Annotated in this window: 67 protein-coding genes, 2 rRNA genes and 1 other annotated feature (1 of these 70 running past the window's edge); of the genes, 67 read left to right on the plus strand and 2 right to left on the minus strand. The window is 49.4% G+C overall.

The window, feature by feature from the left end; all coding sequences use genetic code 11:
- A 23S ribosomal RNA gene (locus ACLB09_RS25240) occupies positions 1-126 on the plus strand; the annotation flags it as partial.
- 61 nt (positions 127-187) lie between these two features.
- Positions 188-304 (plus strand): 5S ribosomal RNA (gene rrf / locus ACLB09_RS25245).
- A gap of 640 nt (positions 305-944) precedes the next feature.
- On the opposite strand, the gene ACLB09_RS25250 is transcribed toward rrf, so the two are convergent.
- Positions 945-1655 (minus strand): HAD family hydrolase, encoded by a 711-nt coding sequence (locus ACLB09_RS25250; RefSeq protein WP_410772581.1) that lies wholly within the window; start codon positions 1653-1655, stop codon positions 945-947.
- A 373-nt stretch (positions 1656-2028) separates the two neighbouring features.
- Between ACLB09_RS25250 and ACLB09_RS25255 the strand changes: the two genes are divergently transcribed.
- The 7 genes from ACLB09_RS25255 (at position 2029) to pssA (ending at position 10345) form a co-directional block, all read left to right on the plus strand.
- Positions 2029-2487 (plus strand): CtsR family transcriptional regulator, encoded by a 459-nt coding sequence (locus tag ACLB09_RS25255; RefSeq protein WP_410772582.1) that lies wholly within the window; start codon positions 2029-2031, stop codon positions 2485-2487.
- A gap of 55 nt (positions 2488-2542) precedes the next feature.
- Positions 2543-3067, plus strand: a complete 525-nt coding sequence (locus ACLB09_RS25260; protein WP_410772583.1) for a UvrB/UvrC motif-containing protein — start codon at positions 2543-2545, stop codon at positions 3065-3067.
- Between the two features lie 12 nt (positions 3068-3079).
- Positions 3080-4138, plus strand: coding sequence for a protein arginine kinase (locus tag ACLB09_RS25265; protein ID WP_410772584.1), 1059 nt, complete (start codon positions 3080-3082; stop codon positions 4136-4138).
- A 37-nt stretch (positions 4139-4175) separates the two neighbouring features.
- Positions 4176-6620 carry an ATP-dependent protease ATP-binding subunit ClpC gene (gene clpC / locus ACLB09_RS25270; protein WP_410772585.1) on the plus strand — a complete coding sequence of 815 codons (2445 nt, stop codon included), beginning with the start codon at positions 4176-4178 and terminating at the stop codon, positions 6618-6620.
- Positions 6621-7103: 483 nt separating this feature from the next.
- Positions 7104-8471, plus strand: coding sequence for a DNA repair protein RadA (radA, locus tag ACLB09_RS25275; protein WP_410772586.1), 1368 nt, complete (start codon positions 7104-7106; stop codon positions 8469-8471).
- 13 nt (positions 8472-8484) lie between these two features.
- Positions 8485-9561, plus strand: a complete 1077-nt coding sequence (gene disA / locus ACLB09_RS25280; protein WP_410772641.1) for a DNA integrity scanning diadenylate cyclase DisA — start codon at positions 8485-8487, stop codon at positions 9559-9561.
- Positions 9562-9613: 52 nt separating this feature from the next.
- Positions 9614-10345: a CDP-diacylglycerol--serine O-phosphatidyltransferase gene (pssA, locus tag ACLB09_RS25285; protein ID WP_410772587.1), complete on the plus strand. Its 732-nt coding sequence runs from the start codon at positions 9614-9616 to the stop codon at positions 10343-10345.
- Positions 10346-10457: 112 nt separating this feature from the next.
- Here the strand turns inward: pssA and ACLB09_RS25290 are convergent, their stop codons facing one another.
- Entirely contained in the window at positions 10458-10853 is a 396-nt protein-coding gene (locus ACLB09_RS25290) for a nucleoside triphosphate pyrophosphohydrolase family protein (RefSeq protein ID WP_114498999.1), read from the minus strand.
- A 206-nt stretch (positions 10854-11059) separates the two neighbouring features.
- Here ACLB09_RS25290 and ACLB09_RS25295 point away from each other — a divergent pair, with 206 nt between their 5' ends.
- The 58 genes from ACLB09_RS25295 to rpmJ form a co-directional block, all read left to right on the plus strand.
- A complete protein-coding gene (locus ACLB09_RS25295) occupies positions 11060-12148 on the plus strand; it encodes a PIN/TRAM domain-containing protein (RefSeq protein WP_410772588.1) in 1089 nt (362 codons plus the stop codon).
- Positions 12149-12213: 65 nt separating this feature from the next.
- On the plus strand, positions 12214-12933 hold the full coding sequence (ispD, locus tag ACLB09_RS25300) for a 2-C-methyl-D-erythritol 4-phosphate cytidylyltransferase (RefSeq protein WP_410772589.1): 720 nt from the start codon (positions 12214-12216) through the stop codon (positions 12931-12933).
- Positions 12930-13418: a 2-C-methyl-D-erythritol 2,4-cyclodiphosphate synthase gene (gene ispF, locus ACLB09_RS25305; RefSeq protein ID WP_410772590.1), complete on the plus strand. Its 489-nt coding sequence runs from the start codon at positions 12930-12932 to the stop codon at positions 13416-13418. The genes ispD and ispF overlap by 4 nt, the downstream gene beginning before the upstream one ends.
- A gap of 49 nt (positions 13419-13467) precedes the next feature.
- A complete protein-coding gene (gene gltX / locus ACLB09_RS25310; protein ID WP_410772591.1) occupies positions 13468-14928 on the plus strand; it encodes a glutamate--tRNA ligase in 1461 nt (486 codons plus the stop codon).
- A gap of 159 nt (positions 14929-15087) precedes the next feature.
- Complete coding sequence (locus tag ACLB09_RS25315; RefSeq protein ID WP_410772592.1) at positions 15088-15312, plus strand: hypothetical protein; 225 nt, start codon at positions 15088-15090, stop codon at positions 15310-15312.
- Positions 15313-15315: 3 nt separating this feature from the next.
- Positions 15316-16032 carry a serine O-acetyltransferase gene (gene cysE, locus ACLB09_RS25320; RefSeq protein ID WP_410772593.1) on the plus strand — a complete coding sequence of 239 codons (717 nt, stop codon included), beginning with the start codon at positions 15316-15318 and terminating at the stop codon, positions 16030-16032.
- Positions 16033-16121: 89 nt separating this feature from the next.
- The gene (gene cysS, locus ACLB09_RS25325; RefSeq protein ID WP_410772594.1) at positions 16122-17531 is read left to right on the plus strand and encodes a cysteine--tRNA ligase; all 1410 of its coding nucleotides are present in this window, start codon (positions 16122-16124) and stop codon (positions 17529-17531) included.
- Positions 17532-17761: 230 nt separating this feature from the next.
- On the plus strand, positions 17762-18124 hold the full coding sequence (locus ACLB09_RS25330; RefSeq protein WP_410772642.1) for a Mini-ribonuclease 3: 363 nt from the start codon (positions 17762-17764) through the stop codon (positions 18122-18124).
- A 17-nt stretch (positions 18125-18141) separates the two neighbouring features.
- Positions 18142-18894, plus strand: coding sequence for a 23S rRNA (guanosine(2251)-2'-O)-methyltransferase RlmB (gene rlmB / locus ACLB09_RS25335; protein ID WP_410772595.1), 753 nt, complete (start codon positions 18142-18144; stop codon positions 18892-18894).
- Between the two features lie 6 nt (positions 18895-18900).
- Entirely contained in the window at positions 18901-19422 is a 522-nt protein-coding gene (locus ACLB09_RS25340) for an NYN domain-containing protein (RefSeq protein ID WP_410772596.1), read from the plus strand.
- Between the two features lie 158 nt (positions 19423-19580).
- On the plus strand, positions 19581-20234 hold the full coding sequence (sigH, locus tag ACLB09_RS25345) for an RNA polymerase sporulation sigma factor SigH (protein ID WP_410772597.1): 654 nt from the start codon (positions 19581-19583) through the stop codon (positions 20232-20234).
- Between the two features lie 657 nt (positions 20235-20891).
- A complete protein-coding gene (gene rpmG, locus ACLB09_RS25350) occupies positions 20892-21041 on the plus strand; it encodes a 50S ribosomal protein L33 (RefSeq protein WP_071784256.1) in 150 nt (49 codons plus the stop codon).
- 21 nt (positions 21042-21062) lie between these two features.
- A complete protein-coding gene (gene secE / locus ACLB09_RS25355; RefSeq protein WP_410772598.1) occupies positions 21063-21254 on the plus strand; it encodes a preprotein translocase subunit SecE in 192 nt (63 codons plus the stop codon).
- A gap of 23 nt (positions 21255-21277) precedes the next feature.
- The gene (nusG, locus tag ACLB09_RS25360) at positions 21278-21811 is read left to right on the plus strand and encodes a transcription termination/antitermination protein NusG (RefSeq protein ID WP_044482538.1); all 534 of its coding nucleotides are present in this window, start codon (positions 21278-21280) and stop codon (positions 21809-21811) included.
- Between the two features lie 71 nt (positions 21812-21882).
- Entirely contained in the window at positions 21883-22308 is a 426-nt protein-coding gene (gene rplK, locus ACLB09_RS25365; RefSeq protein WP_114498986.1) for a 50S ribosomal protein L11, read from the plus strand.
- A 170-nt stretch (positions 22309-22478) separates the two neighbouring features.
- Positions 22479-23171, plus strand: a complete 693-nt coding sequence (gene rplA / locus ACLB09_RS25370; RefSeq protein WP_410772599.1) for a 50S ribosomal protein L1 — start codon at positions 22479-22481, stop codon at positions 23169-23171.
- A gap of 81 nt (positions 23172-23252) precedes the next feature.
- Positions 23253-23401, plus strand: a sequence feature (ribosomal protein L10 leader region).
- 37 nt (positions 23402-23438) lie between these two features.
- On the plus strand, positions 23439-23945 hold the full coding sequence (gene rplJ, locus ACLB09_RS25375; protein ID WP_410772600.1) for a 50S ribosomal protein L10: 507 nt from the start codon (positions 23439-23441) through the stop codon (positions 23943-23945).
- Positions 23946-24003: 58 nt separating this feature from the next.
- Positions 24004-24369, plus strand: coding sequence for a 50S ribosomal protein L7/L12 (gene rplL, locus ACLB09_RS25380; RefSeq protein ID WP_410772601.1), 366 nt, complete (start codon positions 24004-24006; stop codon positions 24367-24369).
- 297 nt (positions 24370-24666) lie between these two features.
- A complete protein-coding gene (locus ACLB09_RS25385) occupies positions 24667-25266 on the plus strand; it encodes a class I SAM-dependent methyltransferase (RefSeq protein ID WP_410772602.1) in 600 nt (199 codons plus the stop codon).
- A 331-nt stretch (positions 25267-25597) separates the two neighbouring features.
- Positions 25598-29143, plus strand: a complete 3546-nt coding sequence (rpoB, locus tag ACLB09_RS25390; RefSeq protein WP_410772603.1) for a DNA-directed RNA polymerase subunit beta — start codon at positions 25598-25600, stop codon at positions 29141-29143.
- Positions 29144-29227: 84 nt separating this feature from the next.
- Positions 29228-32842, plus strand: a complete 3615-nt coding sequence (rpoC, locus tag ACLB09_RS25395; RefSeq protein ID WP_410772604.1) for a DNA-directed RNA polymerase subunit beta' — start codon at positions 29228-29230, stop codon at positions 32840-32842.
- Positions 32843-33099: 257 nt separating this feature from the next.
- Entirely contained in the window at positions 33100-33486 is a 387-nt protein-coding gene (locus tag ACLB09_RS25400; RefSeq protein WP_410772605.1) for an alpha/beta fold hydrolase, read from the plus strand.
- Positions 33487-33552: 66 nt separating this feature from the next.
- On the plus strand, positions 33553-33720 hold the full coding sequence (locus tag ACLB09_RS25405) for a hypothetical protein (RefSeq protein WP_410772606.1): 168 nt from the start codon (positions 33553-33555) through the stop codon (positions 33718-33720).
- 275 nt (positions 33721-33995) lie between these two features.
- The gene (locus ACLB09_RS25410) at positions 33996-35063 is read left to right on the plus strand and encodes a GNAT family N-acetyltransferase (protein ID WP_410772607.1); all 1068 of its coding nucleotides are present in this window, start codon (positions 33996-33998) and stop codon (positions 35061-35063) included.
- Positions 35064-35148: 85 nt separating this feature from the next.
- The gene (locus ACLB09_RS25415; RefSeq protein ID WP_410772608.1) at positions 35149-36009 is read left to right on the plus strand and encodes an AraC family transcriptional regulator; all 861 of its coding nucleotides are present in this window, start codon (positions 35149-35151) and stop codon (positions 36007-36009) included.
- Between the two features lie 313 nt (positions 36010-36322).
- A complete protein-coding gene (locus ACLB09_RS25420) occupies positions 36323-36574 on the plus strand; it encodes a ribosomal L7Ae/L30e/S12e/Gadd45 family protein (RefSeq protein ID WP_410772609.1) in 252 nt (83 codons plus the stop codon).
- A gap of 139 nt (positions 36575-36713) precedes the next feature.
- Positions 36714-37136: a 30S ribosomal protein S12 gene (rpsL, locus tag ACLB09_RS25425; protein WP_018753998.1), complete on the plus strand. Its 423-nt coding sequence runs from the start codon at positions 36714-36716 to the stop codon at positions 37134-37136.
- Positions 37137-37199: 63 nt separating this feature from the next.
- Complete coding sequence (gene rpsG / locus ACLB09_RS25430; protein WP_044482526.1) at positions 37200-37670, plus strand: 30S ribosomal protein S7; 471 nt, start codon at positions 37200-37202, stop codon at positions 37668-37670.
- A gap of 47 nt (positions 37671-37717) precedes the next feature.
- Positions 37718-39796, plus strand: coding sequence for an elongation factor G (gene fusA / locus ACLB09_RS25435; RefSeq protein ID WP_410772610.1), 2079 nt, complete (start codon positions 37718-37720; stop codon positions 39794-39796).
- Between the two features lie 104 nt (positions 39797-39900).
- Positions 39901-41091: an elongation factor Tu gene (gene tuf / locus ACLB09_RS25440; protein WP_410772611.1), complete on the plus strand. Its 1191-nt coding sequence runs from the start codon at positions 39901-39903 to the stop codon at positions 41089-41091.
- 208 nt (positions 41092-41299) lie between these two features.
- A complete protein-coding gene (locus ACLB09_RS25445; protein ID WP_410772612.1) occupies positions 41300-42643 on the plus strand; it encodes a protoglobin domain-containing protein in 1344 nt (447 codons plus the stop codon).
- A 260-nt stretch (positions 42644-42903) separates the two neighbouring features.
- Positions 42904-43212 (plus strand): 30S ribosomal protein S10, encoded by a 309-nt coding sequence (gene rpsJ, locus ACLB09_RS25450; RefSeq protein ID WP_009226637.1) that lies wholly within the window; start codon positions 42904-42906, stop codon positions 43210-43212.
- Positions 43213-43254: 42 nt separating this feature from the next.
- The gene (gene rplC / locus ACLB09_RS25455) at positions 43255-43878 is read left to right on the plus strand and encodes a 50S ribosomal protein L3 (RefSeq protein ID WP_410772613.1); all 624 of its coding nucleotides are present in this window, start codon (positions 43255-43257) and stop codon (positions 43876-43878) included.
- A gap of 25 nt (positions 43879-43903) precedes the next feature.
- A complete protein-coding gene (gene rplD / locus ACLB09_RS25460; RefSeq protein ID WP_410772614.1) occupies positions 43904-44527 on the plus strand; it encodes a 50S ribosomal protein L4 in 624 nt (207 codons plus the stop codon).
- A complete protein-coding gene (rplW, locus tag ACLB09_RS25465) occupies positions 44527-44817 on the plus strand; it encodes a 50S ribosomal protein L23 (protein WP_216480750.1) in 291 nt (96 codons plus the stop codon). Before rplD ends, rplW begins: the two co-directional genes overlap by 1 nt.
- 27 nt (positions 44818-44844) lie before the next feature.
- Positions 44845-45675 (plus strand): 50S ribosomal protein L2, encoded by an 831-nt coding sequence (gene rplB, locus ACLB09_RS25470; RefSeq protein ID WP_410772615.1) that lies wholly within the window; start codon positions 44845-44847, stop codon positions 45673-45675.
- A 76-nt stretch (positions 45676-45751) separates the two neighbouring features.
- A complete protein-coding gene (gene rpsS, locus ACLB09_RS25475; protein ID WP_211025573.1) occupies positions 45752-46030 on the plus strand; it encodes a 30S ribosomal protein S19 in 279 nt (92 codons plus the stop codon).
- 35 nt (positions 46031-46065) lie between these two features.
- Positions 46066-46398 carry a 50S ribosomal protein L22 gene (rplV, locus tag ACLB09_RS25480; protein ID WP_211025575.1) on the plus strand — a complete coding sequence of 111 codons (333 nt, stop codon included), beginning with the start codon at positions 46066-46068 and terminating at the stop codon, positions 46396-46398.
- 13 nt (positions 46399-46411) lie between these two features.
- Positions 46412-47080 carry a 30S ribosomal protein S3 gene (gene rpsC / locus ACLB09_RS25485; protein WP_091234511.1) on the plus strand — a complete coding sequence of 223 codons (669 nt, stop codon included), beginning with the start codon at positions 46412-46414 and terminating at the stop codon, positions 47078-47080.
- Positions 47081-47082: 2 nt separating this feature from the next.
- Positions 47083-47517, plus strand: coding sequence for a 50S ribosomal protein L16 (gene rplP, locus ACLB09_RS25490; RefSeq protein ID WP_059040326.1), 435 nt, complete (start codon positions 47083-47085; stop codon positions 47515-47517).
- Complete coding sequence (gene rpmC / locus ACLB09_RS25495; RefSeq protein WP_044482515.1) at positions 47507-47707, plus strand: 50S ribosomal protein L29; 201 nt, start codon at positions 47507-47509, stop codon at positions 47705-47707. The genes rplP and rpmC overlap by 11 nt, the downstream gene beginning before the upstream one ends.
- A gap of 50 nt (positions 47708-47757) precedes the next feature.
- Positions 47758-48024: a 30S ribosomal protein S17 gene (gene rpsQ, locus ACLB09_RS25500; protein ID WP_410772616.1), complete on the plus strand. Its 267-nt coding sequence runs from the start codon at positions 47758-47760 to the stop codon at positions 48022-48024.
- Positions 48025-48060: 36 nt separating this feature from the next.
- Complete coding sequence (gene rplN, locus ACLB09_RS25505; RefSeq protein WP_091234520.1) at positions 48061-48429, plus strand: 50S ribosomal protein L14; 369 nt, start codon at positions 48061-48063, stop codon at positions 48427-48429.
- A gap of 52 nt (positions 48430-48481) precedes the next feature.
- A complete protein-coding gene (rplX, locus tag ACLB09_RS25510) occupies positions 48482-48835 on the plus strand; it encodes a 50S ribosomal protein L24 (RefSeq protein ID WP_410772617.1) in 354 nt (117 codons plus the stop codon).
- Positions 48836-48868: 33 nt separating this feature from the next.
- A complete protein-coding gene (gene rplE, locus ACLB09_RS25515; protein WP_410772618.1) occupies positions 48869-49408 on the plus strand; it encodes a 50S ribosomal protein L5 in 540 nt (179 codons plus the stop codon).
- 49 nt (positions 49409-49457) lie between these two features.
- Complete coding sequence (locus tag ACLB09_RS25520; protein WP_009226651.1) at positions 49458-49643, plus strand: type Z 30S ribosomal protein S14; 186 nt, start codon at positions 49458-49460, stop codon at positions 49641-49643.
- 31 nt (positions 49644-49674) lie between these two features.
- Entirely contained in the window at positions 49675-50073 is a 399-nt protein-coding gene (gene rpsH, locus ACLB09_RS25525; protein WP_410772619.1) for a 30S ribosomal protein S8, read from the plus strand.
- A gap of 30 nt (positions 50074-50103) precedes the next feature.
- Positions 50104-50646 (plus strand): 50S ribosomal protein L6, encoded by a 543-nt coding sequence (rplF, locus tag ACLB09_RS25530; RefSeq protein ID WP_410772620.1) that lies wholly within the window; start codon positions 50104-50106, stop codon positions 50644-50646.
- Positions 50647-50729: 83 nt separating this feature from the next.
- Positions 50730-51098, plus strand: coding sequence for a 50S ribosomal protein L18 (gene rplR, locus ACLB09_RS25535; RefSeq protein WP_410772621.1), 369 nt, complete (start codon positions 50730-50732; stop codon positions 51096-51098).
- A gap of 25 nt (positions 51099-51123) precedes the next feature.
- Positions 51124-51621 (plus strand): 30S ribosomal protein S5, encoded by a 498-nt coding sequence (gene rpsE / locus ACLB09_RS25540; RefSeq protein ID WP_211025591.1) that lies wholly within the window; start codon positions 51124-51126, stop codon positions 51619-51621.
- Positions 51622-51633: 12 nt separating this feature from the next.
- Complete coding sequence (gene rpmD, locus ACLB09_RS25545; RefSeq protein ID WP_148458042.1) at positions 51634-51819, plus strand: 50S ribosomal protein L30; 186 nt, start codon at positions 51634-51636, stop codon at positions 51817-51819.
- Positions 51820-51928: 109 nt separating this feature from the next.
- Complete coding sequence (rplO, locus tag ACLB09_RS25550; protein ID WP_410772622.1) at positions 51929-52369, plus strand: 50S ribosomal protein L15; 441 nt, start codon at positions 51929-51931, stop codon at positions 52367-52369.
- Positions 52369-53670: a preprotein translocase subunit SecY gene (gene secY / locus ACLB09_RS25555; RefSeq protein ID WP_410772623.1), complete on the plus strand. Its 1302-nt coding sequence runs from the start codon at positions 52369-52371 to the stop codon at positions 53668-53670. The genes rplO and secY overlap by 1 nt, the downstream gene beginning before the upstream one ends.
- A 157-nt stretch (positions 53671-53827) precedes the next feature.
- Positions 53828-54472, plus strand: coding sequence for an adenylate kinase (locus ACLB09_RS25560; protein WP_410772624.1), 645 nt, complete (start codon positions 53828-53830; stop codon positions 54470-54472).
- 5 nt (positions 54473-54477) lie between these two features.
- Positions 54478-55230 (plus strand): type I methionyl aminopeptidase, encoded by a 753-nt coding sequence (map, locus tag ACLB09_RS25565; RefSeq protein WP_410772625.1) that lies wholly within the window; start codon positions 54478-54480, stop codon positions 55228-55230.
- A gap of 3 nt (positions 55231-55233) precedes the next feature.
- The gene (locus tag ACLB09_RS25570; RefSeq protein ID WP_410772626.1) at positions 55234-55548 is read left to right on the plus strand and encodes a hypothetical protein; all 315 of its coding nucleotides are present in this window, start codon (positions 55234-55236) and stop codon (positions 55546-55548) included.
- Between the two features lie 2 nt (positions 55549-55550).
- Entirely contained in the window at positions 55551-55766 is a 216-nt protein-coding gene (infA, locus tag ACLB09_RS25575) for a translation initiation factor IF-1 (RefSeq protein WP_006676514.1), read from the plus strand.
- A 192-nt stretch (positions 55767-55958) separates the two neighbouring features.
- Positions 55959-56066, plus strand: the 5' portion of a protein-coding gene (gene rpmJ, locus ACLB09_RS25580) for a 50S ribosomal protein L36 (RefSeq protein WP_003333770.1). The gene runs 6 nt beyond the window's last position; only the first 108 of its 114 coding nucleotides appear in the window; the start codon lies at positions 55959-55961; its stop codon lies beyond the right edge, outside the window.

The raw sequence follows: 56066 nt of genomic DNA on the forward strand, positions 1-56066 counted from the left end.
GCCCCCCTCAAGATGAGATTTCCCAATTCGTAAGACCCCTTGAAGACGACGAGGTTGATAGGCCTGAGGTGGAAGTGCAGCAATGTATGGAGCTGACAGGTACTAATCGGTCGAGGGCTTATCCAAATATCTAACACGCAAATTACGTTTCGTATCCAGTTTTCAAGCGATTAAGACGCTTGAACCGTTTGGTGGCGATGGCGGAGGGGTTCCACGCGTACCCATCCCGAACACGACCGTTAAGCCCTCCAGCGCCGATGGTACTTGGACCGAAGGGTCCTGGGAGAGTAGGACGCCGCCAAGCAATGAAGAAGAGCACTGCCGATAACCTCGGTAGTGCTCTTTTGCTATTCTGGGGCTTTAAATCAATAAACTAACTGGAAAATCTAAAGTTAATTTCGAATAAATCCCCTCTTCGAGATAATTAACTGTAAAACCTGCAGCTAATTCGGAGGGTTCGAGCTATTTCAGGGGATAAGCGCGAAATTAGATGGAGGTTTTCCATCTAATTTACTCCGGCAGCTCGATCCAGGCAAAATTAACTGTAGTTTTTACAGTTAATTTAGTAGACATAAGCGAGTTGACAGGATCAAGAGAGTTAGACGGAGCTATGGAAATTAGAAGGTAACCAGGTAGTAGCGGAGCAGGTTATAGAAGCCGGCTATAAATTAACTGGAAAACCTACAGTTAATTCCGCGGAAATCGCCCCTTTGAGATAATTAACTGTAAAACCTGCAGCTAATTCGGAGGGTTTGAGCCAATTCAGCGGAAATGAGTGAAATTAGATGGAGGTTTTCCATCTAATTTACTCAGGCAGCTCATCCTAGCCTAATTAACTGTAGGAAATCCAGTTAATTAAGAAAACCGAATGTTGCGGCCGCAAATTGTACCATCCACGCTTACAGTTATTGGTGGCGATAGAGCTGCAAAGAAAAAGAATTAGATCAAGCCAGCTCTAAAATGCGCCGGAAATTGCCGTCCCAGATCTGGTGTTTACAATCCACCGTTTCGGTCTCCGGAGAGCAGTTGGAATGGTAATAGCATGCATCCATACCTAGGCGATTGGCGCCCGCGATATCGGTGGTTGCGTCATTCCCGATCATAATAGCAGAGGCCAGATCAACCTTAAACGTGTCGGCAAGATAGGCGTAGAACAGGGGATCTGGCTTACAGATCCCCGGCTTGGATGAGATGGCAATGCCATCAAAAAATCCTGTTATGCCAAGAATGCGCATTTCTGCTTCCACAAAAGTCTCTTGTCCGTTAGATAGTAAGTAAATTTTCTTATTCTGATTTTTTAATGCGCTTAATGTTTCTTTAACGCCATCATATAACTTCAGACGCCGCATAGAAAGTATTCTGAACCAGCGCACCGTTTCATCGAGCCAGCTCGCTTCCGGACTGAATCCTATTTTAGAAGCGATATTTTTGAAGATCAAATGAATATCCAGCTCAGGAAATTCGCATTCAACTGGCGGAGTGGAAATTTGGCGCGCAACCTCTCCGCGATATTGCTCCTTAAGTACCTCCGGTTTTATCGGTAAACCGCTGTACAGAAAATGATAACTAAGTCTTTCCCAGACTGCAGGGTCTTCCTCATCCGTATGAATATCGATCAGCGTTCCATACAAGTCAAAAATATAAGAATTATACATAGCGATGAGATACCTCCATTCAATAAAAAGCCGTATTGTATCAAAGCCTCCGATGGTGCTCCCTTTAAAGCAAATCCAATAATTCTCATTATACATGGAAACGTTTGCGCAAACAGTATGTTTATTGAAGTTTATTGACCTGCTCCAAGGGGCTAATACGAATTTGATGCTCCCCTTGGCAAATCGGAAATTTGTGCTATAATAAATTTAAGTTAAAGTCAAAGAAAGTCAAAGTCAACATATCATAGCCATCCCATATTCAAACCGGCGCATACGGTTAATACTATTCATACATGCGATGCTTTGTTTATAAGCTGAGTTAGGTTCATCGGTGGCGCGGTATGTTGGAGTACTGAGCAATGGAGGATAGGTGATGCGCAATATTTCAGAAATTATTGAAAAATACCTCAAAAGCATCTTGCACGAAAGCCCTGAAGGCGCGATAGAAATTCAGCGCAACGATCTGGCCGACAAATTTTCCTGCGTTCCTTCACAGATCAATTATGTGATCAGCACGAGGTTTACGCTCGAAAAGGGATATCTGGTGGAGAGTAAGCGCGGGGGTGGAGGATATGTCCGCATCAGGCGGATCGAACTGCCGGGCCCGACCTCTTTGCATACGCACCTGCATCAAACGATTGGCGATGAAATCGGCCAGTCTGCGGCGGAGGGGTTAATTTATCAATTGGAAGAGGCCAGATTTCTAAGCGCAAGGGAAGCTGCATTGATGCGTGCGGCGGTTTCCAGGGAAGTACTGATGGTCAAATTGCCATACCGGGATCAAATCCGGGCGAGACTGATGAAGGCGATGCTGATCTCTTTGCTTGGCTGATGACCGGCACCGCCTCAGGTGTGTTAGAGCCTATCCATTGGAGGAGGGACATCCTATGCAATGTCAAGAATGCGGTAAGCGCCCCGCTACGCTGCATTTTACGAAGATCGTAAACGGCGAGAAGACGGAATTTCATATTTGTGAAGCTTGTGCCAGAGAAAAGGGTGAAATGATCCCGGGGACGACGGGTGGATTTTCCATACACAACCTGTTGTCGGGTCTGATGGATTTTCATCCCGGCGTCCCTGGTCAATCCGCCGCCTCCAGGCAGCCGGAGAATCTCCGCTGTGAAGAGTGCGGCTTGACTTACTCCCAATTCAGCAAGATAGGACGCTTTGGCTGTAGCTCCTGTTATAAATATTTTAATGACCGCCTGGATCCGCTCTTTAAAAGAGTGCACGGGAACACGGTTCATGTTGGTAAAATCCCGAAACGGGCTGGCAGTCACATCCAACTCAAACGCAAGCTGGACGACCTGCGGCGTGAGCTGCAATCCCGCATTCTTCAGGAAGAGTTTGAGGAGGCCGCCGCGCTTCGGGACCAGATCCGCGAACTTGAGAAGAATATTCCCGCAGAGTAGGAGGAGTGTACGATGCCTAATCTTCGTTTTACAGAACAGCCATTAAGCGAATGGATGAGCCGGGGCGGCAAGGAGTCGGATATCGTAATCAGCACCAGGGTACGGATTGCCCGCAACCTGATTCATCATCCTTTTCCGATGCTGGCTACGGGGCAGCAGTCCGAGGAAGTGCTGCAAATGCTTCAGGAGGTTCTGAAGGATGAGCGCCTGCAGAATTACGGGATATTCCATCCGATTTTGCTGGAGGACCTGGAGGACCTGGATAAACGTATACTGGTCGAGAAGCATTTGATCAGTCCCAATCTGGCAGGTGAATCCCGTAGGGGTGCCGCATTTATAAGTGAAGATGAAAGTTTAAGCATTATGGTGAACGAAGAGGACCATTTGCGAATTCAATGTTTGTATCCCGGTTTTCAAGTACAGGAAGCTTGGAACAAGGCTACGGAGATTGATGATATTTTCGAGGATCACGTGGATTATGCCTTCGACGGCAACCGCGGCTTTTTGACCAGTTGTCCGACCAATGTCGGTACCGGATTAAGGGCTTCGGTCATGATGCATTTGCCGGCTTTGGTGCTTACGCAGCAGATCAACCGGATTTTATCCGCCGTTTCCCAGGTGGGATTGACGGTAAGAGGCATCTACGGCGAAGGCAGTGAAGCGATGGGTAACTTGTTTCAAATCTCAAATCAGATTACACTAGGACAAAGCGAAGCGGAAATTATTGAGAATTTGTACGGTGTCGTCCTGCAGATTATCGAGCATGAAAAAAATGCCCGCGAGAAGCTGCTTTCCGAATCGCGTTTACGAATGATTGACCGTGTAATGCGTTCTTACGGGATTTTATCCCATGCCGCAATCATGGATTCGAAAGAAGCGGCGCAACGATTGTCCGACGTTCGGCTTGGCGTGGATATCGGTTTGATCGCTGACGTGCCGGCTCAGGTGTTAAATGAGCTCAATGTCATGACCCAACCCGGTTTTCTGCAGAAGCTGTTCGGCGAAAATCTTTCGCCAGGAGAACGGGATATGTACCGCGCCAAACTGATTCGGGAAAAAGTGGGTAATTAACGGAAGCAATAGATTTTATGTGGAGGTGCAAAGAGAGATGATGTTTGGAAGATTTACGGAACGTGCCCAGAAGGTGTTGGCCTTGGCCCAGGAAGAAGCGGTCAGACTCGGCCACAATAATATCGGTACCGAGCATATTTTGCTCGGCTTGATCCGGGAAGGCGAAGGCATTGCAGCCAAGGCGTTGATCGGCCTTGGACTCGGACTCGAGAAAATACAAGATGAAGTGGAAACCTTGATCGGCCGCGGTCAGGAGCAACCCTCCAATATCGCCTATACGCCGAGAGCCAAAAAAGTCATTGAACTTTCTATGGACGAAGCTCGCAAGTTAGGTCATACCTATGTCGGTACCGAGCACATTTTGCTTGGCCTGATCCGGGAAGGTGAAGGGGTGGCGGCACGCGTGCTGAACAACCTCGGCATCAGCCTGAACAAAGCGCGTCAGCAAGTGCTTCAACTGCTTGGCAGTAGCGAAGCCGTCTCGAGCCATCATGGAGCGCCTGCCAATATCAATACGCCGACGCTGGACAGCTTGGCTCGTGACTTGACGGCCTCCGCCAAGGAAGGAAATCTCGACCCAGTTATCGGACGTAGTAAAGAAATCGAACGGGTTATTCAGGTGCTTAGCCGCCGGACTAAAAACAATCCGGTATTGATCGGTGAACCCGGCGTCGGGAAAACGGCGATTGCCGAAGGCCTGGCGCAAAAGATCATCAACAACGAAATACCGGAAACGCTCCGCGATAAACGCGTAATGACGCTCGACATGGGCTCCGTGGTAGCAGGCACCAAATACCGCGGTGAATTTGAAGACCGGCTGAAAAAAATCATGGATGAAATCCGGCAAGCGGGCAATATTATTCTATTCATAGATGAGCTGCACACCTTGATCGGAGCGGGTGGCGCGGAAGGTGCCATCGACGCATCCAACATCCTTAAGCCGGCGCTTGCCCGGGGCGAATTGCAGTGCATCGGAGCCACGACGCTGGATGAGTACCGCAAATATATCGAAAAGGACGCCGCTTTGGAACGCCGTTTCCAACCGATCACGGTAGATCAGCCGTCCGTTGAGGAAGCGATTCAAATCTTGCACGGGCTTCGCGACCGTTATGAAGCTCATCACCGCGTGAAGATCACCGATGATGCAATCGAGCAAGCCGTCAAGTTGTCGGACCGTTATATTCAGGACCGGTTCCTGCCGGATAAAGCGATCGACCTGATCGATGAAGCGGGCTCCAAAGTAAGGCTGAACTCTTACACGGTACCGCCGAATTTGAAACAGCTGGAGAATCGCCTGGAAGATATCCGCAAGGAGAAAGACGCCGCGGTGCAAAGCCAGGAATTCGAAAAAGCGGCAGCCCTTCGCGATACCGAGCAAAAGATCCGCGAAGAGTTGGATGTAACGAAAAATCAGTGGAAAGAAAAGCAGGGCCGCACCGATTCCGAGGTAACTCCGGAAGATATCGCGCAGGTCGTCGGCAGCTGGACGGGAATCCCGGTCAGCAAGCTAAAAGAAGAAGAAACCGAGCGCTTGCTCAATATGGAGCAAATCCTGCATGAACGGGTTATCGGCCAGGACGAAGCCGTTAAGGCAGTCAGCCGGGCGATCCGCCGGGCGCGTGCGGGTCTTAAAGATCCGAAGCGTCCAATGGGCTCCTTCATCTTCCTCGGGCCTACCGGGGTAGGTAAGACCGAGCTGGCCCGAGCGCTTGCCGAATCGATGTTCGGCGACGAGAACGCCGTCATCCGGATCGACATGTCGGAATACATGGAGAAGCACTCCACAGCCCGTCTGGTCGGCGCGCCTCCAGGATATGTCGGCTATGAGGAAGGCGGTCAACTTACGGAGAAAGTACGCCGCAAGCCTTATTCCGTCGTATTGCTTGATGAGATCGAAAAAGCGCACCCTGAGGTGTTCAACATCCTGCTGCAAGTGCTGGAAGACGGCCGGTTGACCGACTCCAAGGGCAGGGTGGTCGATTTCCGCAACACGCTGATCATTCTGACGTCCAACGTCGGCGCGGAAGCGATCAAGCGGAATACGCGGCTTGGATTTACCGCAGTCGAAGATGCGGGAGCGGATTACGATAACATGAAGGGCAAAGTGATGGAAGAGCTTAAGAAGAGCTTCCGTCCTGAATTCCTCAACCGGATCGACGAAATCATCGTCTTCCATTCCCTGGAGGAAGCCCATATCGGCGAAATCGTGACGCTCATGTCCGAGGAACTGCGCAAGCGGCTGCGTGAATACGACGTTGATTTTATTTTAACCGATAAAGCTAAGGCATTCCTGGCCAAGGAAGGATTCGATCCGGCTTACGGTGCACGTCCGCTCCGCCGGGCCATCCAGAAGCATATCGAGGACCGCTTGTCCGAAGAATTGCTGACCGGGAACGTGAAGAAGGGCGATTCGCTCACAATCGACGAAGAGAACGGCGCGTTGACGGTCGAGAAGTCGGGTTCTTATTCCAAAAATGCATAAAAAAATAAGATATAAGCAAGCATGCTTTGCATAAAGCGACGGACCTGCAGATTCCTGCGGGTCCGTTTTTGATTTATGGACAGTTTCCGAAGAGTCGGAGTTTTCAATGAACACCGATTCAAGTCATTATAGTGGAAGTCCGGCATCTTGTTCCTGAATAATTCCAAGGTTGCCCGCAGCACGGGCATAGCCGATCTATTAAGCAAGCATTTGGTGCAGTAAAATAAATCTTGGAAGTTACTTCAAAACCTTAACGTTTAAGCCGATGAAATAAATAAAAGCAGCTTCCGAAGCAAGCGCTTTGGAGGCTGTTCTTTTTTTAATCAATCTTTGAAATCATACATAGAATACCGCTCTTGCCTAACCCAAATTGGCCGTAAAAACTTTACGCCAAATCTGAAAGAATGGTAAACTTTGAATGTCACCTTTGTGGTGTGACCTGCAAGGTTTGTCAAATTTTGCAGTGTGGAAAAGGAGAGATAAATGGTTAAAGTAAAAACAAAGTTTTATTGCACCGAATGCGGATACGAGTCGCCAAAATGGTACGGAAAATGCCCGGGATGCGGGTCTTGGAACACCATGGTGGAAGAAACGGAAAAAGTGGTCAAGACTCAGGGGCTTACTTCAGGACTATTTCATACGAAAGAAAAGCCGCTTCCGATCATAAATATAGAAAGCGGCAAGGAGCCGCGGATACAAACGGGAATAGGCGAGCTAAACCGTGTTCTTGGCGGAGGCGTCGTTCCCGGATCGTTGATCCTGGTAGGGGGAGATCCCGGCATCGGGAAGTCCACGCTTTTGTTGCAAACCTCGCATGAGATGGCTAAAGCGGGTCTTCGGGTGCTCTATATCTCCGGGGAGGAATCGACCCGCCAGACCAAACTCCGCGCAGAGCGGCTCGGTGCGTTGTCTCCCGAGTTATACGTACTGTGCGAGAGCGCCATGGACGGAATCGAAGAGGCCATAGACCAGGTGAAACCTGACTTCCTGGTGATCGACTCGATTCAGACGGTGTATTTGCCGGAGGTAACGAGCGCTCCCGGAAGCGTTTCTCAGGTTCGCGAATGTACCGCACGGTTCATGCGGATCTCCAAAGGGCAGGGCATCGCCACGGTGCTGGTGGGCCATGTGACTAAGGAAGGCGCCATTGCCGGGCCCCGCATGCTGGAGCATATGGTGGATTCGGTGCTTTATTTTGAAGGCGAACGCCATCATTCTTATAGGCTGCTCCGGGCGGTGAAGAACCGGTTCGGTTCGACCAACGAGATCGGCATTTTTGAAATGAACGAAGCGGGCCTTGCGGAAGTGTCAAACCCGTCGGAATTGTTCCTGTCCGAACGGCCGCTGGGCGTTGCGGGCTCTACGGTCGTGGCTTCCATGGAGGGAACGCGTCCGATGCTGGTGGAACTACAGGCGCTCATCGCATCAACGCAGTTCCCGTCGCCGCGGAGAATGGCGACCGGTGTGGATCATCACCGGATGAACCTGATCATTGCCGTGCTGGAAAAGCGGATGGGCATGTTTTTGCAAAACCAGGACGCTTATGTAAACCTTGCAGGCGGCGTTAAGCTTGACGAACCGGCCGTGGATCTGGCGATCGCCGTAAGCATCGCCTCCAGCTTCCGCGACCTGCCGACCAAACCTTTTGACGTATTTTTCGGCGAAGTCGGATTGACCGGTGAGGTAAGGGCGGTTTCCCGGGCGGAACAGCGGGTAAAAGAAGCCGCCAAACTCGGATTCAAACGGGTCATTCTTCCCGAAAAAAGCATGAAAGGGTGGAAAGGCCCCAAGGAAATACAATTAATCGGTGTGAATACCGTTGCAGATGCGCTAGCTGTTGCGTTAGATTAGGGGGCACTAAATGATGAAAGAAACAACCCAAGCGGAAAAAATGAATGATTTGCTTAGGCTCGTTGCGCCGGGTACCGCTTTTCGCGACGGGCTGGAAAATGTGCTTCGAGCCAAAACCGGCGGCCTGATTGTCGTCGGTTACAGTCCGGAAGTGATGGAAGTGGTGGAGGGCGGCTTTTCCATCAATTGCGATTTTTCGCCAAACTATTTATATGAACTCGCCAAAATGGACGGCGGGATTATTTTGAGCGAGGACTTGAAACGGATTTTGTACGCCAACACCCAACTTATACCGGATTCCTCCATTTCCTCTTCGGAGACGGGAATCCGTCACCGTACGGCCGAGCGGGTGGCAAAACAGACGGGTAAACTCGTCGTATCGATTTCCCAGCGGCGGAATATTATTACGCTGTATCAAGGCGGATTGCGGTATGCATTGAAGGAAATCGGCGTGATCCTGACGAAAGCCAATCAGGCGATCCAAACGCTGGAGAAGTACCGGTCGGTACTGAATCAGGCACTCACTAATCTGACTGCTTCAGAGTTTGAAGAACTGGTTACAATACCTGAAGTCATCAATGTCATGCAGCGGGTGGAAATGGTCATCCGCATCAAGATGGAGATCAAGCGGTTTATCAATGAACTGGGCACGGAGGGACGCCTGATCAGCATGCAGATGGAGGAACTGGTCAGCAATATGGAGGAGGAGGCGTGGCTCCTTTACAAGGATTATGCCAAGGATGACAGCGATGAAGCGATCCGCGAAATCATACTCGGGTTGAAGCGCTCCACGGATGACGAACTGCTGGATGACAACCACATTACTCGTCTGCTCGGCTATCCTACTTCGGCGGCAACGTCAGAGGAACTGATCTCCCCTCGCGGCTACCGGGTACTGAACAAAATTCCGCGTCTTCCGAATGTGATCATACACAATCTGGTTGAACGCTTCCGGGATCTTCCGAGCATTCTGATGGCAACGATCGAAGAACTGGATGAAGTCGACGGCATCGGGGAGGTTCGTGCCCGCGCAATCAAGGAAGGCCTGAAGCGACTTCAAGAGCAGGTATTCATTGACAGGCAAATTTAATTCTCCTACAATCAAATGATGATGTTAAGGAATATCTATTCGAGGTGAAAAGATGATTACTAAATCAATTCCGAACCTGTTTACCCTAGGTAACCTGTTTCTCGGAATGTTGGCGATGATGCTGGCGCTTGACGGCAGATTCAGCCTGGCCGCGATCATGGTCATTGTCGCTATGCTGCTGGACGGACTGGACGGACGCGTGGCCAGAGCTTTGAACTGTCAAAGTGAGTTTGGCAAGCAGCTCGACTCGTTATCGGATATCATCTCTTTTGGCATTGCTCCGGCACTCATTATGTATTTGATTTCATTCCATGACCTGCCGCAAACCGGGCTCGCCTGGGTCGTTACCGCGATTTTTCCGATGTGCGGTGCGCTCCGACTGGCCAGGTTTAACGTTCAGAAAGGCATTCCGGGATATTTCATCGGACTGCCGATTCCGGCCGCAGGCGGCGTGGTTGCGACATTGTCGCTGTTTCATAAGGATATATCGGCACCTTATTTTATTATCTCGATGCTTTTGTTATCTTATCTGATGGTAAGCTCGGTCAAATATCCGAATTTCAAGAAGCTCGGCCTGCCGAAGAAGGCTGTTGCGATTACGCCGTTTGTCGTTGTGCTCGCCGTGGCGATCGCGGTGCTTTTCCCGGAAGAACTTTCGAAACTGATTTTCGTGCCGCTCGTACTTTATGCGGGCTATGGATTGAAGCAAAACATCGACAAACTGCTGCGCCGCAAACGGCGGGACGATGAAGACTCCGAAAGCGTATACCGGCCTAAACGCTAGCAGTATCAAGCCAGCCGGATGAGGATATCCAAAATAAAAAGGCATTGCCTTCTGCCGTCTTGCGGAAAGCGATGCCTTTTCTTTGTAATTTTAACTAAGAAGTCGTGATGTCTTAGGACATATTGAATAAGCCCAGGGTGGAGCATTTTTGCGATTCTTTCTCCAGCACTTCATCAAGCTCGATCCCGAGCAGATTGCAAAGCGCGGAAGTATAGAACAAGCTGCGTCCAAGTTCATTGCTGATCGCATCCCGGCAGTTTTCGCATAATTCACCCTGGACGTGCTGATTGATTCTCTCCTTGGCCTGTTCGAGGCTCATGCCCGGCTCGAATTCCTGTTTGGTGGCATGAAGCTCAACGCAGCCGCATTCGGTAACCGCTTTGGTCACGGAGCGGACAGCTGCGGCGTTGGTTTGTCCCATTTTAGACATGACGTCCAGCAGACTGCGGTGACGGAGCAACAGTTCAGAAACTTGGTCTTGAAAAGATTGAAGGCTTGGTGCGCTCATTATCCATCCACCTCAATATTATGAATTGAGTTCATTATATGCCACTTTTTCCCCACTAATCAACCAGAAATCCCGCATAGCGCGGGTTCTTTCCGAAGATACTCGAAAATCGTCTTCCAAAAAAAGTTGCTTCACCACCGATTAGGGTCCCAAAAATTGGATCATACTGGATAAAGATATTACTTAATCAGGAGGTGAAGAGAGTTATGCTGAAAAAGAGCTTATTGATCGTAGCCGGGCTTTGCGGCGCGTGGTTCGGTTACACCATTGAAGGATTGGCAGGGGTGTTTCCTGAGCCGCTCAAGGGCTGGTTTGACGGGATGAGTCCGCTGGCGGCTCATTTGATTCTGGCTGCAGCGGGAGCTTGTTTGTTTTTATTTTTCTTTTCGCTTACAGCCGATGTAGTCTCTGCAAGAGTGAAACGATGGATAACGGGTTTGATCGAAATCCCGATGAAGGACATGGCGGCCGGAGCGGCCGGACTGACTGCAGGACTTCTTCTTTCTTTAATGGTCTATCCCGTTTTGTCCTGGTTTGGAACTCTGGAGAGCTTGGTTCAGCTTGCGGTCTCCGTACTGTTAGGATATATGGGCCTGTATGTGGGACTGGAGAAAAAAGAGGAGCTGTCTTCCTTGTGGCTTTCGGGAAAATGGGGCAGCGGGAATCAAGAGGAAGAACGGCGGCTGGAGGAACACAAAATTTTGGATACGAGCGTCATTATTGACGGGCGGATCGCCGATATTTGCAAGACGGGCTTTATCGAAGGAACGATCGTCATCCCGGAATTTGTGCTGGAAGAGCTTCAGCATATCGCGGATTCGTCCGATTTATTGAAGCGGAACCGGGGACGCCGGGGATTGGATATTTTGAATAAAATCCAGAAGGAACTCGATGTGAATGTCCTGATTTATGAAGGGGATTTTGAAGAAATCTCCGAAGTCGACAGCAAGCTGGTCAAACTGGCCAAGGTATTGCAGGGGAAAGTCGTAACCAATGATTTCAACCTGAATAAAGTTTGCGAGCTGCAAGGCGTTTCGGTCCTTAATATTAACGATCTTGCCAATGCGGTCAAACCGGTCGTTCTGCCGGGCGAGGAAATCATGGTACAGGTGATCAAGGACGGCAAGGAGCACGGACAAGGCGTGGCCTATCTGGATGACGGCACGATGATCGTCGTGGAGGGTGGACGCGACTTTATCGGTAGCATTACGGAGGTACTGGTGACTAGCGTATTGCAGACCTCGGCGGGCCGGATGATCTTTGCCAAACCGAAACTGTTGGAAAAAGCCCAGTAAATTCGGTATGATGGGAATAAACACGGGGATTCCCGTATTATTCTGGCAGGGTGAGGCAAGATGTCATGCAAATAGAATCACTCCCGACAGCCGGGGTTATCGTGGTGGCGGCCGGCCGGGGAACAAGGATGGGCACGAAGGAGAGCAAACAGTTTCTCTTTCTTCAGGACAAGCCAATCATCGTTCATACGCTAGAGGTATTCGACCGTCATCCATGGATTAGCGAAATCGTGCTCGTCACCGGGGAGCAGGACGTGGAACGTTGCCGCGCCTGGGTCGCCGAATACGGCATTTCGAAACAAGTAAAAGTAATACCGGGCGGCGCCGAGCGTCAGCATTCGGTATACCGGGGACTGCTGGAGATCGGCACTTCCTGGGTACTGGTGCATGATGGCGTGCGCCCTTTTGTCACGAGCGGGCAGATTACTGCCTGCCTCGAAGCGGCGGTGAAGCACGGTGCTTCCATTCTCGCCGTTCCGGTTAAGGATACGGTAAAGCAGGTTGACGAACAAGGGCTGGTAACCGCGACACCGGATCGCCGCAGTTTATGGGCGGTTCAAACCCCGCAAGGATTCCGGCGTTCCGATTTGTTGACGGCGCATGAGACGGCGGAGGCTGAAGGTTTTGTCGGCACGGACGACGCCTCGCTCATCGAGCGGCTGGGCATCTCCGTGGCGGTGACCGAAGGCGGGTACGGCAACATCAAGATTACGACGCCGGAGGATCTGGACTTCGCGGAAGTTATCGGCAAAAAGAAGGAATTCAGGGGAGAGGACAAACTATGATCGCAGTTGGACAAGGATATGATGTGCACCAGTTGGTGGAGGGGAGACCTTGCATCATTGGCGGAGTGACGATTCCGTATGAAAAAGGACTGCTCGGCCATTCCGACGCCGACGTGCTGTTGCATGCGGTGAGCGATGCCATTCTGGGAGCGCTGGCGCTCGGAGATATCGGCCGGCATTTTCCGGATACGGATCCGGCCTTCAAGAACGCAGATAGCCTGGTGCTGCTGCGCAGGGTATGGGATATGGCCAAGGAACGGGGATATCGCCTTGGCAATCTGGATGCGACGATCATCGCGCAGGCGCCGAAAATGGCGCCGTACGTTCCGCAGATGGTCGAGGTGATCGCGGGAGCGCTGGAAGCGAGCCCGCAGCGGGTTAACGTGAAGGCGACGACGACCGAGCATCTCGGGTTTACGGGCCGTGGAGAAGGCATTGCGGCACAATGTATTGTATGCCTGATCTCGGATGTGCTATCATCTTAGGATTGTAAGGGTTGTTTGGGATTAGTTCATACTTTGGAGGGGATTTGAAATGACAGAGGTTCGAGTGCGGTATGCTCCGAGTCCTACCGGGCATTTACATATCGGCAATGCCAGAACGGCGCTGTTCAATTATTTGTTCGCCAGACATCATGGGGGCAAGTTCATTATCCGGATCGAAGATACCGATGTGAAACGGAATGTGGCCGGCGGGGAAGAAAGCCAGCTCACCTATTTGAAATGGCTTGGCGTGGATTGGGATGAAAGCGTCGATGTCGGCGGCGAATACGGGCCTTACCGCCAAACGGAGCGCCTGGATATCTACCGCACGTACTGGCAGGATTTGCTCGACCGCGGCTTGGCTTACCGTTGTTATTGCACCGAAGAAGAGCTGGAGCAAGAACGTGAGGAGCAAACCGCCCGCGGGGAAATGCCGCGTTATTCCGGCAAACACCGGAATTTAACGCCGGAGCAGTGTGCCGCTTTTGAAGCGGAGGGACGTGTTCCGAGCATCCGGTTCCGCGTACCGGAAGGCCGTACCTATACATTCGATGATCTCGTCAAAGGGCCGATTACGTTCGAGTCCGATGTCAGCGGTGATTTTGTTATCGTAAAAAAAGACGGCATTCCGACCTACAACTTCGCCGTGGCGCTCGATGATCACCTGATGGAAATCAGTCACGTGCTGCGCGGGGAAGACCATGTATCAAATACGCCGCGGCAGCTGATGATCTATGAAGCTTTCGGTTGGGAGCCGCCTCGTTTCGGTCATATGACCCTGATCGTCGGCGACAACCACAAAAAGTTGAGCAAACGCGACGAATCGGTCATTCAGTTCATCGAGCAGTACGACAAGCTCGGCTATTTGCCGGAAGCGCTGTTCAACTTCATCGCCCTGTTGGGCTGGTCGCCGGAAGGAGAAGAGGAGATCTTTTCGCGCGAAGAACTGATCTCGATTTTCGACGCGAACCGGTTATCGCGCAGTCCTGCGGTGTTTGACAAACATAAACTCGCCCACTTGAATAATCATTATATCAAGAATGCCGATCCCGAAGTGGTCGCTAATCTTGCGATTCCTCACCTGCAAGCGGCGTCCCGCCTGCCGGCGGAATTGACGCCGGAACAACAAGCCTGGGCCAAGACGCTCGTTGCCTTGTACCAAGAGCAAATGACAGCGGCATCGGACATTGTGGAACTGTCGGATATGTTCTTCCGCAGTCACCTGGAACTGGATGCGGAAGCGGCTGCCGTGTTGGCCGAAGCACAGGTGCCGGGCGTATTGAGCGCTTTCCTCGGCAAGGTTGAAGCGGCCGCCGAATTCACGCCGGAGCAAATGGCCGTCTTGATCAAGGAAGTGCAGAAAGAAACCGGCGTTAAAGGGAAAGGGCTCTTTATGCCGATCCGCGTGGCGCTGACCGGGCAAACCCATGGCCGGGATTTGAACCTGACCATTTACCTGCTGGGCCGCGATGTCGTCATCGACCGGTTGAAATCGCAAATCCGCGGCGCTTAGTTATGGAATAAATCATTTATTGTCAGTATAATGGACTATCATGTAAGATAAAGGCATCGGCATAGAACGGGAGAAGTACGTTTGAGCGTACGTATTGTCCAGAGAAGATAACCAAGAAGCGGCTTTGCCGCTTTCGGGCTGGGAGTTATCTCAATACGCGTGACGGAAATGCACCCGGGAGCCGCAGACTCGAGCGCGCCATTTCCGGCGCGGGTAGATGCTGCCGTATCGTTCGCGTTAAGGACGCTTAGGAGGGATGAGTTCGACAATGTAATGCGTCTATTGCAGCCATGCAATAACGTCCATTGCGGGCTTGATCCGAAGCAGAGTGGAACCACGCATCGGGCGTCTCTGCAGCGAAAGCTGCGGGGGCGCTTTTTTTGATGAATGGCGGTTGACCGGGAGAGAAGCGTAAGCAAACAGATAGAGGGGGAAGCGCTTATGTTCAAAAGAATGAGGTCCGATATCCAGGCTGTATTTGAAAACGACCCGGCTGCCAGAAGCTGGTTCGAGGTGGTCTTCACCTATTCCGGTCTTCATGCGATTTGGAGCCATCGGTTCGCCCATGCGTTTTATCGCCGCCGCTGGTTTACGCTGGCCCGAATTGTGTCCCAGGTCAGCCGCTTTTTTACCGGCATCGAAATTCATCCGGGTGCCCGGATCGGGAACCGGTTGTTTATCGACCACGGCATGGGCGTTGTTATTGGGGAAACTTGCGAAATCGGCGACGACGTAGTGATCTATCAAGGCGTTACCCTGGGCGGTAGCGGCAAGGAAAAAGGCAAGCGCCACCCGACGATCGGCAACAATGTCGTTATTGGGTCAGGCGCGAAAATATTGGGTTCTTTTACAGTAGGGGATCAAAGCAACATCGGGGCAAATTCCGTCGTACTTAAAGAAGTGCCGGCGGGCAGCACGGTTGTCGGTATTCCGGGTAAAGTCGTTCGTCAGGGCGGAAAACGTCTGGACCGTCTTAGCCATCAGCTGCCCGATCCCGTTGTCGATGCGATGCGATCGCTTCAACAGGAAATCGAACAATTGCAAAAAGAAGTTCACAGCTTAAAGCACGGTTCGCCTGAAGTGAAAATATCGGCCGATGAATGATGTGAGGGGACAGTCAACTGTCTCCTGTCTACGATAAGGGGATTCAAGGTTAAAATAGAGTAGAACTCAAAGCGGAAAGGATCGAGAGTATGGCACTGCAAATTTATAATACGCTTACCCGAATGAAGGAGCAGTTTGTAACCCAGAAGCCGGGAAAGGCTTCGGTTTATGTGTGCGGACCGACCGTATACGGATATATTCATATCGGAAATGCGCGGCCGATGATTTTTTTCGATGTCGTGCGCAGTTACCTGGAAAATCAAAAGTATGAAGTGAATTATGTGGTCAATTTTACCGATGTGGACGATAAATTGATCCGCAAAGCTGAAGAAATGAACCTTACGGTACCGGAAGTAGCCTCCATGTTTATCGATGCTTATTACGAGGATCTGGAGGGGCTGGGAATGCCCCGGGCGACGGCCAATCCGCGCGTAACGGAGAATATGGATATCATCATAGAGTTTATCCGCGACCTGGAAAGCAAAGGCTATGCGTATGAGAAGGGCGGGGATGTCTTTTACCGGACAGGGAAATTTGAAGGCTACGGCAAGCTGTCGGGTCAAAACATCGAAGAACTGCAGTTCGGCATCCGGATCGATGTGGATGAGCGAAAAGAAAATCCGGAGGATTTCGTGCTTTGGAAAGCCGCCAAGCCAGGGGAAATCCACTGGGATAGCCCATGGGGCCAAGGGCGGCCCGGATGGCACATCGAATGCTCGGCCATGTCCCGACATCTGCTCGGAGACACGCTGGACATTCACGGGGGCGGACAAGATTTGCAGTTCCCGCATCACGAGTGCGAAGTAGCCCAATCGGAAGCGGTGACCGGCAAACCTTTGGCAAGCTATTGGATGCATAACGGCTACATTAATATCGGCGGGGAAAAAATGTCGAAATCGCTCGGAAACGGGGTGTTGGTGAAGGATCTCCGGTCCAAGCATAAGCGTGAAGCGATCCGGTTCTTCATGCTGTCGACCCATTACCGCAATCCGTTGAATTTCACGGAGGAGTCGATGATGCAGGCGGAGCGCGGCGTGGAACGGATCGCCAACGCGCTGGGTAATCTGCGTTACCGGTTGCAGGAAGCTGCCGGGAGCGGGGAAGGTTCAGCGGTGAGGCCGGAGTGGGAACAAAAGCTGCGTGAAATCTGGCTGACCTTCCACGCCAAAATGCAGGATGACTTCAATACGCCGGATGCGATTACGGCGATGTTTGAATGGGTGAGCGAAGTAAACGGCCTGCTGCAAGGCTCGGAGGTGTCGCGCGCCGATCTGGAAGCCGCGCTGAAGCTGTTCGAGGAAATGAACGGCGTGCTGCGGATCGCCGCGGAAGAAGAGCAGGAGCTGCTGGATAACGAGATCGAAGCGCTCATCGAAGATCGTACGGAAGCGCGGAAGTCGAAGAACTGGGCCCGTGCCGACGAGATTCGCGATCTGTTGCAGGAGCAGGGCATCCTGCTGGAAGATACGCCGCAGGGCATGAGATGGCGGCGCAAATGACGGGCCCGGAAGCTAACGGGGGCTCGCAGCTGCCTGACGGTGGCACCGCCTACAACGGCGCCACATCCGTGGCCGCCGGCGGCAACAGTCCGGCCGCGCCCGGCCAGGCAACACAAGGCGGCGCCGCATCCGGCGCGCCTGCAGGCCCGGCCAGCGCGGCTGCTGCAACGCCCGGCCCGGCGCTCTCGGCGCTCTGGTTCCCGGAGCCGCCGTCCAAGCCGGCCCGGCTGCTGCCGCCGCTCGCGCTGGCGTACATCGGCGACGCCGTCTTCGAGGTCGCCGTCCGCCAGCATGTGATCGCCCGGCCGAATCTCCGGCCGCATCACCTGCACCGGCTGTCGACGAAATTCGTCTCCGCCAAAGCCCAGGCCGAGCTGCTGGCCCTGCTGGAGCCGCAGCTGACCGAAGACGAGAAAGACGTTGTGCGGCAAGGCCGCAACGCCAAATCCGGCACCATTCCCAAAAATGCGAATGTGCAGGATTACCGTCATGCTACCGCGTTTGAAAGCCTGATCGGCTATCTGTACTATACGGGTGAGCATGACCGCCTGCGCAGTTTGATCGCGCAGGGCTTCGAATTATATGAACAATAACCCCAGGAGGATTTTTTATGGAGGATCAAGAATGGATCGCCGGTAAACACTCGCTGTTGGAAGCGCTGAGAGCGGGCCGGACGATCAACAAAATATGGGTAGCCGAAGGCGCCCAAAAACATTTAACCCAACCGATACTGGCGGAAGCCAAAAACCGGGGGATTATCGTCCAATTTGTGGACAAGCGGAAGCTGGACCAAATGGCTCCGGGCATGCAGCATCAGGGCGTGGTAGCGCAAGCGGCGCCTTACGCCTATGTTGAGGTGGAGGATCTCCTTGCGAGGGCGGCCGAGCGGGGAGAACCGCCGTTTTTGCTGCTTCTGGACGAGATTGAAGATCCGCATAACCTTGGATCGATCTTAAGAACTGCCGAATGTACGGGGGTTCACGGAGTGATCATTCCGAAACGCCGCTCGGCCGCGGTCACGGCAACCGTTTCAAAAACTTCGGCCGGTGCGGTCGAATACGTCCCGGTCGCACGGGTAACTAACCTTGTACAGACGATGGAGCAGTTGAAGGAAGCCGGCGTCTGGGTCGTCGGTACCGATGTCGCCGCGAAGGACGAAATTTATGGGGGCGGCAATATTTTCACAGGCCCTGTAGCGATCGTCATCGGAAACGAAAACAAGGGAATGGGCCGCCTGGTCCGGGAGACCTGCGATGTACTGCTGAAGCTGCCGATGAGCGGACAGCTGAATTCATTGAACGCCTCGGTTGCCGCAGGCGTAGTGATGTACGAAGCGCTTCGCAGACGCCGCGCCCAGGGATAGAGACGGATGCGCGACATGCGCGACGTTCTTTTGGTGGACGGGTACAACATGATCGGCGGATGGCCCGAGCTGTCCTCCATTTCCAAAACCGACTTGGAGGAGGCGCGGGATCGTCTGCTGGCGAGGCTGGCCGATTACCAGGCCTTCTCGGGGAGAAAGGTGATCGTCGTCTTTGATGCTTACCGGGTACCCGGACTCGGAAAATCATTCGCCCAATATAAAGTCGACATTTATTTCACCAAAGAGAAGGAAACGGCGGATGAATGCATTGAGCGGCTGGTCGGAGAGTTAACCCACCGCCGCAGGCAAATTTATGTCGCCACGAGCGATATGGTGGAGCAGCACGTTATTTTCGGGCAGGGTGCTCTCCGCATTTCGGCGCGGGAACTGCTGACCCAGGTGGAACAAAGCGAAAAGGATATTCAGGTAAGATTGCAGGAACGAAGCCGCAACTCCAGCAGGAATACGATCGACGGCAAGCTGAGCCCGGAACTGCGGCAAATGTTCGAACGGTGGCGCAGGGAATGAAAGTGCATTCTTCTGTTTTGCTCCCAAATGCTCTTGACAAAGTTCGACTTTACATCTTTTGGTACTTTTTCGGTTGACGCTAATATGCGCCATCATATATACTGTTCGTATTACTTGATTGAGTGACGGGGCACCGTGCGTTGCAGCCGGAGGGATTTGTGGTGAGTGTCAACCTCGAGACTTGGATAAGATTCGATTATGAGGTCCTAAATGACGAAGACATTGTCGAAGCCGTCCGTAACGGCGACAGTGAAGCCTTGGAGTACTTGATTAACAAGTACCGCAGTTTTGTGCGTGCCAAAGCTAGATCCTATTTCCTGATCGGTGCCGACCGTGAGGATATTATTCAGGAAGGCATGATCGGCCTGTATAAATCTATCCGGGACTTCCGGGGGGACAAGCTTGCTTCGTTCAAAGCCTTTGCCGAGCTGTGCATTACGCGACAGATCATCACGGCAATCAAGACGGCGACCCGGCAGAAGCATATCCCACTTAATTCCTATGTCTCATTGGACAAGCCGATTTATGATGAGGATTCCGACCGGACGCTGCTTGACGTTATTTGCGGTTCCCGGGTATGCGATCCCGAAGAATTAATTATAAATCAAGAGGAATTCACCGGGCTTGAAGATAAAATGTCCGAGATTCTTAGCGATCTGGAACGCAAGGTACTGATGCTGTATCTGGATGGCCGGTCGTACCAGGAAATCGCCGTTGATTTGAACCGGCATGTGAAATCTATCGATAATGCACTGCAACGTGTTAAACGCAAGTTGGAGCGTTATCTGGAAGTGCGCGACGGAGGCATTTGAACTTAAAGCTTACTTCATACGGAAAATAGAGGGATGACGGATAAAGCCGTCGCCCTTTTTTGCTGTTTTAATGAATGTTTGCATATTTCTTATGCTTCGCTGATTTCTAACGGACATGAGAGACGTTAATCCTTGATAAATGTAAGGTTTAAGAAGCTATCGGACAACAGAGCCTTTAAAGCAGGGGGAATTGCCGTTTTCGTTTGGGAATAGAGGGATTAAGATCCCCTGTGTCCGTTAGGAAGCAAAATGGGGTGCTTTGTGTGGTTTAGGGTCCTCTGTGTCCGTTAAATTTTTTTGCTCGATAACCGGGGGCGTCAGCCGAAGATAACCGGGGTGCTTTTCTATGTATTTATGGTGGTAAAATATCCTTCCAGTATGAAAAGAAGCCGCAGCCGCGTTTATCCTATCAAAAGCTGAGCCATAATAGAAAGAGTACGCATTCGAATCCAGAACCTGCCCAAGCGAACAATTTCCAGATTCAAGGGTTATTCAGGAATCACCTCAATTTAACGAAGAGATAAGCTTGTTCGGCTCGTTGACACGGGTAGGGGCATGTGATAAAGTGTTTTAGGTAGGCCTAAATTTGTGTTTTTCATTTTTGGGTTTATACAATGAGACTTTCTCATAAAAGAATGTCTTCGGGAGGTGCACATCATGCGGGTAATTATTACGTTGGCTTGTACGAACTGCAAACAAAGAAACTACACGACAACGAAAAACAAGCGTAACCACCCCGACCGCATGGAGATGAAGAAATTTTGCAAGTTTTGCAACGAGCAAGTTCCTCATCGCGAAACCAGATAGCCTTTGGAGGTGTAGTCGCGCATGAAACGAAGTTTCAAGTCGTTGATCTCTTTTTTCTCTGAAAGCTGGGCTGAGCTTAAAAAAGTTCGCTGGCCTAATCGTAAAGAGCTGACCAATTATACGCTGATTGTGCTTGGTACAATTGTAGTTGTCGCGATTTATTTTTGGGTACTTGATATCGGCATCTCTGCTGTGATCGAAGCGATAATTTAAGAAGGGTCCTTAGGTGGCTTGATATGGAGAAAAGATGGTATGTAGTTCATACCTATTCCGGGTATGAGAACAAAGTCAAAGCCAACTTGGAGAAACGCGTCGAGTCCATGGGCATGGAAGACAAGATATTCCGCGTTCTTGTTCCAATGGAAGAAGAAGTGGTGAACAAAGACGGTAAGAAGAAGACCGTCATGCGTAAAGTTTACCCGGGTTATGTCTTGGTGGAAATGATCCAGACCGACGATTCTTGGTATGTTGTTCGCAACACGCCGGGCGTTACCGGGTTTGTCGGCTCTACGGGATCGGGTTCCAAACCTACGCCGCTGCTCCCTGAAGAAGTGGAACAGATTTTGCAGCATATGGGCATGGAAGAACCGAAACCGGTCATCGAGTTCGATTTGAAAGAATCGGTACGCATCAAAGTTGGTCCGTTTGCCAATTTTGTCGGGTCGATCGAAGAAATTCTGGTCGACAAGAGTAAACTCAAGGTTCACGTCAACATGTTTGGACGAGAAACCCCGCTTGAACTGGATTACACTCAAGTGGAAAAGATATAGGTTTCTTAGGGTTTCACGTGGGAGGGGCCTTGCGCTCCGTCTACCACTATTAGGGCAAGGAGGTGTTTTACATGGCGAAAAAGGTTATCAAAATGGTAAAACTGCAAATTCCTGCAGGGAAAGCGAATCCTGCACCTCCGGTAGGTCCGGCTTTGGGTCAAGCAGGTGTCAACATCATGGCATTCTGTAAAGAATTCAACGCTCGTACTGCCGATCAAGCAGGTTTGATCATTCCGGTTGAAATTTCGGTGTTTGAAGACCGTTCTTTTACATTCATCACCAAAACTCCTCCGGCAGCCGTTCTGCTTCGCGTTGCTGCGAAGATCGAGAAGGGTTCCGGCGAACCGAACAAGAAGAAAGTGGCTACCGTGAAACGCGACGTAGTTCGTCAAATCGCGGAGCAAAAAATGCCTGACCTTAACGCAGCATCCGTTGAATCGGCTATGCGTATGGTTGAAGGTACTGCTCGCAGTATGGGCATCACGATCCAAGACTAATTCTTGGGACGTAATTTAAAACAACTGAGTTGCTAAACAACCTAGAAAAAGCATCAAGACTTTTGCGACGGAAGTTGCCTCAAAAATATTTAGTATCCCTTCGGGAAACCGAATATTTTTGAGATAAGTGGGAGGATATTCCGCTAATACCACAAAGGAGGAACAATTTCATGGCTAAACACGGTAAAAAATACCTTGAAGCCGCTAAGCTGATCGACAGCGAAGCGACATATGAGCCTTCTGAAGCCGTTGAACTGGTGAAAAAGGCAGCGACTGCGAAATTCGACGAGACCGTTGAAGCAGCAGTTCGTTTGGGCGTAGACCCTCGTAAACAAGACCAAGCCGTTCGTGGTGTCGTTGTCCTGCCTCATGGCACGGGTAAAACGCAACGCGTTCTGGTATTCGCCAAAGGCGAAAAAGCAAAGGAAGCGGAAGCTGCCGGCGCTGACTTCGTAGGCGATCAAGACATGATCAACAAAATCCAACAAGGCTGGTTCGAATTCGATGTCTGCGTAGCGACACCGGATATGATGAGCGAAGTTGGTAAACTGGGCCGTCTGCTCGGTGGTAAAGGCCTCATGCCTAACCCTAAAGCAGGCACAGTTACGTTTGACGTAGCTAAAGCCGTTCAAGAAATCAAAGCCGGTAAAATCGAATACCGTCTGGACAAAGCGGGTCAAATCCATGCGCCAATCGGAAAAGTATCGTTCTCTTCCGAACAATTGAATGAGAACCTCAAAGCTCTCATCGACGCATTGAACCGGGCTAAACCGGCTGCTGCCAAGGGCGTGTATTTGAAAAACATCGCGATTTCTTCGACGATGGGCCCTAGCGCTCGCGTTAATACAACTGTTTACAGATAATACCGCTCGCTTTTGCGGGTGCGGGGATTGACATCGCGTGAATCTCTTGGTAAACTGAACAAGTTGTTTTAAAGCGACAATTCAATTTGAATATGCTTACCGTAGACAGTAGGTGCCGAAAGGCTTAATTTCCTACCGAGGTGTTGTGATAGAATATCGTGTGCCGCAATTTTTGCGGTTGATGATTCGTCAGGCCTTCGTGATTCTGCGGAGGCTTTTTTCATGGGAATGAAGAAGGCCGAGTAAATCTATCAGGAGGTGTACAGGTTGGCAAACGCTAAAGTAATTCAAAGTAAACAAGAAGCTGTCGATGCCGTAACTGCGAAATTGCGCGAAAGCGCAACGACTGTAGTAGCGGATTATCGCGGTCTGAATGTTGCTCAAGTTACGGAATTGCGCAAACAGCTTCGTGAAGCTGGCGTAGAATTCCAAGTGCTTAAGAATACGCTCGTTCGCCGTGCAACAGCGGCTGCGGAACTTACCGAACTGGACGAAGTGCTGACTGGCCCTACGGCCATCGCATTCAGTGCGGAAGACGCAGTAGCTCCGGCTAAAATTCTTAGCGATTTCGCGAAGAAGAACGAAGCTCTGAAAGTTAAAGGTGGCGTGGTTGAAGGCCGTGTAGTCGGCGTTGACCAAATCAAAGCGTTGGCGGATCTTCCGTCCCGCGAAGGTCTCCTTTCTATGCTCCTCAGCGTGCTTCAAGCTCCAGTGCGCAACTTCGCGCTGGCAGTCAAAGCCGTTGCAGACAAAGAAGAAAGCGCAAGCGCGTAAGCTTCTTTTCCAGCTAGTTGCATGAATAAAATTAAATTAAAATAATGGAGGTTCTACCATGAGTAAAGAAAGCATTTTGGAAGAAATTAAAGGTATGACCGTTCTTGAACTGAACGATCTTGTTAAAGCAATCGAAGAAGAATTCGGCGTAACTGCAGCAGCTCCTGTAGTTGTAGCTGGCGGCGGCGGCGGCGCAGCTGAAGCAGCTGAACAAACTGAATTCGACGTAATCCTGACTAACGCAGGCGCGTCCAAAATCAACGTTATCAAAGTGGTTCGCGAAATCACTGGCCTTGGCTTGAAAGAAGCAAAAGACCTGGTTGACAACGCACCAAAACCGTTGAAAGAAAAAGTAGCCAAAGAAGAAGCAGACGCAGTAAAAGCAAAATTGGAAGAAGCAGGCGCAACTGTAGAAGTGAAGTAATTTCTCTTCTAATGAATGGCAAACCCCTTGAATATGATTCAAGGGGTTTGTTTATAAGCACTTTCAGTCCGGGGGCACCTGTTTTTGGGTCTGGTGCTCTGTTGCTCGCGGATTTTGTCAGAATGCCTTGCCGCAGAACACTTACCTGCGAAGAATCCGTTCGCAAAGGATCCCCAGTCTCAAAAACTTATGTCATTGATATATAAGGATCCCCCGTGCTATGGACATGAACAACCCATTCGTGAGAATAGCAAATATGCAACTTTTTAAAAGCGACAAACGGAGGTAACCGTCAAGATGCCAGAACATTACTATACCAATCAACCTGCTACGGCCCATGATCGAAAGGTTTGGGATGCCACGCTCCGGGGGCAAGCTTTTCGTTTTATCAGTGATGCAGGCGTGTTCTCCAAGGGAGGCGTGGATTATGGGAGCCGGGTTTTGATTGATGCCATGGAGGTTCCGGTAGATGCACGCGTGATGGATATAGGTTGCGGTTACGGACCGATTGGTCTTTCGGCCGCACGATTGGCGAGCCAGGGCCACGTAACGATGATCGACGTTAACAGCCGGGCGGTGGAACTGGCCAAGGAAAACGCTGCAGCTAACCGGATTTCCAATGTAACTGTTTTGCAAAGCGATCTATTTGCGGAAGTGGGCGAGGAGAAGTTCGATATTGTGCTAACTAATCCGCCAATTCGGGCAGGTAAAGAAATCGTTCATGCGATTTTTGAAGGGGCTTATGAAAGACTGCATAATGGAGGCTCGCTGTGGATTGTTATCCAGAAAAAACAGGGGGCGCCGTCGGCAAAGCAAAAGTTGGAGTCGCTTTTTGATAGCGTTGAGGAAGTGACGAAAGACAAGGGTTACCGGATTTACAAGGCGACAAAAAAATAGTTTGACTTGCAAAATTGGTTGTGTTATTATTATAAAATGTCAGTATTAGGATGCCCTCTGTGGCTTTACCTGACTGAAATGTCAAGACTTTTATGCTAAACGATGCATAAAACCACATCGTTTGACGTATATTATGTACATTTCGGGTAAATCTACTGAATACGGGGACATCAGGCTGGAAATGACACGGATAATGATGCTCTTTTTTCGAAAGCATTCGATAAGGGCTTTTCTTTATTTGTGGATGAATCCGTATGGTCCTATTATAAGGGTACAAACACGGGTTCGCAATGAATTTTTAAAGTGAGTAGACATGAGGGGTGGGTATAAGTTGGCAGGACATCTTGTTCAATATGGTCGACGCACTCGGCGAAGTTATGCACGAATTAACGAGGTACTCGAAGTTCCGAACCTGATCGAAATCCAACAGAAATCCTACGAGTGGTTCTTGGAAGAAGGCCTTCGGGAAATGTTCCAGGATATCTCGCCGATTCAGGATTTCACCGGGAATCTGGTGTTGGAGTTTATCGATTACAGTCTTGGAGAACCGAAGTATACAGTAGACGACGCGAAAGAACGCGATGTAACGTATGCTGCGCCGCTTCGGGTAAAAGTCCGGCTCATTAATAAAGAAACCGGCGAAGTCAAAGAGCAGGAAGTATTCATGGGAGATTTCCCGCTGATGACGGAAACCGGCACATTCATTATTAATGGTGCGGAACGGGTTATTGTCAGCCAGCTGGTTCGCTCTCCTAGCGTCTATTTCAGCACTAAAGTGGATAAGAACGGCAAGAAAACCTATACCGCGACAGTGATTCCTAACCGTGGCGCATGGCTGGAACTGGAGACCGATGCAAAGGATATTATTTATGTCCGCATCGATCGTACCCGTAAAATTCCGGTAACCGTGCTGCTTCGTGCACTTGGGTTCGGTACGGATGCCGAGATTCTTGATTTGCTCGGCAACGATGAATATATTCGTAACACGCTCGACAAAGACAATACCGACTCTACGGAGAAAGCTCTCATCGAAATCTATGAGCGCCTTCGTCCAGGCGAACCGCCGACTCTTGACAATGCTAAGAGTTTGCTGGTGGCTCGCTTCTTTGATCCGAAACGATATGACTTGGCCAATGTCGGCCGGTATAAAATCAATAAAAAGCTGCACATCAAGAACCGTTTGTTCAATCAGCGGTTGGCGGAATCTCTGATCGATACGAGCACGGGCGAAATTATCGCTGAAGCGGGACAAATGGTAGACCGCCGTTTGCTTGATCAGATCCTGCCTTTCTTGGAAAATTCGGTAGGCTTCAAAAACTATCATGTTGCTGGCGGAGTGCTTGAAGCCAATGACGTGCCGCTGCAAACGATCGATATTTTCTCGCCAATCGAAGACGGCAAAGTTGTTAAGGTGATTGCAAACCGCAATATCGATAAATCGGTGAAGCATATTACACCAGCCGATATTATTTCGTCGATCAGCTACTTCTTGAACTTGCTGCACGGCGTGGGCAGCACGGACGATATCGACCATCTCGGTAACCGTCGACTGCGTTCCGTAGGCGAATTGCTGCAGAACCAGTTCCGCATCGGTTTGTCCCGGATGGAGCGCGTCGTGCGTGAAAGAATGTCGATTCAGGATGCGAACGTGATTACGCCGCAGGCGCTGATCAACATCCGTCCGGTTATTGCATCGATTAAGGAGTTCTTCGGCAGTTCGCAGTTGTCGCAGTTTATGGACCAGACGAACCCGCTTGCGGAGCTTACGCATAAACGCCGTCTGTCCGCTCTCGGACCTGGCGGTTTGACTCGGGAACGCGCGGGCTTTGAAGTTCGTGACGTCCATCATTCCCACTATGGCCGGATGTGTCCGATCGAGACGCCGGAAGGACCGAATATCGGTTTGATCAACTCACTGTCTACGTTTGCCCGCATCAATGAGTATGGCTTCATCGAAGCTCCGTACCGTTGGGTAGACCCGAATACAGGCAAAGTAACGGATCAAATCGCCTATTTGACTGCCGATGAAGAGGATAACTATATCATCGCCCAGGCGAATGCGGTGCTTACCGAAGAGAATACATTCCAGGACGAGAATGTAATCGTTCGTTACAACAAACAGTCCGATAACATCTTGACCATGCCGAGCGATCGCGTCGACTACATGGACGTTTCGCCGAAACAGGTTGTGTCCGTGGCGACTGCGCTCATTCCTTTCTTGGAAAACGATGACTCCAACCGTGCCCTGATGGGATCGAACATGCAACGTCAGGCGGTTCCGTTGTTGATTCCTAAGGCTCCGCTCGTCGGAACCGGTATGGAGCACAAGTCGGCCAAAGACTCCGGCGTATGTATTGTTTCCAAATACGACGGGATTATCGAACGGTCCGCAGCGAACGAAATTTGGCTGCGCCGGGTTGAAAAGGTGGATGGCAAGGAAGTCAAAGGCGACCTTGTTAAACATAAATTACACAAATTTATGCGTTCGAACCAAGGAACATGCATCAACCAGCGTCCGATCGTAAAACGCGGCGACATCATCAAGAAGGGTGATATTCTCGCGGACGGGCCATCGACAGAGATGGGCGAATTGGCGCTTGGCCGTAATGTGGTCGTTGCATTTATGACTTGGGAAGGCTACAACTACGAGGATGCGATCCTGCTTAGCGAGAAGCTCGTGAAAGAGGATGTGTACACCTCGATCCATATCGAGGAATACGAATCCGAAGCCCGCGATACGAAGCTGGGTCCTGAAGAGATTACCCGCGATATTCCGAATGTCGGTGAAGAAGCGCTTCGCAATCTTGACGAGCGCGGCATCATCCGCGTCGGTGCGGAAATCGGCGCAGGCGATATCCTCGTCGGCAAAGTGACTCCGAAGGGCGTTACCGAACTTACTGCAGAGGAACGTCTCCTGCATGCGATCTTCGGCGAGAAAGCCCGCGAAGTGCGTGATACTTCGTTGCGTGTACCACACGGTACCGACGGAATCGTCGTTGACGTTAAAGTGTTTACCCGTGAGAACGGCGATGAATTGCCACCAGGCGTAAATCAGCTCGTTCGGGTATATATTGCCCAGAAACGTAAAATTTCCGAAGGCGATAAGATGGCCGGACGACATGGTAATAAAGGGGTCGTAGCCCGTATCTTGCCTGAGGAAGACATGCCGTTCATGCCGGACGGTACGCCGGTTCAGGTCGTACTGAACCCGCTCGGGGTTCCTTCCCGGATGAACATCGGTCAGGTGCTGGAAATCCACCTTGGTATGGCTGCGCTGAAGCTCGGCATCCATGTGGCTACTCCGGTATTCGACGGTGCGAACGAGTACGACGTATTCGACACGATGGAAGAAGCCGGTATGCAGCGCAATGGTAAAACCGTACTGTATGACGGCCGGACAGGTGAACAATTCGAGCGTGAAGTAACCGTCGGCGTCATGCACATGATCAAGCTGGCGCACATGGTTGATGATAAAATCCATGCCCGCTCGACAGGCCCTTACTCTCTCGTTACGCAACAGCCGCTCGGCGGTAAAGCCCAGTTCGGCGGACAGCGTTTCGGGGAGATGGAAGTTTGGGCGCTGGAAGCCTACGGCGCCGCTTATACACTGCAAGAAATTTTGACCGTCAAGTCGGATGATGTGGTCGGCCGGGTGAAAACCTACGAATCGATCGTCAAAGGCGAGAACGTGCCGGAACCAGGTGTACCGGAATCGTTTAAGGTCTTGATCAAGGAACTTCAAAGTTTAGGTATGGACGTTAAGATCCTCACCGAAAACGAAGAAGAGATCGAGATGAAGGAAATCGACGACGAAGACGACGCGTCCGGGGACAAACTGAGTCTGAACCTGGAAGGCGCGGAAGTCGGAGTAGAATAAGCATCTCGGGCGGCGTTAGCCGCCCGAAGATGATTGATAACCGGAGATTGTCAATATCAGGACTTGGTTAAGGAGGGATGCTCCTTGTTGGACGTCAACAACTTCGAGTTTATGAAAATTGGGCTTGCTTCCCCAGATAAAATTCGTTCTTGGTCCCGCGGAGAAGTAAAGAAACCGGAAACGATTAACTACCGTACATTGAAGCCGGAAAAGGAAGGGCTGTTCTGCGAGAAAATTTTCGGCCCGACCAAAGACTGGGAATGTCATTGCGGTAAATATAAACGCGTTCGTTACAAAGGCGTTGTCTGCGATCGCTGCGGCGTCGAAGTAACAAGAGCGAAAGTCCGCCGTGAGCGGATGGGTCATATCGAATTGGCTGCACCGGTATCGCATATTTGGTATTTTAAAGGGATCCCAAGCCGGATGGGTCTGGCGCTTGATATGTCGCCGCGCTCGCTGGAAGAGATCATTTATTTTGCATCTTATGTGGTTACCGATCCAGGAGAAACTCCATTGGAGAAAAAGCAGCTTCTGTCCGAGAAGGAATATCGCAGCTATCGCGAAAAGTATGGCTACGGATTCCAGGCCGGCATGGGCGCCGAAGCGGTCAAAAAACTGCTTCAGGATCTCGATATCGACAAGGAACTGGAATTTTTGAAAGAAGAGCTGCGCACGGCTCAAGGCCAGCGTCGTAACCGGGCGATCAAACGCCTGGAAGTTATCGAAGCGTTCAAAAGCTCCGGCAATGAGCCGGAATGGATGATCCTCGACGTGCTTCCGGTTATTCCTCCGGAACTTCGCCCGATGGTACAGCTGGACGGGGGACGTTTTGCAACGTCTGACCTTAACGATTTGTACCGCCGGGTTATTAACCGGAACAACCGTCTGAAACGCCTGCTCGATCTGGGTGCGCCGGATATTATCGTACAAAATGAAAAACGGATGCTTCAGGAAGCCGTTGACGCCCTGATCGATAACGGCCGCCGCGGCCGTCCGGTAACGGGCCCGGGTAACCGTCCTTTGAAATCCCTCAGCCACATGCTGAAGGGTAAACAAGGCCGCTTCCGGCAAAACCTGCTCGGTAAACGGGTTGACTATTCGGGTCGTTCCGTTATCGTTGTAGGTCCTTACCTGAAGATGTACCAATGCGGTTTGCCGAAAGAAATGGCATTGGAACTGTTCAAACCGTTCGTCATGAAAGAGCTGGTCAACAAAGGCCTTGCTCATAATATTAAGAGTGCTAAGCGCAAAGTGGAACGCGTCAGCCCTGAAGTATGGGATGTTCTCGAAGAAGTCATTAAGGAACATCCGGTTCTGCTGAACCGTGCCCCTACGCTTCACAGACTCGGGATCCAGGCGTTCGAACCGATCTTGGTCGAAGGCCGCGCCATCCGGCTTCACCCGCTCGTATGTACGGCATATAACGCCGACTTTGACGGTGACCAAATGGCCGTCCACGTACCTTTGTCCGCGGAAGCTCAGGCGGAAGCCCGCATTCTGATGTTGGCATCCGGTAACATCCTGAACCCGAAAGACGGCAAACCGGTCGTTACCCCTTCGCAGGATATGGTCCTTGGTTCTTACTACTTGACCATGGATAACAATGAAGCAAAAGGTGCCGGCATGATTCTGGGCTCCGTGAATGAGGCATTCTCCGCTTATCAGCGCGGTACGGCTTCATTGCATGCTCGCGTGGCGATTCCTGCCAAGGCGCTTGGTAAGACCGGCTTTACGGAAGCACAACAAAATGCACTGCTTATTACGACTGTAGGGAAAATTATCTTTAACGATATCTTCCCTGCCAGCTTCCCGTATATTAATGAACCGACAAGAGTTAACCTGTTCCAAGGTACGCCGGATGACTACTTTATCCACGGAAAAGGCGAGAATGTCTTGGAACGGATTATGAATGCCAAACAAGCTGGTGGTGTAGGTAAAGAGTATCTCGGCGAGATTATCGGCCGTTGCTTTGAAATTTATCACACTACCGAAACTTCGATCATTTTGGACAGAATCAAACAAACCGGGTTTACGTATTCGACTCGGGCCGGCGTTAGTATCGCTGTCTCGGACGTTATTGTACCGGATGAGAAACAGGCCATCCTGCGCGAGTCGGATGACAAGGTGCATGTGATTACTACACAATACCGCCGGGGTCTTATTACGAACGAAGAACGTTATGACCGTGTTATCGATATCTGGTCCAAAGCGAAAGATCAAATTACCGAAGTGCTCATGAAATCGATGGACCGCTACAATTCCATCATGCTCATGGTGGACTCCAAGGCGCGCGGTAACAAATCGCAGATCACTCAGCTCGGGGGTATGCGGGGCCTGATGGCCAACCCATCCGGTCGGATCATCGAGCTCCCAATCAAATCGAACTTCCGCGAAGGCTTGACCGTCCTCGAGTACTTCCTTTCGACGCACGGCGCGCGGAAAGGTTTGGCGGATACCGCGCTTCGGACGGCCGACTCCGGTTACCTGACTCGTCGTCTGGTCGACGTTGCGCAAGACGTTATCGTTCGCGAAGAAGACTGCGGAACAGATAAAGGCTTTACCGTTAGCGTGATTCAAGACGGTAAAGAGGTTATCGAGGATCTGTACGACCGGATCGAAGGACGCTATGTCTTCGAAACGATCAAGCATCCGAAAACGGGTGAGATTATCATCCACCGCAACGAACTGATCGATTCCGACAAAGCGCATGAAATTGTCGATGCCGGTGTCGCAAAACTGCAAATCCGTTCCGTGCTCAGCTGTCGTGCACGCCATGGCGTATGTAAAAAGTGCTATGGCCGTAACCTTGCAACAGGCAAGCACGTGGAAATCGGTGAAGCGGTCGGCATTATCGCCGCCCAATCCATCGGTGAACCGGGAACCCAGCTCACCATGCGTACGTTCCATACCGGGGGCGTTGCGGGTGACGATATCACGCAAGGTTTGCCGCGTATTCAGGAGCTCTTTGAAGCCCGGAATCCAAAAGGTCAAGCCACGATCAGTGAAATCGACGGCGTCATCAAGGAAATCCGTGAAGCCAAGGACCGTCGCGAAATCGAAGTTCAAGGCGAAGCTGAAACGAAAGTTTACTCCGTTACCTACGGTTCCCGTCTGCGCGTAAGCGAAGGCCAGGAAATCGAAGCGGGCGACGAGTTGACCGACGGTTCCATTGACCCGAAAGAAATTTTGCGCATCAAGGGCATCCGCGGCGTGCAGAACTACATCCTTCAAGAAGTTCAGCGCGTTTACCGGAACCAGGGCGTAGAAATCAACGACAAACACATCGAAGTTATGGTCAGACAAATGCTGCGCAAAATCCGCATCGTAGATGCCGGAGATACGCCGCTTCTGCCAGGTGCTTTCGTTGATCTGTATGAATATGAAGTAGCCAACAAAGATGCAATCCTGTCCGGCAAAGAGCCGGCAGTGGCCAAACCGGTCCTGCTCGGGATTACCAAAGCATCGCTTGAAACGGATTCCTTCCTGTCCGCCGCTTCCTTCCAGGAAACGACGCGGGTGCTTACCGATGCCGCGATCAAGGGCAAAGTGGATAAACTCCTCGGCCTGAAAGAGAACGTTATTATCGGTAAACTGATTCCTGCAGGTACGGGGATGAACCGTTACCGCAGCGTTCAGTTCGAAGAACCTGCCGGTGACGACACGGCTGAAGAAAGCCTGGAACCTGTCTCTGTTGAATAGTTAAGGATTATAAAGCCGCAGAGCTTTGACAAAACGTCGAAGCTTCTGCGGCTTTTTTCATTTTCAAGGGATATCGGGAATAAGCTAATTGACAGGCGACCGATAGCTGGCTAACCTGTAGGCATGCAATGGAAAAAGCTGAGAACATTAGGACAGGGAGGTGGCTCATGGGGATTGCTATTGCAGTGAGCGTGGGTTTAATCGGTATTTATCTATTAGTAGAGTATGTTAGGTGCAGAATTGAAGTAAAGAAGGCGATGAGACGCTTATCAACATATGAAGTACAAACCGTAACGTTAAGCTGCGGGGTTATGACTTACGTGGATCAGGGGGAAGGGCCGGTAGTGCTTGTAGCGCATGGGATAAGCGGCGGCTATGATCAAGGGACGGATTCCATGCGTGGACAGGCCGGCAAGTACCGCATTATAGCTCCTTCTCGTTTTGGTTATTTGGGCAGTTCGATTCCGGATGATTCAAGCCCATCCGATCAAGCCAGAACATACCTTGAGTTGCTGGACAGTCTTTCGATTGAGCGGGTATATGTCCTTGGAACCTCTGCCGGTGGTACAATTGCGATCCGCTTCGCGCTGGACTATCCGGAGAGAACGAAGGGACTCGTTCTGTATTCCTCCGCTTCACCATGACCTGAAGAACCCCAAAAGTATAGTAAACATGCAGGTCCTCCGGCTTTTTTTTGCAAGGATTATCCAATGTGGCTGTTGCGGCCATTATTGCGGCCATTGATGGGTATGTCCAAAGATACGATCTACACCATGCTTCCGCTAGGTAAACGTAAGCAAGGAATGCAGATCGACGCCAAGATAGTCAATCCGGATATGGCCGGAAATTTTCCCGAATATCCAATAGAAGAACTTTAGGTACCCTCGTTGATCATTCAGCCAAGATGACAAATTAGCGGACTTTCGTTCCATGGAGCTGGTTCTTTCAAGGTTTCCGAACGCTACCTGGTTGCCCTTTGAGGATGGAGGCCATTTGATGGCCGGTCATGAAAAAGAAATTGAAAAGGCACTCGATAAATTCGTACGTAATTATTCGTGATCCATTCGGGTATGGACATATCACAGCATACATAAAGATAGATACACTTGCATGTAATGATATGTGAAAAATTTCATTAGAGGAGGATGAATGAATGTCTAGGGATTCCGGTGAGGAAATCTCCATTAGGATGATGAACCCCCAAGAGGCCAAGGAGGTACAACGGCTAGGGCGTAGAGCCTTTATGGGGCTGGAGAGCTTGTTTGTGAGCAAGCCCAAGCATGCGGTAGTAGCATTGGTTGGCGATCGAATTGTCGGGGCCGTAATCATGAAATTTCTGAAAGGGGATAATCGGCAAACGATCGGAGATTTTAGCGCGGGTTTTGTCGATTGCGAATATCGGGATTCGGGAATTGGGGGGAGGCTGTACGAGGCAGCGACGAACCATTTTTGGGAGCATGGCTGCGACTACATTACGGCTGAGGTGAAAGACGATAATGTCGGTTCTTGGCGCCTGCTCGAAAAAAACGGATTTAAGCGCACGGAAATGATTGAGAACTTCAGTCACTTGCGAGGCAAGGGGATGGCATCGCTGATGTTCGGAACGCCGGTTCCTTTTGCATGCGGTATGGATTTCTATCTAGCCTCAAATAAGAATTGTGTAAAGGAGAAAACAGCTCCTAGCGCTGTAGAGGGTGTGATTTTTCTGCTCCTTAACCTGTTGTTGTCGTGTACGATACTCATTTTTAATCCTCAGATTCAGCTGACATGGTTCATGCTGGCCTATGGAATTTTGTTGTTAGGGGATGTTCTTTTTACCCGGATCGGAGCAGGCTTCGGCAAACGAAAGTGGCAGTATAGAATGACGAACTGCGGATTTTTGATCTCCTTGCTCATTCCGCTCCTTGGCACCGTATTCCCGATGATCGGGAATTGGATGCCTCGACAATATGAAACGACGCCAAAACTCAGGAAAGAACTTGGAATCAGTGCGTTGGTAGGCTGGGCTTTCGTTGCGATTATTGTGATTTTTACACGACTTGACGCGGAACCTCATATTTTCGTTACCTATCTGAATTCCCTTGGAAGCATGCTGCTCTTATACCGAATTATTCCCGTTTATCCATTTGGAGCTTTCGGCTCCTTGAGAGTATACCGAATGAACAAGTTCATTTACGCCGCAATGGCCGTGGCTAGTCTCATGGTTTTGTTCCTTCTTTGATGAAGTGGAGCTCGCATTATCGGGCAGGAAATGAGAGGCCGGAAGGAGAGGAGGAGTCTAAAATTGAAAAGGGGAGCGAAAAAGGATGGAATGGATTGAACGTTTGAATCAAGCGCTCGAATATATTGAGGATAATCTGGGCAGTAAGATCGACTACGAGAAAGCGGCGCGAATCGCTTGCTGTTCGTCGTTTCATTTTCAACGAATGTTTTCCTACATAGCAGGCATCCCGTTGTCCGAATATATTCGCAGGAGAAGGATGACGGCGGCAGCCTTTGATTTGCAGACTGGCGAAGTTAAGATCATAGACCTGGCTTTGAAGTATGGCTATGACTCCCCGACATCCTTTAATCGGGCATTCCAAAGCCTGCATGGCATTGCACCCTCCAAAGCACGTCTTGAGGGTACGTCATTGAAGGCGTTTCCACGGATTCGCATCTCAATTTCAATTAAAGGAGAAGCGGAAATGAATTACAAGATCGAGAAGAAAGAGGCGTTTCGCATCGTAGGCGTAAAGGAGAGCATGAATGTAAACCTCGAAGAAAATTTCGTCGAGGTTCCTCGGCTCTGGCAGCAGGCGACACAGGATGGAAGTATCATGAAACTCGCACATGTGATGAACCGGCCGCCTTTAGGTATACTGGGTGTAAGTACTTGCATGAACGGAGAAGAAGTGGATTATTACATTGCTGCAGCCACTGATTTCCCAGTGCCCGAAGGCATGTGTGAGACGATGATTCCAGGAGGGACCTGGGCTATTTTCGAATGCATAGGGCCACTGCCTCATGCCATGCAAGACTTGCAAAGGCGGATCATTACCGAGTGGCTTCCTACCTCCGGCTATGAATACGCCGAAGCGCCGGACATTGAGGTATACACTGACGGGGATCAACAATCTCCGGATTACCGGTCCGAAATATGGCTTCCGATCGTGAAGAAAGCGTAGAACGAACTATGCCGTTAGGTTCTCTTCTTTGTAGTAGGTAAGTAAGGTGATTACTGGTTTACCACAGCATGCGAAATAGGGGGAGGCTATGTGAACAAAAATGTTCAAACCCGCATAACATAGTACGGTGTTAAATTTCTAGTGTGTTAAAAGAAATAATCAAAGGAGGGGCGGGGAACCGCTCCTTCGTATTTTTGTATAGAAGAAAATGATATTTTCTTCTCCATTAACTGCTTGACATCGCCTAATCGGAGTGATAATATATCAAAGTGCGTGAGTACGGATATTCCCTGTGCTTTGGAGGACGGTAATCATGTCTAATGATAAAGGACTACAGGACGCTCATGTCAAAATCGGCACCAAACAAACCATGCGAATGGTGGAGCTTGGACGAGCCGAGGAAGTCTATGTTGCTGAAGATGCAGATCCGCGCCTTACATCAAAGATCATTGCGCTTTGCAATCAACGGAACGTGAAAGTTACGCTGGTTGACACGATGCACAATCTCGGCAAGGCTTGCGGGATTGAAGTCGGCGCGGCGATGGCTGCGATTGTGAGTCAATAGTTGATAGGAACGTTTTTGCTAAAAGGAGAAATCCGAACGGCAAAAACTTTTCATTTGTTCTTTAATGAACCGCCTGGGTCTGTGGGCTTAAAAAGGTTTGTGAAGAAACATGAATTCTGAGGAAGGGGGTGGCAACAACATGCCAACAATTAACCAACTAGTCCGTAAAGGACGTCAAGACAAAGTGTACAAATCGAAGTCGCCAGCATTGCAAAGAGGTTTTAACGCCCTGAAGCGTGAGGCTACCGATCTGAGCTCGCCGCAAAAACGCGGAGTGTGCACTCGTGTAGGTACAATGACTCCTAAGAAACCGAACTCCGCACTTCGTAAATATGCCCGTGTTCGTTTGACGAACCGCGTAGAGGTGACGGCGTACATTCCGGGTATCGGTCATAACCTGCAAGAGCACAGCGTTGTTTTGATTCGTGGCGGCCGGGTCAAAGACCTTCCAGGGGTACGTTATCATATCGTACGTGGAGCTTTGGACACCGCTGGTGTTAACAACCGGATGCAAGCCCGTTCGAAATACGGCGCTAAACGTCCGAAAGCAAAAAAATCCTAAGTTGATTAAGTCAGCTTATTGAACCGTCAAGAGGTTTGGATTAATACTGAAAGGGGGATAACTATGCCACGCAAAGGTCCAGTTACGAAGAGAGATGTGTTGCCAGATCCGGTGTATAACAGCAAGCTTGTTACTCGTTTGATCAACCGCATCATGCTCGACGGTAAACGTGGAGTTGCTCAAAGCATTCTGTATAACGCGTTCAACCTGATTCAAGAGCGCACGGGGAATGACCCGATGGAAGTGTTTGAAGCAGCTTTGAAAAATATCATGCCTGTATTGGAAGTTAAAGCTCGCCGTGTGGGCGGTGCCAACTACCAAGTGCCTATCGAAGTTAAGCCAGAAAGACGTACATCCTTGGGATTACGTTGGCTCGTGAACTACTCCCGTAACCGCGGTGAGAAGACGATGGAAGAGCGTTTGGCTGCCGAGATCATCGACGCATCCAACAACACAGGCGCTTCCGTTAAGAAACGCGAAGATACGCACAAAATGGCCGAAGCGAACAAAGCGTTCGCACACTACCGCTGGTAGGATTCGGTTTAACTTAATTAATTTATATTTTGAAGGGAGACAGATCTATGGCAAGAGAGTTCTCCTTGAAAAATACACGTAACATCGGGATCATGGCGCATATTGACGCCGGTAAGACAACCACGACGGAACGTATTTTGTTCTATACGGGCATTACGCACAAAATCGGTGAAGTTCACGAGGGTGCTGCGACAATGGACTGGATGGAGCAAGAACAGGAGCGCGGAATCACGATTACGTCCGCTGCGACGACCGCTCAATGGAAAGGTCACCGCGTAAATATCATCGATACCCCGGGTCACGTTGACTTCACAGTAGAAGTTGAACGTTCCCTTCGTGTATTGGACGGGGCAGTAGGCGTATTCAGTGCGAAGGAAGGCGTAGAACCTCAGTCTGAAACCGTTTGGAGACAGGCTGACAAGTATAGCGTTCCACGTATCGCTTATGTTAATAAGATGGATATCATCGGTGCTGACTACCTGAACGTTGTCAAAGATATGCGCGAGCGTCTGCAAGCGAATGCAGTTGCAATTCAACTGCCGATCGGTGCGGAGAGCGATTTTGTCGGAATTATCGACATCATCACTCAAAAAGCGTATATGTACAAAGACGATTTGGGTCAAAACATCGAAGAGACTGAAATTCCAGCTGAATTCACGGCCCAAGTTGAAGAGCTTCGCGCAGAATTGATCGAGAAGGTTGCAGAACTGGACGAGGATTTGACGATGAAATACCTCGAAGGTGAGGAAATCACCATCGAGGAATTGAAAGCAGCTCTCCGTAAGGGTGTTGTCGAAGTTAAAATCTTCCCTGTTGTTTGCGGTTCTTCTTATCGCAACAAAGGTATTCAGCTTATGCTGGATGCTGTAATTGATTACCTGCCGGCTCCAATTGACGTACCAAGTATCCAAGGTCACTTGGATGACGGTACGGAAGTGGAACGTCACTCTTCCGACGAAGAGCCGTTTGCGGCATTGGCATTCAAAATCATGACCGACCCTTACGTGGGTAAACTGACGTTCTTCCGTGTATACTCCGGTATTTTGCAATCCGGTTCGTATGTACTGAACGCAACGAAAAACAAACGTGAACGGATCGGCCGTATCCTGCAAATGCATGCCAACAGCCGTAAAGAAATCACTGAAGTATATTCGGGTGATATCGCGGCAGCCGTAGGTTTGAAAGATACGGGTACAGGTGATACACTGTGTGATGAGAAGGCTCCGGTTATTCTCGAATCCATGAACTTCCCTGATCCGGTTATCGAAATCGCGGTTGAGCCAAAAACAAAAGCGGACCAAGATAAACTTGGCGTCGCTCTCGGTAAATTGACTGAAGAAGATCCTACGCTCCGTGCTCATACGGACGAAGAAACGGGTCAAACGATCCTTGCTGGTATGGGTGAGCTTCACCTGGATATCATCATCGACCGGATGCGCCGTGAATTCAAAGTTGAGACTAACGTAGGTAAACCTCAAGTTGCTTACCGTGAAACGTTCAAAGCTCCGGCTCGCGTTGAAGGTAAATTCGTTCGTCAATCCGGTGGTCGTGGTCAATACGGTCACGTTTGGGTTGAATTCGAACCTTTGGAAGCAGGTACAGGCAACCAGTTCGAAAGCAAAATCGTCGGCGGTTCCGTACCAAGAGAATATATCGCGCCTGCTCAGCAAGGTATTGAAGAAGCCATGAAGAATGGTGTCCTTGCAGGCTTCCCATTGGTAGACGTTAAAGCAACCATCGTTGATGGTTCTTACCATGACGTTGACTCCAGTGAAATGGCGTTTAAGATCGCCGGCTCCATGGCGCTTAAGGCAGCTAAAGAAAAATGTCAAGCTGTTCTGCTTGAGCCGATCATGAAAGTCGAAGTAACGGTTCCTGAAGAGTACATGGGCGACGTTATGGGTATGCTGAACTCCCGCCGCGGACGGATCGAAGGTATGGATTCCCGTGGTGGCGCGCAAATTATCCGTGCGAAAGTGCCTCTCTCTGAAATGTTCGGTTACTCGACCACCCTGCGTTCCGGTACACAAGGACGCGGCGTGTTCTCGATGGAACTTTCCCACTATGAAGAAGTTCCTAAGACTATCGCCGAAGAAATCGTGTCCAAGAACAAAGGCGGAGAATAACTTTCAGTACCTACTAACTGGGGAGTCTTTGGAACCTGTTTAGGGGATGGACTCCCTGGTTAGTCCAACATAACAATCCATATTTTAAGGAGGAAATGTTTAAAATGGCAAAGGCTAAATACGAACGTACAAAACCGCATGTTAACATCGGTACAATCGGTCACGTTGACCATGGTAAAACAACTCTGACTGCAGCCATCACGACTGTATTGTCCAAAACATACGGCGGTGCTGCTGTAGCATTCGACCAAATCGACAAAGCTCCAGAAGAGCGCGAACGCGGTATCACTATCTCGACGGCTCACGTTGAGTATGAAACAAACAACCGTCACTATGCACACGTTGACTGCCCAGGGCACGCCGACTATGTTAAAAACATGATCACTGGCGCTGCACAAATGGACGGAGCGATCTTGGTTGTATCCGCAGCTGACGGCCCAATGCCGCAAACTCGCGAGCACATCCTGTTGTCCCGTAACGTAGGCGTTCCTTACATCGTCGTATTCTTGAACAAATGCGACATGGTTGAAGACGCTGAACTGATCGAACTCGTTGAAATGGAAGTTCGCGACCTGCTTAACGAATACGAATTCCCTGGCGATGATACTCCAATCATCCAAGGTTCCGCTCGTGAAGCCCTTCAAAACCCTGATGGCGACTGGGCTAAGAAAATCGTTGAAATGTTCGAAATCATCGACGAATACATTCCGCTTCCAGAGCGTCCAGTGGACAAACCGTTCCTGATGCCTGTCGAAGACGTGTTCTCGATCACTGGCCGTGGTACTGTTGCTACAGGTCGTGTAGAACGCGGTACTGTTAAAGTCGGCGACGAAATCGAAATCGTGGGTATCCGCGAAGAAACTAAGAAATCGGTTGTTACCGGCGTAGAAATGTTCCGTAAATTGCTCGATTCCGCTGAAGCGGGCGACAACATCGGCGCATTGCTCCGCGGTGTAGACCGTGCTCAAATCGAACGCGGCCAAGTATTGGCTAAACCGGCTTCCGTTAATCCGCATACTGAGTTCTCCGCTCAAGTATACGTTTTGACTAAAGAAGAAGGCGGACGTCATAAGCCTTTCTTCACTGGCTACCGTCCACAATTCTATTTCCGTACAACTGACGTAACAGGTGTTATCAACCTGCCAGAAGGTACTGAAATGGTTATGCCTGGCGACAACATCGAAGTTACCGTTCAACTGATCAACCCGATCGCTATCGAAGAAGGAACTCGTTTCTCCATTCGTGAAGGCGGCCGTACAGTTGGATCCGGCGCTGTTGTAACAATCAGCAAATAATATAAGCATTTACTTGCTTAAAAGATCCGTTCCTTAGGGAACGGATCTTTATTAGTATATAAGTGTAAATTAAATTGCTAAATTCGACAAAAACTATAGGAAATATGTCGAATAATGTAGAAAATTCACTTTACAGTGATTTTTATCACAGTTATAATTCTCTCATTAAGAAGATCATCAGAATTCCCAAGGAGAGGATAAATATCCGATGAAATGCCCCTTTTCTTTTTTAGGCCACCCATCATCCCCAACTAAGCAAACCAACCATCACAGCTTTTCTACTCCAGAAATCAAACCGGAATGGGTACGGGACGAAAGCAAGCTTGTCATTGACGGAGAGACCGAGATTAATGAACAATTGAGGATGATTGATTTTCATGAAGGGGACGTTCAACTCCTGCATCATATGCGACCGATGATCTCTAGACGGATCGACTGGATTGTGAATTCTTTTTACCAGTCTGTACTCGATGTATCCAAATTGGAAGAAATCATTAAGAAGCACAGCACGGTTGAAAAACTGAAGCAAACCTTGAGGGAACATTTGCTTGATATGTTCAGCGGGAACGTGGATCAAGAATTTATCATGAAGCGTCTAAGAATCGCTAAGGTTCATAAGCGCGTCGGGCTTGAGCCCAAATGGTATCTTTCCGCTTTTCAGAATCTGCAGAATGCATTTTTGCAAACGATATATCAGGAAGTCAAGGATGAGCAACTCCTTTTGCAAATGGTGCGGACAACGACTAAACTGCTAAATCTTGAACAGCAGCTGGTATTGGAAGCCTACGAAAAGGAGAATATCCGTGAGAAAGAAGAGCAATATGAGCTCGTAAAAAATGAGTTGAAGAGTAAGATCACGATTTTTAGTGAGGAGCTCGAAGATTTAAGTCTGGCGACCAATGCAGCCGTCGAAGAACTGGTATCCAGCAGCAATGAGGTGAGCCGCGCAATCCAGCATTCTTCGGAAACTGCTTCAAACACAAGGGAACATGCTGAGGAAGGTAGAGACATTCTCCAAATCTTGCAGCAGCACATTGGCGGCATTCATGAGAAGACCAGTTCCATGGAAGAATCGGTCAAAGAGCTTGGCCAATCATCATCGCAAATCCAAAAGGTTGTAAGTGCCGTAGAAGAAATCGCAAGCCGTATTAAACTTCTTTCATTGAATGCATCGATTGAAGCGGCAAGAGCCGGAGAACACGGTTTGGGGTTTGCTGTTGTTGCCCGCGAAGTGAACAAGTTGTCGGAAGAAGCCAAAAGCACGGTGGTTCAGATTGCAGGTCTCGTTTCTCATTCGGCCGAGATATCGGCGCGGGTCGTCCGTGCGATTGAAGAAGTCCGGGGATTAGCGGAACAAGGGGAAGTGCAATCGCAAGAAAGCGGGAACATGTTCATCCACATTTTAAATTCGATGAAGAATAGCGCAGAAGATATCGTATTATTAGAAGAACAAATCCGCGAACTGATAACTACAATAGAAGGGATCGGATCATCCACGGCTATAGTTGCCGAGTCCGCGGAGCGTTTGAACCGCGTTTCCATGAATTTATAATAGAAGATAAACGGTGTAGTTCCCCCCGGAATTACGCCGTTTTTGTTTATATTGTTGGAAAGAACATCCGCTTCAAAAACTTTTGTTTAAAGGCTTGCAAAGCGCCCGGCTTTTCTATATAATAATGAATGTTGTTCTGTGACGTTGCGATGATGTGAGAGGTTACTGACACACCCGGCCCCTTTGCCATGGGAGAGTGGTCAGAAAATTTTCACGGAGTATGTCCGATACCAAATTGGGCGATAGAAGGAGGGACTAAAATGGCAAAGCAAAAAATTCGTATTCGTTTGAAAGCTTACGACCACAGAATTCTTGATCAATCCGCAGAGAAAATCGTTGAAACAGCAAAACGTTCGGGTGCTGGTGTATCCGGGCCGATTCCGCTGCCAACCGAGAAACAAGTAATTACTATTCTCCGTGCGGTACACAAGTACAAGGATTCGCGGGAACAATTCGAACAACGGACGCACAAGCGTCTGATCGACATTGTTAATCCGACTCCACAAACTGTGGATGCCTTGATGCGCTTGGACCTGCCGTCCGGTGTAGATATCGAAATTAAATTGTAATCCCATTAAGCAATGGAATAGGAAAGGAAAAGAGGTGTCAACATGAAAGGTATCTTAGGGAAAAAACTCGGAATGACTCAAGTATTTACTCCGGAAGGGAATGTAATTCCTGTAACGGTTATCGAGGCTGGCGGGAACGTAGTTCTGCAGAAGAAAGACCTGGAGAACGACGGATACGAAGCCGTTCAAATCGGTTACTCCGATAAGAAAGAATCCAGATCCAACAAGCCTGAAGCTGGCCATGCCAAGAAGGCTAACACAACGCCTAAGCGCTACGTTCGCGAAATTCGCAATGTTGAACTTGCAGGATATGAAGTTGGCCAAGAGGTCAAAGTTGATATTTTTGCAGAAGGCGAATTTGTTGACGTAACTGGTATTTCTAAAGGTAAAGGTTTCCAAGGTAATATCAAACGTTGGGGACAAAGCCGCGGCCCTATGGCGCACGGTTCCCGTTACCATCGCAGACCGGGTTCCATGGGTTCCATCCAAGCGAACCGCGTTCCTAAAGGCAAACGCCTTCCAGGACACATGGGTAGCGAAACGGTTACCATTCAAAACCTTGAAGTGGTTAGAGTGGATGCTGAACGTAATGTTCTGCTCGTTAAAGGCTCGATTCCGGGTCCTAAAAACAGCTTTGTGAAAATTAAACAAACAATCAAGAAATAATTGACGAAGGAAAGGAGGAACAAAAATGCCAAAAGTAGCACTCTTTAATATTAGCGGTAGCCAAGTGGGCGAAGTGGAATTGAATGATGCGGTATTCGGTATCGAACCGAACGTACACGTTCTTCATGATGCGGTTGTTATGCAACGCGCTTCCCTGCGTTTCGGTACCCATAAAGTAAAAGGACGCTCCGAAGTTCGTGGCGGCGGCCGTAAACCTTGGAAACAAAAAGGAACGGGCCGTGCTCGTCAAGGCTCCATTCGCTCCCCGCAATGGGTAGGCGGCGGTGTGGTTTTCGGACCAACTCCACGTAGCTATTCCTATAAATTGCCGAAGAAAGTACGTCGTTTGGCGATTAAATCGGCTTTGTCTTCTAAAGTGATCGATCAGGATATCATCGTACTTGATGCATTGACACTGAGCGCTCCTAAGACGAAAGAATTCGCAGCGATTCTGAACAACCTGAAAGTGGATCGCAAAGCACTTGTTGTAGCTCCTTCTTATGACGACAACGTAGCGCTTTCCGCTCGTAACATTCCAGGCGTGAAATTCGTTGCAGCTGACGGCATTAATGTTCTTGACGTGCTGACGCACGACAAACTGATCATTACGAAGGAAGCAGTTCAGAAGGTAGAGGAGGTGCTCGCGTAATGAAAGATCCTCGTGATATTATCAAGCGCCCGGTGATTACGGAACGTACGGCTGATTACATGAACGATCTGAAATATGTGTTCGAAGTGGATATCAAAGCCAACAAAACCGAAATCAAAAAAGCTGTAGAAGCGATCTTCAATGTAAAAGTGAGCAATGTGAATACCCTGCGTGTTCCTGCTAAACCAAAACGTTACGGACGCCACTTCGGATACACTCCGGAATGGAAGAAAGCGTTCGTTACTTTGGCGGAAGGCAGCAAACCGCTTGAGTTCTTTGAATCGGTATAAAATCGTTAAAGTAAGGAGGGAAATCTAGTGCCTATTAAAAAGTATAAACCGACATCCCCGGCAAGACGCGGCATGTCCGTGTCGACATTCGAAGAAATCACAACGGATCAGCCGGAGAAATCTTTGCTTGCGCCTCTGAGCAAAACTGCAGGACGCAACAACCAAGGTAAAATTACGGTTCGTCACCATGGCGGCGGACATAAGCGTAAATACCGCATTATCGACTTCAAACGGAACAAAGACGGAATTCCTGGCAAAGTTGCTACGATCGAGTACGACCCGAACCGGACTTCCAACATCGCTTTGATCCATTATGCCGACGGTGAAAAACGCTACATTCTGGCTCCTAAAGGCCTGAAAGTGGGCGACGTGATCGAATCCGGCGTGGGTTCCGACATCAAAATCGGAAACGCAATGCCACTCGAAAACATTCCTGTAGGTACAGTTATCCACAACATTGAGCTTAAGCCAGGCAAAGGTGGACAACTCGTTCGCGCAGCCGGTACTGAAGCACAATTGCTGGGTAAAGAAGAAAAATATGTAACGATCCGCCTGTCTTCCGGCGAAGTTCGTAAAGTTCTCAAGGTTTGCCGCGCTACTATCGGCGCAGTAGGCAACGGAGACCACGAGCTCGTGAAGATCGGTAAAGCAGGCCGCAGCCGCTGGCTGGGACAACGTCCTGAAGTACGCGGTGTCGTCATGAACCCTAACGATCACCCACACGGTGGTGGTGAAGGTCGCGCTCCGATCGGTCGTAAATCGCCATTGTCTCCTTGGGGCAAACCAACCCTTGGCTACAAAACGCGTAAAAAAGACAAAGCGTCTGATAAATATATCGTTCGCCGCCGCACGAAGTAATCCGCACTTTGCGGATCACTTCACGGTAGTGGATGAAAGATCGAAACAAGCAGCGTAATGAAGGGAGGATAAAGAAATGAGTCGCAGTCTTAAAAAAGGGCCATTTATCGATGGATACCTGCTCAAGAAAGTGGAAGAAGTGAACGGTTCGAACAAGAAAGTCGTGATCAAAACATGGTCCCGTCGTTCTACAATCTTCCCGCAATTCATTGGCCACACGTTCGGCGTATATGACGGCCGCAAGCATGTTCCGGTATATGTAACCGAGGATATGGTCGGACATAAACTGGGCGAGTTTGCTCCAACCCGTACCTACAAAGGTCATACGGACGACGATAAGAAAACGAGACGTTAATCGATAAGTTCTTCGTTTGAGAGGAGGTAACACACATGGAAGCAAAAGCACATGCAAGGTCTATCCGCATTGCTCCACGGAAAGTTCAACTCGTTGTTGACTTGATCCGCGGCAAGCAAGTTGGCGAAGCGATCGCGATTCTCCGCCATACTCCAAAGGCGGCTTCCCCGGTTGTGGAGAAGCTTTTGAACTCGGCGATTGCCAATGCTGAACATAACTATTCTCTGGATGTAAATAAATTGGTTATTTCGCAAGCTTACGTAAACCAAGGTCCGACTATGAAACGTTTCCGTCCTCGTGCAATGGGACGCGCAAGCCGGATCAACAAACGCACCAGCCACATTACATTGGTGGTATCCGAAAAATAAGGAGGGAAAACGTGTGGGCCAAAAGGTAAATCCGGTCGGATTACGAGTAGGGATTATCCGTGATTGGGAATCCAAATGGTACGCAGGCAAAGATTTCGGTGATCTTTTGCTTGAAGACGTTAAAATTCGTGAACACCTGAAAAATAAACTGAAAGACTCCGCAGTATCTCGTATTGAAATCGAGAGAGCGGCTAACCGCGTGAACGTAACGATTCATACTGCCAAACCTGGTATGGTTATTGGTAAAGGTGGATCCGAGGTTGAAAACCTGCGCAACGAAATCACTAAAATCGCAGGCGGCAAAAAAGTTCACATCAACATCTCTGAAATCAAACACCCTGATCTTGACGCGATTCTGGTCGCTGAGAGCATCGCACAACAACTGGAACGTCGCGTTTCTTTCCGTCGTGCGCTCAAACAAGCGATTCAAAGAACTATGCGTTCGGGAGCGAAAGGGATTAAAACAGCAGTCAGCGGTCGTCTTGGCGGTGCTGAAATTGCTCGTTCGGAAGGCTACAGTGAAGGAACTGTTCCACTTCATACGCTCCGCGCCGACATCGACTACGGTACGGCAGAAGCTCATACGACTTATGGACGTATCGGCGTAAAAGTATGGATCTATCGTGGAGAGGTTCTTCCTACGGCTAAGAAACAACAAGCTGCTCAGGAAGGAGGCAACTAATCATGTTGGTACCTAAACGTGTTAAACACCGCAAGCAACAGCGCGGTAATATGAGAGGCCAAGCTAAAGGCGGCACTGAATTGAACTTCGGTGAATACGGCCTGCAAGCTCTTGAGCCAACTTGGATCACTAACCGTCAAATTGAAGCGGCGCGTATTGCAATGACGCGTTACATCAAACGGGGCGGTAAAGTATGGATCAAAATTTTCCCTGATAAGCCGATTACTCAAAAGCCTCTTGAGGTGCGGATGGGTAGCGGTAAAGGTAACGTAGAAAAATGGGTCGCAGTTGTGAAACCGGGCAAAATCATGTTTGAGCTTGCCGGTGTATCGGAGGAAATCGCGCGTGAAGCTATGCGTCTTGCCGCCCACAAACTGCCGATCAAAACGAAGTTTGTGAAACGTGAAGAATTGGGTGGTGAAGCAAATGAAAGCTAATGAACTTCGCAACTTAACCACTGCTGAGATTGAACAAAAAGTCGCAGGATTTAAAGAAGAACTCTTTAACCTCCGTTTTCAATTGGCTACCGGCCAGCTTGATAACCCGACTCGGATCCGTGACGTGCGTAAGGAAATAGCTCGTGCTAAAACCGTTTTACGTGAAAGAGAACTCGGGATCATTAGTTAAGAAAGCGCACCGCGTATGCGAAGCGCCTAAGTCCAGGAAGGAGGCTAACCATGAGCGAAGAACGTAATAACCGTAAAGTGCAAATTGGTAAAGTCGTCAGCGACAAAATGGATAAAACTATTGTTGTAGCTGTTGAAACGTACAAAAAGCATGACTTGTACCACAAGCGCATTAAATACACGAAAAAATTTAAAGCGCATGATGAAAATAACACTGCGAAAATCGGTGACACTGTAAAGATCACTGAAACTCGTCCACTGTCTAAAGACAAACGCTGGAGACTCGTTGAAGTCGTTGAAAAAGCGGTTATTATCTAATAGCAGGGAAGCTTAGACTGAAAGGAGGACATATCCATGATTCAACCATTTACACGTTTGCATGTTGCGGACAACTCCGGCGCGAAGGAATTGATGTGTATCCGCGTTCTGGGCGGTACCGGTCGTCGCACAGCGCAAATCGGTGATTTGATCGTTTGTTCTGTGAAACAAGCAACACCAGGCGGCGTTGTCAAAAAAGGTGATGTAGTCAAAGCGGTTGTCGTTCGTACGAAACGTTCGGTTCGCCGTAAAGACGGTTCTTACATCGCATTCGACGAGAACGCAGCGGTTGTAGTTAAGGATGACAAGAGCCCGCGCGGTACTCGTATTTTCGGACCAGTCGCTCGCGAACTTCGCGACAGAGATTTCATGAAAATCGTTTCCTTGGCTCCGGAAGTTATCTAATTCATCCCGAGAGGGATTGGTCAATAAGCCGACGAAACAGGAGGTGTAAAGAATGCCTAGACTGAAAAAAGTTCTGGAATCCCATAACAACAAGCTGCACGTCAAAAAAGACGATACAGTCATCGTGATCTCCGGTAAAGACAAAGGCAAAAAAGGCCGCGTCATCGCCGCTTATCCTCGTGAGAACCGTGTGTTGGTAGAAGGCGTGAACATGGTTAAGAAACATCAAAAACCTAATCAGCTGAACCCGCAAGGCGGCATCATCGAGAAAGAAGCTCCGATTCACGTATCGAACGTTATGCATGTTGATCCAAAGAGCGGAAAAGTAACTCGTATCGGTTACAAAGTATTGGACAACGGTAAAAAAGTTCGTGTTGCTAAAAAATCCGGTGAAATAATCGATTAATCCAGGAATGTAAAGAAAGGAGGTACATGATTCATGGCAAGATTGAAAGAACGCTTTTTGAATGAAGTAACACCTGCTTTGATTCAAAAATTCAACTATACAACGGTAATGCAAGTGCCAAAAATCGAGAAAGTTGTCATCAACATGGGTGTAGGTGACGCAGTAGCAAACTCGAAAGTATTGGACTCTGCAGTGAGTGACATGCAATTGATCTCCGGACAAAAACCGGTTATCACTCGCGCCAAGAAATCTATCGCAGGTTTCAAACTCCGTGAGAACATGCCGATCGGTGTGAAGGTTACTCTTCGCGGCGAGCGCATGTACCATTTCCTCGACAAACTGTTCAACGTAACGCTTCCGCGTGTCCGTGACTTCCACGGCGTATCGACGAAAGCATTCGACGGACGCGGTAACTATACACTTGGTCTCAAGGAACAACTGATCTTCCCTGAAATCGAGTATGACAAGGTAGATAAAGTGCGCGGTATGGATATCGTTATCGTAACTACGGCTAAATCCGACGAAGAGTCCCGCGAACTGCTGGCCGGTCTCGGAATGCCATTTGCGAAGTAAGAACGATTCGTTTCTTTTCTCCGAAACTATTTAGGAGGTGTCAGGCTAAGTGGCAAAAACTTCGATGAAAGTTAAACAACAACGCACTCCGAAATTCAAAGTACGGGCTTACACCCGTTGCGAGCGTTGTGGTCGTCCACATTCGGTATTGCAAAAATACAAAATTTGCAGAATTTGCTTCCGTGAATTAGCTTATAAAGGCCAGATTCCTGGCGTGAAAAAAGCAAGCTGGTAATCCATCAACAACGGGAAGGAGGTTTACACGTATGACTATGTCAGATCCAATTGCAGATATGCTAACTCGTATTCGTAACGCGAACACGGTTCGCCACGAAACAGTAGAAATGCCTGCGTCCACGATCAAGAAACAAATCGCTGAGATTTTGAAGCGTGAAGGTTTTATCCGTGATGCAGAATATATCGATGATAACAAACAAGGGATCATCCGTATTTTCCTGAAATACGGTTCCAACAGCGAACGCGTCATCACTGGTTTGAAAAGAATCAGTAAGCCAGGCCTTCGCGTGTACACGAAGAGTAACGAAGTTCCTCGTGTCCTCGGCGGTTTGGGTATCGCGATTATCTCCACTTCCAAGGGAGTTATGACCGATAAAGAAGCTCGTCAGGCGAAAGCCGGCGGCGAAGTTGTCTGCTACGTTTGGTAATTAACGTCACAAAACAAGGAGGTGCAGCAAATGTCTCGTATTGGTCGCAAACCAATTACAGTACCAAGTGGTGTGGATATCACACTTGATAATAGCGTCATTACGGTGAAAGGCCCTAAAGGCACTTTGACCCGTGAACTTCACAAGGATATGAAGGTTTCGGTTGAAGACAACCAAATCCTCGTTGAACGTCCTTCTGATAACAAATTGCATCGTTCCCTGCACGGCACAACTCGCAGTGTAGTGAGCAACATGGTAAGCGGAGTAACTGAAGGGTTCTCGAGATCCCTTGAGCTGGTTGGTGTCGGATACCGCGCAAGCAAATCCGGCGAAAAACTGGTTCTGAACGTAGGCTACTCCCATCCGGTTGAAATCACTCCGGAGCCGGGAATCGCATTCGAAGTTCCTACAAATACGAAGATCATCGTGAGTGGGATTAACAAAGAACGCGTAGGCGAATATGCTGCAAAAATCCGCTCCGTACGTGCTCCAGAGCCTTACAAAGGCAAAGGGATTAAGTACGAAGGCGAACGCATTATTCGTAAGGAAGGTAAAGCCGGTAAGAAGAAATAAACCTCTTCTTAGCGGGCTAATCCTCCTGGCGTCTTGAAGTGAACGGCTTGTGAAGGTAAACCGAAGGGAGTGAAATGGAAGTCATGATTACAAAAGGCGATAAAAATAAAGCCCGTCTGAAAAGACATTTGCGTGTACGGAAAAAAATCCAAGGAACGGCTGAACGTCCAAGACTTAACGTATACCGTTCTTCCAAACATATCTATGCTCAACTGATCGACGATGTAGCTGGCGTTACGATCGTATCCGCTTCGACCATCGACAAAGAATTGAGCAGCGAAATCGGCAACGGCGGCAACGTGGAATCTGCACGTAAAGTCGGTGAACTGATCGCAAAACGCGCCCAAGATAAAGGCGTAAAAGGCATTGTATTCGACCGCGGTGGTTACTTGTACCATGGACGGATTCAAGCGTTGGCTGATGCAGCGCGTGAAGCAGGCCTTGAATTCTAAAATATTTTAAAAGGAGGTTAACGACTTGCGTGTAGATCCGAACACTTTAGAACTGACTGAAAGAGTTGTAAATATTAACCGCGTAGCTAAAGTAGTTAAAGGCGGACGCCGTTTTAGCTTCAGCGCACTCGTGGTTGTCGGCGACGGCAAAGGCTGGGTTGGCGCCGGTATCGGTAAAGCAGGCGAAGTTCCTGATGCGATCCGCAAAGGAATTGAAGATGCTAAGAAAAATCTTGTGCATGTTCCACTCGTAGGAACGTCGATCCCTCACCAAGTAGTTGGTCATTTCGGTGCTGGCCGTGTGCTTCTGAAACCGGCATCCGAAGGTACCGGGGTAATCGCTGGCGGTCCTGTTCGTGCGGTACTCGAACTTGCTGGCGTTGGCGACATTTTGACAAAATCTCTAGGTTCTTCGAATTCCATCAACATGGTCAATGCGACTTTGGAGGGCTTGTCCCGTCTGAAACGCGCTGAGGATGTTGCGAAATTACGCGGTAAATCCGTCGAAGAACTTCTCGGTTAAGGAGGGAATCTCATGGCTAAACTGCAAATTACCCTCGTGCGTAGTTTGATCGGTCGTCCGGAGAACCAACGTACTACCGTGAAAACTTTGGGACTTCGCAAAATTAACCAATCCGTGGTTCACAACGATAATCCTGCCATTCGCGGCATGGTTAATCAAGTAAGCCACTTGGTTTCGGTTCAAGAAATCGCCGAATAATCCCTTGCACTAGCTACGAATCGTCGCATTGAGCGAACCCTAGATAATCCGAAAGCCGGATTATCGGGATGCTCAAATGCCAACAATAAATAAGGAGGTGCAACGAACGATGAAGTTACATGAGCTTTCCCCAGCTCCTGGTTCCCGCCAAGAACGCAAACGCGTTGGCCGTGGTACAGGTAGCGGTATGGGTAAAACATCTACGCGTGGTCACAAAGGTCAAAACGCTCGTTCCGGCGGTGGTGTTCGTCCGGGCTTCGAAGGCGGACAAAACCCGTTGTATCGTCGCTTGCCAAAACGCGGATTTACGAATCCTACGCGGAAAGAGTACGCGATTGTGAACATCGAGGAACTTAACAGCTTTGCGGTGGATACGGAAGTAACTCCTGAACTGTTGTTTGAACAAGGAATCGTGAAGAACGCTAAGAGCGGAATCAAGATTCTCGGCAACGGTGAAGTTACTGTCAAACTGACAGTTAAAGCGAATAAGTTCTCCCAATCTGCGGTAGAGAAAATCGAGGCTGCCGGCGGTAAAACCGAGGTGATCTAATGTTTAAAACCATTAAGAACATTTGGCACGTTCAGGACCTGCGCAACCGTATTCTCTTCACGTTGTTCATTTTCATTATCTACCGGATCGGTTCCTTCGTTCCGGTTCCGGGTGTTGATACTTCGGTATTTGAATCTGTGAACAACAGTGCTGCAAACGATTTGTTCGGGTTTCTGAATACCTTCTCGGGCGGCGCTCTCAAGAACTTCTCGATCTTTGCGCTCGGGATTATGCCGTACATCACGGCGTCCATTATTGTTCAACTGCTCTCTATGGATGTAATTCCTAAATTTGCGGAATGGGCTAAGCAAGGAGAGCACGGTAAGAAGAAGATGGCCCAGGTTACACGGTACGGAACGGTTATTTTGGCAATTATCCAGGCGTTTGCGACATCGGTCGGTTTTAACCGGATGTACAACGTAGAGATGGTGCCTAACGCCAGCTTTGCGGACTATCTGGTAATTGCGATTGTTCTGACGGCAGGTACGTCGTTCTTGATGTGGCTGGGTGAGCAGATTACGGAAAAAGGGATCGGCAACGGGATTTCGCTGATTATCTTTGCCGGGATCGTTGCTGCAATTCCATCCTATATTCAAACCATTTCGAAATCCGAGTTCATCGTGGAAGGTCAAACCTTCATGAACGTGGTGAAATCGATAGCGATTATATTGGTACTCGTCCTTATCGTCATCGGCGTTATCTACATTCAACAGGCGATCCGGAAAATTCCGGTTCAATATGCCAAACGAGTCGTAGGCAACAAAATGTACGGTGGACAAAATACCCATATTCCGCTCAAGATTAACGCAGCGGGTGTTATTCCAGTCATCTTCGCAGTTTCGCTCCTACAGTTCCCGGTTGTTATCGCCAGCTTCTGGTCGACGCATACTTGGGCGCAGTGGATCAGCAACAACTTGTCCCATGACCGTCCACTCGGTATGGTGCTTTATGTGCTGATGATCATCGGCTTTACGTTCTTCTATACATTCGTACAGATGAATCCACAGCAGATGGCCGACAACATGAAGAAGAACGGCGGATACATTCCGGGGATTCGTCCAGGGAAAACAACGGCTACTTATCTCACTCGGGTGCTTACCCGTTTGACCATGACAGGCGCGCTTTTCCTTGCGGTAATTTCTATTCTTCCAATTGGCCTTGGTGCTTTGGCTAACTTGCCTCGAAGCGTTCAAATCGGGGGTACTTCGATTCTGATCGTGATCGGCGTTGCACTGGACACGATGAAGACGATCGAAAGCCAATTGATCAAACGCCACTACAAAGGCTTCATCAATAAGTAAGCGATAGGTTCCAGGGACGAGCTCGAAGTTGAACTCACCTGGCGCCTATTGTTCTGTTTCCTATAATGAAAGATCAAAAAGTCGGTTTTTCAGCAGCAAGGAAAAAGATGACTTTTTGAACATCTTCATGCAGTCAAGTTTGGAGGGAGTGATAGACATGAACATTCTATTCATGGGACCTCCTGGAGCAGGAAAAGGAACACAAGCAGAGGTCATCGTAAACGAATTCGGCATTCCACACATCTCCACCGGTGATGCGTTCCGTCTGGCGATCAAACAGGGAACTCCTGTAGGGATCAAGGCGAAGGAATACATGGATCAAGGGCTTCTGGTGCCTGATGATGTAACGGTCGGTATCGTCCGCGAGCGTCTGCAGCAGTCCGATTGCGAAAATGGTTTTTTATTGGACGGTTTTCCAAGAACCCTTTCGCAAGCGGAAGCGCTGGAAGATCTGTTAAGCGGATTAGGTAAAGGACTGGATCATGTCATCAACCTGAAGGTAGATCGTAACAAGCTGTTGGCGCGTCTCACAGGACGTCGTATTTGCAAGTCTTGCGGATCTACTTATCATGTGATCTTTAATCCTCCTGTTCAGGAAGGTGTTTGTGATAAGTGCGGCGGCGAACTGTACCAGCGCTCCGACGATAACGAAGAGAGCGTAGGAACACGGCTGGACGAATATATCAACAAAACGGCACCTCTCCTCACGTTCTATGAAGATAAGGGCCTGCTGCGTCAAGTAGATGGTGAACAGGAAATCGGAACGGTTTCAAAAGAGATCGTATCCATACTGCGAGGTTAGGTGTAATGATCATTTGTAAATCCGAAAGTGAACTAGGCTTTATGAGAGAAGCAGGGCGAATCGTTGCGGAAACGCACAGACTCATAGCACAATCGATTGAGCCTGGAATTACGACGGGGGAACTCGATCAAATCGCCGACAAGTTCATTCGCAGTCAAAACGCTGTGCCGTCTTTCAAAGGTTATAACGGTTTTCCTTACAGCATTTGCGCTTCGGTCAACGAAGAATTGGTACATGGATTTCCCGGCAAACGCAAATTGAACGAAGGCGACATCATCACCCTTGACATTGGCGCCGAATACCGCGGTTATCACGGTGATTCGGCATGGACGTATCCGGTGGGTACGATTTCCGATGAAGCCAAGCGGCTTCTGGAAGTCACTGAAGGATCGCTCTATGCTGGCCTTGCACTCGTCAAACCAGATGTACGCTTGTACACCATTTCGCATGCGATCCAGCAGTTTATCGAGGACGCGGGATTCTCGGTGGTTCGCGAATATGTCGGTCACGGCATAGGCACGGAGCTGCATGAAGAACCGCAAATTCCTAACTACGGCACACCGGATCGTGGGCCGCGGCTGAAACCCGGCATGGTGCTGGCGATCGAGCCGATGGTAAACGCCGGCAAGCGGTACGTTAGAACGCTGGAAGATGATTGGACTGTCGTTACGGTTGACGGCTCACTGTGCGCTCATTTCGAGCATACCGTGGCGGTTACTCCGGACGGTTTAGAAATTTTCACGACATTGGATGCGTAGGTGATGAAGGTGAAGCACCCTGCAGAGCCGCAAGTCGGCCAAATCGTGAAAGCCTTAAAAGGAAGAGACGCTGGCGCCGTTTATGTGATCATCGGTATTGTGGATGAAAAATTCGCACTTATCGCGGATGGAGACAAACGAAAGTTTGACCAGCCTAAACGGAAAAATATACAGCATCTTGAGCTTCAGTCGATGATCAGCAGCGAAGTAGTTCACAGTTTGCAAGAAAGCGGCCGGGTAACGAACGGAAAACTGCGCTATGCGGTTAACGTATATATGGAATCCGCCAACTCAAACGCCGAAGAGAAAGGAGAATGACAGTGGCCAAGGAAGATGTTATTGAGGTCGAAGGTACGGTCATCGAGCCGTTGCCGAATGCTACTTTTAGAGTAGAGCTTGAGAACGGTCATCAAATTCTCGCGCATGTTTCCGGGAAATTGCGGATGCACTTTATCCGGATCCTGACGGGAGACAAAGTGGTTGTTCAATTGTCGCCATATGATCTTAGTAAAGGTCGTATTACTTATCGTAAATAGATTCCAATACCATTTGGAACGAATATGTGTTATTATATTCAGGTTGAGTAATTTAAGATGTTCAGAAGTTCGTTTTACATTCGTAAAACTTAGTTCATAGTCATCCTTACGAAGAGAGTTTTGCTTCGCAAAACTTAGCATATGCTCTCGAAGTCAGTTTTACATCCGTAAAACTTTTAGGAGGTAATCAACATGAAGGTAAGACCTTCTGTAAAGCCGATTTGCGAAAAATGCAAAGTCATTCGTCGCAAAGGCAATGTCATGGTGATTTGCGAAAATCCGAAGCACAAACAAAAACAA

Source organism: Fontibacillus forbon, from assembly GCF_046559655.1.
Taxonomy (GTDB): Bacteria; Bacillota; Bacilli; order Paenibacillales; family Paenibacillaceae; genus Fontibacillus.

Bases quoted from the DNA above. Each gene is read 5' to 3' on its own strand.
- fusA (WP_410772610.1), top strand. From the start codon at position 37,718: ATGGCAAGAGAGTTCTCCTTGAAAAATACACGTAACATCGGGATCATG.
- rplC (WP_410772613.1), top strand. From the start codon at position 43,255: ATGAAAGGTATCTTAGGGAAAAAACTCGGAATGACTCAAGTATTTACT.
- rpsL (WP_018753998.1), top strand. From the start codon at position 36,714: ATGCCAACAATTAACCAACTAGTCCGTAAAGGACGTCAAGACAAAGTG.
- ACLB09_RS25260 (WP_410772583.1), top strand. From the start codon at position 2,543: ATGCAATGTCAAGAATGCGGTAAGCGCCCCGCTACGCTGCATTTTACG.
- ACLB09_RS25400 (WP_410772605.1), top strand. From the start codon at position 33,100: ATGAGACGCTTATCAACATATGAAGTACAAACCGTAACGTTAAGCTGC.
- rplD (WP_410772614.1), top strand. From the start codon at position 43,904: ATGCCAAAAGTAGCACTCTTTAATATTAGCGGTAGCCAAGTGGGCGAA.
- ACLB09_RS25385 (WP_410772602.1), top strand. From the start codon at position 24,667: ATGCCAGAACATTACTATACCAATCAACCTGCTACGGCCCATGATCGA.
- rpsS (WP_211025573.1), top strand. From the start codon at position 45,752: ATGAGTCGCAGTCTTAAAAAAGGGCCATTTATCGATGGATACCTGCTC.
- rpsH (WP_410772619.1), top strand. From the start codon at position 49,675: ATGACTATGTCAGATCCAATTGCAGATATGCTAACTCGTATTCGTAAC.
- rlmB (WP_410772595.1), top strand. From the start codon at position 18,142: ATGGAGGATCAAGAATGGATCGCCGGTAAACACTCGCTGTTGGAAGCG.
- pssA (WP_410772587.1), top strand. From the start codon at position 9,614: ATGATTACTAAATCAATTCCGAACCTGTTTACCCTAGGTAACCTGTTT.
- ACLB09_RS25290 (WP_114498999.1), bottom strand. From the start codon at position 10,853: ATGAGCGCACCAAGCCTTCAATCTTTTCAAGACCAAGTTTCTGAACTG.
- rpsG (WP_044482526.1), top strand. From the start codon at position 37,200: ATGCCACGCAAAGGTCCAGTTACGAAGAGAGATGTGTTGCCAGATCCG.
- rplF (WP_410772620.1), top strand. From the start codon at position 50,104: ATGTCTCGTATTGGTCGCAAACCAATTACAGTACCAAGTGGTGTGGAT.
- ACLB09_RS25560 (WP_410772624.1), top strand. From the start codon at position 53,828: ATGAACATTCTATTCATGGGACCTCCTGGAGCAGGAAAAGGAACACAA.
- ACLB09_RS25445 (WP_410772612.1), top strand. From the start codon at position 41,300: ATGAAATGCCCCTTTTCTTTTTTAGGCCACCCATCATCCCCAACTAAG.
- rplK (WP_114498986.1), top strand. From the start codon at position 21,883: ATGGCGAAAAAGGTTATCAAAATGGTAAAACTGCAAATTCCTGCAGGG.
- cysS (WP_410772594.1), top strand. From the start codon at position 16,122: ATGGCACTGCAAATTTATAATACGCTTACCCGAATGAAGGAGCAGTTT.
- rpsQ (WP_410772616.1), top strand. From the start codon at position 47,758: ATGAGCGAAGAACGTAATAACCGTAAAGTGCAAATTGGTAAAGTCGTC.
- ACLB09_RS25570 (WP_410772626.1), top strand. From the start codon at position 55,234: ATGAAGGTGAAGCACCCTGCAGAGCCGCAAGTCGGCCAAATCGTGAAA.
- rpmG (WP_071784256.1), top strand. From the start codon at position 20,892: ATGCGGGTAATTATTACGTTGGCTTGTACGAACTGCAAACAAAGAAAC.
- rplO (WP_410772622.1), top strand. From the start codon at position 51,929: ATGAAGTTACATGAGCTTTCCCCAGCTCCTGGTTCCCGCCAAGAACGC.
- rpsJ (WP_009226637.1), top strand. From the start codon at position 42,904: ATGGCAAAGCAAAAAATTCGTATTCGTTTGAAAGCTTACGACCACAGA.
- disA (WP_410772641.1), top strand. From the start codon at position 8,485: ATGAAAGAAACAACCCAAGCGGAAAAAATGAATGATTTGCTTAGGCTC.
- ACLB09_RS25420 (WP_410772609.1), top strand. From the start codon at position 36,323: ATGTCTAATGATAAAGGACTACAGGACGCTCATGTCAAAATCGGCACC.
- ACLB09_RS25255 (WP_410772582.1), top strand. From the start codon at position 2,029: ATGCGCAATATTTCAGAAATTATTGAAAAATACCTCAAAAGCATCTTG.
- rplX (WP_410772617.1), top strand. From the start codon at position 48,482: ATGCCTAGACTGAAAAAAGTTCTGGAATCCCATAACAACAAGCTGCAC.
- rplE (WP_410772618.1), top strand. From the start codon at position 48,869: ATGGCAAGATTGAAAGAACGCTTTTTGAATGAAGTAACACCTGCTTTG.
- clpC (WP_410772585.1), top strand. From the start codon at position 4,176: ATGATGTTTGGAAGATTTACGGAACGTGCCCAGAAGGTGTTGGCCTTG.
- ispF (WP_410772590.1), top strand. From the start codon at position 12,930: ATGATCGCAGTTGGACAAGGATATGATGTGCACCAGTTGGTGGAGGGG.
- ACLB09_RS25415 (WP_410772608.1), top strand. From the start codon at position 35,149: ATGGAATGGATTGAACGTTTGAATCAAGCGCTCGAATATATTGAGGAT.
- tuf (WP_410772611.1), top strand. From the start codon at position 39,901: ATGGCAAAGGCTAAATACGAACGTACAAAACCGCATGTTAACATCGGT.
- rplV (WP_211025575.1), top strand. From the start codon at position 46,066: ATGGAAGCAAAAGCACATGCAAGGTCTATCCGCATTGCTCCACGGAAA.
- nusG (WP_044482538.1), top strand. From the start codon at position 21,278: ATGGAGAAAAGATGGTATGTAGTTCATACCTATTCCGGGTATGAGAAC.
- rplR (WP_410772621.1), top strand. From the start codon at position 50,730: ATGATTACAAAAGGCGATAAAAATAAAGCCCGTCTGAAAAGACATTTG.
- gltX (WP_410772591.1), top strand. From the start codon at position 13,468: ATGACAGAGGTTCGAGTGCGGTATGCTCCGAGTCCTACCGGGCATTTA.
- ACLB09_RS25340 (WP_410772596.1), top strand. From the start codon at position 18,901: ATGCGCGACATGCGCGACGTTCTTTTGGTGGACGGGTACAACATGATC.
- cysE (WP_410772593.1), top strand. From the start codon at position 15,316: ATGGCGGTTGACCGGGAGAGAAGCGTAAGCAAACAGATAGAGGGGGAA.
- ACLB09_RS25405 (WP_410772606.1), top strand. From the start codon at position 33,553: ATGTGGCTGTTGCGGCCATTATTGCGGCCATTGATGGGTATGTCCAAA.
- ACLB09_RS25410 (WP_410772607.1), top strand. From the start codon at position 33,996: ATGTCTAGGGATTCCGGTGAGGAAATCTCCATTAGGATGATGAACCCC.
- ACLB09_RS25250 (WP_410772581.1), bottom strand. From the start codon at position 1,655: ATGTATAATTCTTATATTTTTGACTTGTATGGAACGCTGATCGATATT.
- ACLB09_RS25295 (WP_410772588.1), top strand. From the start codon at position 11,060: ATGCTGAAAAAGAGCTTATTGATCGTAGCCGGGCTTTGCGGCGCGTGG.
- rpmD (WP_148458042.1), top strand. From the start codon at position 51,634: ATGGCTAAACTGCAAATTACCCTCGTGCGTAGTTTGATCGGTCGTCCG.
- rplW (WP_216480750.1), top strand. From the start codon at position 44,527: ATGAAAGATCCTCGTGATATTATCAAGCGCCCGGTGATTACGGAACGT.
- rplP (WP_059040326.1), top strand. From the start codon at position 47,083: ATGTTGGTACCTAAACGTGTTAAACACCGCAAGCAACAGCGCGGTAAT.
- ispD (WP_410772589.1), top strand. From the start codon at position 12,214: ATGCAAATAGAATCACTCCCGACAGCCGGGGTTATCGTGGTGGCGGCC.
- rplA (WP_410772599.1), top strand. From the start codon at position 22,479: ATGGCTAAACACGGTAAAAAATACCTTGAAGCCGCTAAGCTGATCGAC.
- rpmC (WP_044482515.1), top strand. From the start codon at position 47,507: ATGAAAGCTAATGAACTTCGCAACTTAACCACTGCTGAGATTGAACAA.
- secY (WP_410772623.1), top strand. From the start codon at position 52,369: ATGTTTAAAACCATTAAGAACATTTGGCACGTTCAGGACCTGCGCAAC.
- rplL (WP_410772601.1), top strand. From the start codon at position 24,004: ATGAGTAAAGAAAGCATTTTGGAAGAAATTAAAGGTATGACCGTTCTT.
- rplN (WP_091234520.1), top strand. From the start codon at position 48,061: ATGATTCAACCATTTACACGTTTGCATGTTGCGGACAACTCCGGCGCG.
- radA (WP_410772586.1), top strand. From the start codon at position 7,104: ATGGTTAAAGTAAAAACAAAGTTTTATTGCACCGAATGCGGATACGAG.
- secE (WP_410772598.1), top strand. From the start codon at position 21,063: ATGAAACGAAGTTTCAAGTCGTTGATCTCTTTTTTCTCTGAAAGCTGG.
- map (WP_410772625.1), top strand. From the start codon at position 54,478: ATGATCATTTGTAAATCCGAAAGTGAACTAGGCTTTATGAGAGAAGCA.
- ACLB09_RS25265 (WP_410772584.1), top strand. From the start codon at position 3,080: ATGCCTAATCTTCGTTTTACAGAACAGCCATTAAGCGAATGGATGAGC.